At 54.8% G+C, this 57,261-nt stretch carries 53 protein-coding genes and 2 pseudogenes (2 of these 55 cut by a window edge); 19 read left to right on the top strand and 36 right to left on the bottom strand.

Going from position 1 to position 57,261, the window contains the following annotated elements; genetic code table 11:
* Positions 1-499, bottom strand: partial view of a GTPase HflX gene (gene hflX, locus A7P95_RS01715; protein ID WP_067590371.1) — the 5' portion only. It extends 686 nt beyond the left edge of the window; 499 of the gene's 1,185 nt are visible here — the first part of the coding sequence; it begins with the start codon at positions 497-499; its stop codon lies beyond the left edge, outside the window.
* A gap of 248 nt (positions 500-747) precedes the next feature.
* Positions 748-2,094, bottom strand: a complete 1,347-nt coding sequence (gene argG, locus A7P95_RS01710; RefSeq protein WP_067590165.1) for an argininosuccinate synthase — start codon at positions 2,092-2,094, stop codon at positions 748-750.
* A gap of 395 nt (positions 2,095-2,489) precedes the next feature.
* Here argG and A7P95_RS11440 point away from each other — a divergent pair, with 395 nt between their 5' ends.
* The 3 genes from A7P95_RS11440 to A7P95_RS01690 all read left to right on the top strand — a co-directional run bounded on the left by A7P95_RS11440 (position 2,490) and on the right by A7P95_RS01690 (position 5,019).
* Entirely contained in the window at positions 2,490-2,984 is a 495-nt protein-coding gene (locus A7P95_RS11440) for a hypothetical protein (protein ID WP_156503461.1), read from the top strand.
* Positions 2,985-3,208: 224 nt separating this feature from the next.
* Positions 3,209-3,934 (top strand): phosphatidylserine decarboxylase, encoded by a 726-nt coding sequence (locus A7P95_RS01695; protein WP_067590156.1) that lies wholly within the window; start codon positions 3,209-3,211, stop codon positions 3,932-3,934.
* Positions 3,935-4,128: 194 nt separating this feature from the next.
* Positions 4,129-5,019, top strand: coding sequence for a prephenate dehydrogenase (locus A7P95_RS01690; protein WP_245636540.1), 891 nt, complete (start codon positions 4,129-4,131; stop codon positions 5,017-5,019).
* 128 nt (positions 5,020-5,147) lie between these two features.
* On the opposite strand, the gene rfbD is transcribed toward A7P95_RS01690, so the two are convergent.
* From rfbD to mutS, 20 genes and pseudogenes are all read right to left on the bottom strand, one after another.
* The gene (gene rfbD, locus A7P95_RS01685) at positions 5,148-6,020 is read right to left on the bottom strand and encodes a dTDP-4-dehydrorhamnose reductase (RefSeq protein WP_067590153.1); all 873 of its coding nucleotides are present in this window, start codon (positions 6,018-6,020) and stop codon (positions 5,148-5,150) included.
* Between the two features lie 26 nt (positions 6,021-6,046).
* Entirely contained in the window at positions 6,047-6,589 is a 543-nt protein-coding gene (gene rfbC, locus A7P95_RS01680; RefSeq protein WP_067590150.1) for a dTDP-4-dehydrorhamnose 3,5-epimerase, read from the bottom strand.
* Positions 6,590-6,664: 75 nt separating this feature from the next.
* Positions 6,665-7,105: a hypothetical protein gene (locus tag A7P95_RS01675; RefSeq protein ID WP_067590147.1), complete on the bottom strand. Its 441-nt coding sequence runs from the start codon at positions 7,103-7,105 to the stop codon at positions 6,665-6,667.
* Positions 7,106-7,122: 17 nt separating this feature from the next.
* Positions 7,123-7,989, bottom strand: a complete 867-nt coding sequence (gene rfbA / locus A7P95_RS01670) for a glucose-1-phosphate thymidylyltransferase RfbA (protein ID WP_067590144.1) — start codon at positions 7,987-7,989, stop codon at positions 7,123-7,125.
* 124 nt (positions 7,990-8,113) lie between these two features.
* Complete coding sequence (locus tag A7P95_RS01665; protein ID WP_067590141.1) at positions 8,114-8,491, bottom strand: hypothetical protein; 378 nt, start codon at positions 8,489-8,491, stop codon at positions 8,114-8,116.
* Positions 8,492-8,505: 14 nt separating this feature from the next.
* On the bottom strand, positions 8,506-9,570 hold the full coding sequence (rfbB, locus tag A7P95_RS01660; protein ID WP_067590138.1) for a dTDP-glucose 4,6-dehydratase: 1,065 nt from the start codon (positions 9,568-9,570) through the stop codon (positions 8,506-8,508).
* Positions 9,571-9,603: 33 nt separating this feature from the next.
* A complete protein-coding gene (locus A7P95_RS11000) occupies positions 9,604-10,431 on the bottom strand; it encodes a glycosyltransferase family 32 protein (protein WP_245636539.1) in 828 nt (275 codons plus the stop codon).
* Positions 10,432-10,468: 37 nt separating this feature from the next.
* Positions 10,469-11,344, bottom strand: a complete 876-nt coding sequence (locus A7P95_RS10995) for a glycosyltransferase family 2 protein (protein ID WP_082890674.1) — start codon at positions 11,342-11,344, stop codon at positions 10,469-10,471.
* Positions 11,345-11,381: 37 nt separating this feature from the next.
* Positions 11,382-12,024 (bottom strand): annotated as a pseudogene (locus A7P95_RS10990) (IS1595 family transposase).
* Between the two features lie 67 nt (positions 12,025-12,091).
* Positions 12,092-13,183 (bottom strand): WaaS/CpsH family glycosyltransferase, encoded by a 1,092-nt coding sequence (locus tag A7P95_RS11435; RefSeq protein ID WP_156503459.1) that lies wholly within the window; start codon positions 13,181-13,183, stop codon positions 12,092-12,094.
* Positions 13,184-13,195: 12 nt separating this feature from the next.
* Positions 13,196-14,254, bottom strand: coding sequence for a WaaS/CpsH family glycosyltransferase (locus A7P95_RS01650; RefSeq protein ID WP_067590136.1), 1,059 nt, complete (start codon positions 14,252-14,254; stop codon positions 13,196-13,198).
* Entirely contained in the window at positions 14,251-15,282 is a 1,032-nt protein-coding gene (locus A7P95_RS10985) for a WaaS/CpsH family glycosyltransferase (protein WP_082890673.1), read from the bottom strand. Before A7P95_RS10985 ends, A7P95_RS01650 begins: the two co-directional genes overlap by 4 nt.
* 15 nt (positions 15,283-15,297) lie before the next feature.
* Entirely contained in the window at positions 15,298-16,377 is a 1,080-nt protein-coding gene (locus A7P95_RS10980) for a glycosyltransferase family 9 protein (protein WP_082890672.1), read from the bottom strand.
* Between the two features lie 24 nt (positions 16,378-16,401).
* Positions 16,402-18,465, bottom strand: a complete 2,064-nt coding sequence (gene glyS, locus A7P95_RS01635; RefSeq protein WP_067590127.1) for a glycine--tRNA ligase subunit beta — start codon at positions 18,463-18,465, stop codon at positions 16,402-16,404.
* A 421-nt stretch (positions 18,466-18,886) separates the two neighbouring features.
* The gene (gene pta, locus A7P95_RS01630; protein ID WP_067590125.1) at positions 18,887-20,965 is read right to left on the bottom strand and encodes a phosphate acetyltransferase; all 2,079 of its coding nucleotides are present in this window, start codon (positions 20,963-20,965) and stop codon (positions 18,887-18,889) included.
* A gap of 380 nt (positions 20,966-21,345) precedes the next feature.
* Positions 21,346-21,906: a hypoxanthine-guanine phosphoribosyltransferase gene (locus A7P95_RS01625; RefSeq protein ID WP_067590122.1), complete on the bottom strand. Its 561-nt coding sequence runs from the start codon at positions 21,904-21,906 to the stop codon at positions 21,346-21,348.
* Between the two features lie 149 nt (positions 21,907-22,055).
* Entirely contained in the window at positions 22,056-22,487 is a 432-nt protein-coding gene (locus A7P95_RS01620) for a hypothetical protein (protein WP_067590119.1), read from the bottom strand.
* Positions 22,488-22,582: 95 nt separating this feature from the next.
* Complete coding sequence (locus A7P95_RS01615) at positions 22,583-23,740, bottom strand: alpha-hydroxy acid oxidase (protein WP_067590116.1); 1,158 nt, start codon at positions 23,738-23,740, stop codon at positions 22,583-22,585.
* 175 nt (positions 23,741-23,915) lie between these two features.
* Positions 23,916-24,389 (bottom strand): hypothetical protein, encoded by a 474-nt coding sequence (locus A7P95_RS01610; RefSeq protein ID WP_067590112.1) that lies wholly within the window; start codon positions 24,387-24,389, stop codon positions 23,916-23,918.
* 238 nt (positions 24,390-24,627) lie between these two features.
* Complete coding sequence (mutS, locus tag A7P95_RS01605) at positions 24,628-27,225, bottom strand: DNA mismatch repair protein MutS (RefSeq protein ID WP_067590365.1); 2,598 nt, start codon at positions 27,223-27,225, stop codon at positions 24,628-24,630.
* Between the two features lie 262 nt (positions 27,226-27,487).
* On the opposite strand from mutS, the gene mltA reads away from it, so the two are divergent.
* The 15 genes and pseudogenes from mltA (at position 27,488) to pheT (ending at position 43,641) form a co-directional block, all read left to right on the top strand.
* On the top strand, positions 27,488-28,780 hold the full coding sequence (gene mltA, locus A7P95_RS01600) for a murein transglycosylase A (protein WP_067590109.1): 1,293 nt from the start codon (positions 27,488-27,490) through the stop codon (positions 28,778-28,780).
* A gap of 235 nt (positions 28,781-29,015) precedes the next feature.
* On the top strand, positions 29,016-30,521 hold the full coding sequence (locus A7P95_RS01595; protein ID WP_067590106.1) for a hypothetical protein: 1,506 nt from the start codon (positions 29,016-29,018) through the stop codon (positions 30,519-30,521).
* Positions 30,522-30,524: 3 nt separating this feature from the next.
* Positions 30,525-31,646, top strand: a complete 1,122-nt coding sequence (locus tag A7P95_RS01590) for a hypothetical protein (RefSeq protein ID WP_067590103.1) — start codon at positions 30,525-30,527, stop codon at positions 31,644-31,646.
* A gap of 11 nt (positions 31,647-31,657) precedes the next feature.
* The gene (locus A7P95_RS01585) at positions 31,658-32,194 is read left to right on the top strand and encodes a GTP-binding protein (protein ID WP_067590100.1); all 537 of its coding nucleotides are present in this window, start codon (positions 31,658-31,660) and stop codon (positions 32,192-32,194) included.
* Positions 32,195-32,196: 2 nt separating this feature from the next.
* Positions 32,197-32,856 (top strand): roadblock/LC7 domain-containing protein, encoded by a 660-nt coding sequence (locus tag A7P95_RS01580; protein ID WP_067590097.1) that lies wholly within the window; start codon positions 32,197-32,199, stop codon positions 32,854-32,856.
* A 23-nt stretch (positions 32,857-32,879) separates the two neighbouring features.
* A complete protein-coding gene (locus A7P95_RS01575; RefSeq protein WP_067590094.1) occupies positions 32,880-33,248 on the top strand; it encodes a roadblock/LC7 domain-containing protein in 369 nt (122 codons plus the stop codon).
* A 70-nt stretch (positions 33,249-33,318) separates the two neighbouring features.
* Complete coding sequence (gene ftsY, locus A7P95_RS01570; protein WP_425387461.1) at positions 33,319-34,524, top strand: signal recognition particle-docking protein FtsY; 1,206 nt, start codon at positions 33,319-33,321, stop codon at positions 34,522-34,524.
* 214 nt (positions 34,525-34,738) lie between these two features.
* Positions 34,739-36,406, top strand: a complete 1,668-nt coding sequence (gene recN, locus A7P95_RS01565) for a DNA repair protein RecN (protein ID WP_067590088.1) — start codon at positions 34,739-34,741, stop codon at positions 36,404-36,406.
* A gap of 158 nt (positions 36,407-36,564) precedes the next feature.
* Entirely contained in the window at positions 36,565-37,515 is a 951-nt protein-coding gene (trxB, locus tag A7P95_RS01560) for a thioredoxin-disulfide reductase (protein WP_067590085.1), read from the top strand.
* A 129-nt stretch (positions 37,516-37,644) separates the two neighbouring features.
* Positions 37,645-38,085: a DNA polymerase III subunit chi gene (locus A7P95_RS01555; RefSeq protein ID WP_067590082.1), complete on the top strand. Its 441-nt coding sequence runs from the start codon at positions 37,645-37,647 to the stop codon at positions 38,083-38,085.
* A 199-nt stretch (positions 38,086-38,284) separates the two neighbouring features.
* The gene (gene pheS, locus A7P95_RS01550; RefSeq protein ID WP_067590079.1) at positions 38,285-39,277 is read left to right on the top strand and encodes a phenylalanine--tRNA ligase subunit alpha; all 993 of its coding nucleotides are present in this window, start codon (positions 38,285-38,287) and stop codon (positions 39,275-39,277) included.
* 85 nt (positions 39,278-39,362) lie between these two features.
* Positions 39,363-39,962, top strand: a pseudogene (locus tag A7P95_RS01545) (DNA adenine methylase); the annotation flags it as partial.
* Positions 39,963-39,970: 8 nt separating this feature from the next.
* A complete protein-coding gene (locus A7P95_RS01540) occupies positions 39,971-40,744 on the top strand; it encodes a DpnI domain-containing protein (RefSeq protein WP_067590362.1) in 774 nt (257 codons plus the stop codon).
* Between the two features lie 17 nt (positions 40,745-40,761).
* On the top strand, positions 40,762-41,097 hold the full coding sequence (locus A7P95_RS01535; protein WP_067590076.1) for a DpnD/PcfM family protein: 336 nt from the start codon (positions 40,762-40,764) through the stop codon (positions 41,095-41,097).
* Positions 41,098-41,280: 183 nt separating this feature from the next.
* Positions 41,281-43,641, top strand: coding sequence for a phenylalanine--tRNA ligase subunit beta (gene pheT, locus A7P95_RS01530; RefSeq protein ID WP_067590073.1), 2,361 nt, complete (start codon positions 41,281-41,283; stop codon positions 43,639-43,641).
* Between the two features lie 75 nt (positions 43,642-43,716).
* On the opposite strand, the gene A7P95_RS10975 is transcribed toward pheT, so the two are convergent.
* From A7P95_RS10975 to kdsA, 11 genes are all read right to left on the bottom strand, one after another.
* Positions 43,717-44,145, bottom strand: a complete 429-nt coding sequence (locus tag A7P95_RS10975; RefSeq protein ID WP_082890681.1) for a type IV pilin protein — start codon at positions 44,143-44,145, stop codon at positions 43,717-43,719.
* Positions 44,146-44,160: 15 nt separating this feature from the next.
* Entirely contained in the window at positions 44,161-44,679 is a 519-nt protein-coding gene (locus A7P95_RS01525; protein ID WP_067590072.1) for a pilus assembly PilX family protein, read from the bottom strand.
* Complete coding sequence (locus tag A7P95_RS10970; RefSeq protein WP_082890669.1) at positions 44,661-45,749, bottom strand: PilW family protein; 1,089 nt, start codon at positions 45,747-45,749, stop codon at positions 44,661-44,663. The genes A7P95_RS01525 and A7P95_RS10970 overlap by 19 nt, the downstream gene beginning before the upstream one ends.
* A gap of 5 nt (positions 45,750-45,754) precedes the next feature.
* Positions 45,755-46,315: a type IV pilus modification protein PilV gene (gene pilV / locus A7P95_RS01520; RefSeq protein WP_082890668.1), complete on the bottom strand. Its 561-nt coding sequence runs from the start codon at positions 46,313-46,315 to the stop codon at positions 45,755-45,757.
* A 20-nt stretch (positions 46,316-46,335) separates the two neighbouring features.
* The gene (locus A7P95_RS10965) at positions 46,336-47,007 is read right to left on the bottom strand and encodes a GspH/FimT family pseudopilin (RefSeq protein WP_281179398.1); all 672 of its coding nucleotides are present in this window, start codon (positions 47,005-47,007) and stop codon (positions 46,336-46,338) included.
* A 60-nt stretch (positions 47,008-47,067) separates the two neighbouring features.
* Positions 47,068-48,459, bottom strand: coding sequence for a replicative DNA helicase (gene dnaB, locus A7P95_RS01515; protein ID WP_067590070.1), 1,392 nt, complete (start codon positions 48,457-48,459; stop codon positions 47,068-47,070).
* 299 nt (positions 48,460-48,758) lie between these two features.
* Positions 48,759-50,159, bottom strand: coding sequence for a DEAD/DEAH box helicase (locus A7P95_RS01510; protein ID WP_067590067.1), 1,401 nt, complete (start codon positions 50,157-50,159; stop codon positions 48,759-48,761).
* A gap of 278 nt (positions 50,160-50,437) precedes the next feature.
* Entirely contained in the window at positions 50,438-51,127 is a 690-nt protein-coding gene (locus tag A7P95_RS01505) for an energy-coupling factor ABC transporter permease (protein WP_067590064.1), read from the bottom strand.
* Between the two features lie 11 nt (positions 51,128-51,138).
* Positions 51,139-51,798, bottom strand: coding sequence for a uracil-DNA glycosylase (gene ung, locus A7P95_RS01500; RefSeq protein WP_067590061.1), 660 nt, complete (start codon positions 51,796-51,798; stop codon positions 51,139-51,141).
* Between the two features lie 87 nt (positions 51,799-51,885).
* Positions 51,886-52,284, bottom strand: coding sequence for a DUF4870 family protein (locus tag A7P95_RS01495; protein WP_082890666.1), 399 nt, complete (start codon positions 52,282-52,284; stop codon positions 51,886-51,888).
* A 21-nt stretch (positions 52,285-52,305) separates the two neighbouring features.
* A complete protein-coding gene (gene kdsA / locus A7P95_RS01490; RefSeq protein ID WP_067590058.1) occupies positions 52,306-53,157 on the bottom strand; it encodes a 3-deoxy-8-phosphooctulonate synthase in 852 nt (283 codons plus the stop codon).
* Between the two features lie 388 nt (positions 53,158-53,545).
* Here kdsA and A7P95_RS01485 point away from each other — a divergent pair, with 388 nt between their 5' ends.
* The gene (locus tag A7P95_RS01485) at positions 53,546-54,709 is read left to right on the top strand and encodes a 5-(carboxyamino)imidazole ribonucleotide synthase (RefSeq protein WP_067590055.1); all 1,164 of its coding nucleotides are present in this window, start codon (positions 53,546-53,548) and stop codon (positions 54,707-54,709) included.
* A gap of 248 nt (positions 54,710-54,957) precedes the next feature.
* Here A7P95_RS01485 and A7P95_RS01480 read toward each other — a convergent pair whose 3' ends face one another.
* The 3 genes from A7P95_RS01480 to lgt all read right to left on the bottom strand — a co-directional run.
* Positions 54,958-55,344 carry a hypothetical protein gene (locus A7P95_RS01480; RefSeq protein ID WP_067590052.1) on the bottom strand — a complete coding sequence of 129 codons (387 nt, stop codon included), beginning with the start codon at positions 55,342-55,344 and terminating at the stop codon, positions 54,958-54,960.
* 115 nt (positions 55,345-55,459) lie between these two features.
* The gene (locus A7P95_RS01475) at positions 55,460-56,398 is read right to left on the bottom strand and encodes a D-2-hydroxyacid dehydrogenase (protein ID WP_067590049.1); all 939 of its coding nucleotides are present in this window, start codon (positions 56,396-56,398) and stop codon (positions 55,460-55,462) included.
* Between the two features lie 161 nt (positions 56,399-56,559).
* Positions 56,560-57,261, bottom strand: the 3' portion of a protein-coding gene (lgt, locus tag A7P95_RS01470; protein ID WP_067590046.1) for a prolipoprotein diacylglyceryl transferase. It continues 165 nt past the right edge of the window; 702 of the gene's 867 nt are visible here — the last part of the coding sequence; the start codon falls outside the window, past its right edge; its stop codon occupies positions 56,560-56,562.

Here is a 57,261-nt window from a genome sequence, read left to right as displayed (position 1 = left end):
CGCCTTTTTGGCTTTGCAGGTGGCCGTAGCCGCGCACGAGGCGGCCGGAGAGGTGGGTGAGCTGGGCGAGCTCCACTTGCAGGAGGCCTTCCTGGCTTTGCGCGCGCTGGGCGAAGATGGCGAGGATGAGCCCCACGCGGTCGAGCACGCGGCATTGCAGCTTGGCTTCGAGGTTGCGCTCCTGCGTGGGCGTGAGCTCGTGGTTGAACACGGCCAATTCGATATTGTGCGCCTGCACTTCGGCGGCGAGCTCTTCGGCCTTGCCGCTGCCCACAAACAGCGCGCCGGTGGGGCGCTCGCGGCGGGCGGTGGAGATGTGCACCAATTCGCCGCCGCCGGCACGCACCAGCTCGGCGGCTTCGTCGAGCACGTTTTGGAAGGCGCGGGCGCGCTGCTCGTTGCTGCCGGAAAAGCTGTCGGCCAGCATTACGCCCACCAGCAACACGCGCTCGGGGCGGCTGAGGGATTTGTCGGGCTGGAAGGGCGGGCGGCGGGGCATGTCGGCGGGCAGATTAATAAGTTGGGATGCGGCATTATAGCGCATGGGCGGGCTGAGGCTACCTGAAAAATGGTAGCTAGGATGAAGCTGAAACGTGGCTCCGCTTATTGCTGCAAAGGAAAGCACTCTGCGCGGTGTGGCTCAAGCTGTGCGGAATAAAGGCTACCTGAAAAGCGCTCCGCGAGTTTCTGCGAAGCTAAAACCGCAAATGGTTTTTCAGGTAGCCTTTTATTGACTCTGGCTCAGGCTTACTTGCCGCTGCCGAGTTTCGGCAACACGGCGCCTTCGCCCAGGGAGAGCAGGCCGCTGTCGGCGTAGATGCCGAGTTTGGCGCGGGTGTCGGTGATGTCGAGGTTGCGCATGGTGAGCTGGCCGATGCGGTCGAGCGGGGTGAAGGCGGCGTTTTCCACTTTTTCCATGCTTAGGCGTTCGGGCTGGTAGGTGAGGTTGGGCGATTCGGTGTTCAGAATCGAATAGTCGTTGCCGCGCCGCAGCTCCAGCGTAACTTCGCCGGTGATGGCTTTGGCCACCCAGCGCTGGGCGGTTTCGCGTAGCATCAGGGCTTGGCTGTCGAACCAGCGGCCTTGGTAGAGCAGGCGGCCGAGACGCAGGCCGTTGATGCGGTATTGTTCGATGGTGTCTTCGTTGTGGATGCCGGTAACCAGGCGTTCGTAGGCGATGTGCAGCAGCGCCATGCCGGGGGCTTCGTAGATGCCGCGCGATTTGGCTTCGATGATGCGGTTTTCGATTTGGTCGCTCATGCCCAAGCCGTGGCGGCCGCCGATGCGGTTGGCTTCGAGGAAGAGCTCCACCGCGTTGGCGAAGGTTTGGCCGTTGAGCGCTACGGGCACGCCTTCTTCAAAGCGCACAGACACGGTTTCGGGCTTCACTTCCACATTTTCGTCCCAAAACGCCACGCCCATGATGGGCTGCACGATTTTCACGCTGCTGTTGAGGAATTCCAAATCTTTGGCTTCGTGGGTGGCGCCGAGCATATTGGAATCGGTGGAATAGGCTTTTTCTACCGACATTTTGTAGTTGAAGCCGTTAGCGATGAGGAATTGGCTCATTTCGTGGCGGCCGCCGAGTTCGTCGATAAATTGCTGGTCGAGCCAGGGCTTGTAGATTTTGAGCGCGGGGTTGGTGAGCAGGCCGTAGCGGTAGAAGCGTTCGATGTCGTTGCCTTTGTAGGTGCTGCCGTCGCCCCAGATGTGCACGTCGTCTTGCTTCATGGCGGAAACGAGCATGGTGCCGGTTACGGCGCGGCCGAGTGGGGTGGTGTTGAAATAGGGCATGCCGCCGGTGGATACGTGGAACGCACCGCATTGGATGGCGGCGATGCCTTCGTGGGCGAGCTGGGCGCGGCAGTCCACCAGGCGGGCTTCGATGGCGCCGTATTCTTTGGCTTTGCGCGGGATGGTTTCGTAGTCGGTTTCGTCGGGCTGGCCGAGGTTGGCGGTGTAGGCGTAGGGCAGCGCGCCTTTGAGTTTCATCCACAGGAGGGCGGCGGAGGTGTCGAGCCCGCCGGAGAAGGCGATGCCGACTTTTTGGCCGACGGGGAGGGTTTGCAGGATGGTGGCGTTATTCTGGCTCATGATGCTCCTTTGTTTGGCAAGATGGTTGAAGGCTGGGATTGTGTGCCAGAAGGCGGGGGCTTGTCTACAGTGGATTAACTTTAAACCAGGACTGCGTTGTCTCGCCTTGCCGTACTGCCTGTACTGTCTGCGGCTTCGTCGCCTTGTCCTGATTGAAATTTAATCCACTCTAGTTTTGGCGCGGGGCTACCTGAAAATGTTTCGGCGCCATGAAAGGCAAAGGGGTGGCGCATTGTGGCTTTGCGGGAATTCGTTTTGCTTATTTTTCAGGTAGCCTGCTTTGTGCGTGGGGCTACCTGAAAACGGGCTGGGCGGGTTTGCCGGGTTGAGCCCTTCGGCTATGCCGCCGAACCTTTTTCAGGTAGCCTTCGGCTTTTTGCAAACGGAGGCCGGCGATGGCTGGGGAGAAACTGCCGCTGTGGCGTATGGCGGGGTGGTATGTGCTGTATTCGGGGGCGGGCTGCGGGCTGATGTATGGGGCGCTGGCCATTTTGTGGCGTTCGGGCTGGCAGGCGCCGCAGGAAATGCTGCTGGATTTGCTGGGTGTGGGCGGCTTGGGGGTGATGCTGGCTTCGCTGGTGCACGGTTTGTGGCTGCTGGCGCTGCCGGCGGCGCTCACGGGCGTGGCGGCGGCTGCGCTGCGGCTGTCCAATAATCTGCGCGGGCGGCTGCTGTCGGCGCTAGTGTGGACGGGGCTGGCGGCGGGGCTGTGTGCCTTGCTGCGGCAGGTGGGGCTGGATGTGCCGTTGTTGTTTAACCGCTTGGTGGCCGAAACGTTGGCGGCGGTGCTGCCGTGGCCGGGCGAGAAGTTGGCGCAGCTGATGGCGGTGCCGTATGCGCGGGAGGAAACGTGGGGCGATTATACGGGCGAGCGGGGGGAGGATTGGTGAGGCGGCTTGGGGCTACCTGAAAACCGGAAAGGGTTTTTCAGGTAGCCTTTTGGTTATGCTTGCGGCGGGCTTTTGGGTTTCAGGTAGCCTGTGTGGCGGCGGAAGGGTATGGCGGGCTGAAACGGCAGCGATTGTTTTTTAGGTAGCCTCGATGGCCGTTGCGGGCGTTGGCTGCCTTTTCTTGTATAATCTGCCGTGTTTCTATTTTCTTTAAGGATGATGCCGTGAACCGTTTTTACCCCCATCCGCTGATTGCGCGGGAAGGCTGGCCGTTTATTTTGGGCGGGCTGCTGCTGAGTGTGCTGGTGAGCTGCTGCTGCGGCTGGTGGTCGCTGCCGTTTTGGCTGTTTACTGTGTTTGCGGTGCAGTTTTTCCGCGATCCGGCGCGGGATATTCCGGCGGATGCGGATGCGGTGCTCTGCCCGGCAGATGGTCGGATTGTGGTGGTGGAGCGCGCGGAAGACCCGTTCCGCCAAGTGCCGGCTTTGAAAATCAGCGTGTTTATGAATGTGTTCAACGTGCATTCGCAGCGCGCGCCGATTGACGGCATGATTACGCAGGTGGATTATTTTCCCGGCCAGTTTGTGAACGCGGCGCTGGATAAGGCAAGCACGGAAAACGAACGCAATGCGGTGTTGGCCACCACGAAGAGCGGCCGCGAGGTTACGTTTGTGCAGGTGGCGGGCTTGGTGGCGCGGCGCATTTTGTGTTATGTGCGGCCGGGCGAGCAGGTAACGCGCGGCCAGCGCTACGGCTTTATCCGCTTCGGCTCGCGGGTGGATGTGTATCTGCCCACGGATGCGGTGCCGCTGGTGGCCATCGGCGAGCAGGTGCGCGCCAGTGAAACGATTTTGGCGCGGCTGCCGCTGGAAGCAGATGGCGAACAGCAGGTAATTGAAGAGGCAGCAGCTTTGGTGCAGGCGGCGGCGGAAGAGGTGTTGCCGGGCTGAGCCTGTGCCGTAAAAGATGATAGAGGCTACCTGAAAACCGGAAAGGGGTTTCAGGTAGCCTTTTTTATGTTTGCGGCGGGCTTTTTTTGGTTTTAGCTTCGCAGAAACTTGCTTCGCTCGTTTTAACTTCGTTGAAGCTCACGCTTTCAGGTAGCCTGTTGTGCGGCTAGAATGTGTGCACGGATAGATTTTGTATGAAGGAGCAAACGATGGCGATGATGCGGCGGATGGTGGTGGCGGGGGTGGGCCTGATTGGTGGCTCGCTGGCTTTGGATGTGAAACGGCTCGGGTTGGCGGACTGCGTGGCGGGGGTGGACGCGGATGCGGCCAACCTGCGCGAGGCGCTGCGGCTGGGCGTGGTGGACGAGGGCTTTGCCTCGCTGCGCCAGGCGGTGGGCGCGGATACGGATTGCGTGCTGCTGGCGGTGCCGGTGGGCGCGGTGGGTCGGGTGTCGGCGGAGCTGGCGCCGCTGTTGCCGGAGGGCTGCGTGGTGAGCGATGTGGGCAGCACCAAGCAGTCGGTGCTGGCGGCTTGGCGGGAGAATTTGCCAGAGGCGTGGCCGCGCTGTGTGGCGGCGCACCCGGTTGCCGGCTCGGCGCGTTCGGGCGCGGCGGCGGCACAGGCGGGGCTGTTTGCGGGCAAACGGCTGATTCTCTGCCCGCACGAGGCGCAGGATGCGGTGGCGCTGGCGCGGGTGGAGGCGCTGTGGCGGGCGGTGGGCGCGCAGGTGGGGCGCATGGATGCGGTGGCGCACGATGCGGCGTTTGCGGCAGTGTCGCACCTGCCGCAGCTCTTGGCTTATGCCTATATGCGGCAGATTGCGCTCGCGGCGGAGGCGGAGGAATGGCTGCGGCTGGCGGGTAGCGGTTTCCGCGATTTTTCGCGCTTGGCGGGCAGCGAGCCGACGATGTGGGCGGATATTGCGCTGGCCAATCGGGAAAACCTGTTGGCTCTGCTGGCAGGGCAGGAGCGGCAGCTGGCGCAGTTGCGCGAATGTTTGGCGCGGGAAGACGGGGCGGGCTTGCGGGAAATGTTTGCCGAGGCGAGCGCGGCGCGGCGGGAATGGGAAAGCGGGAAGGATTAGGGCGTTTCAGGTAGCCTTTTGGGGGCTACCTGAAATTTTTTCGGATGGTTGGGATGGTGTTTTTGCTGCGCTGGAGTTTGCGCTTTTTCAGGTAGCCTGCCGTGGGGCTACCTGAAAAATTTTGTGGCTTAGAGATAGTCGGCCAAATTGCCCAAGGCGCTTTGCCAGTCGCTGGGGGGGATGCCGAAGGCGCTGTGGATTTTGCTGCAATCGAGGCGGGAATCGGCGGGGCGGCAGGCGGGGGTGGGATAGTCGGCGGTGGTGATGGCGTTCAGTTGCGGGGCGCGGGGCAGGATGCCTTGCTCGGCGGCGCGGCGGAAGATTTCGGCGGCGAATCCGTGCCAGGTGGTGTGGGGGCTACCTGAAAAGTGGTAGAGGCCGTAGGGGCAGTGGGCGCTTTGGGTGCGCTCGGCGAGGTGCAGCAGGGCGGCGGCGATGTGGCCGGCGTAGGTGGGGGCGCCGGCTTGGTCGGCCACGATGCTGAGGCTGTCGCGTTCGCGGCCGAGGCGGAGCATGGTTTTGACGAAGTTGCCGCCGTGTTCGCCAAACACCCAGGCGGTGCGCAAAATGATGTGGCGGGGGCAGGCGGCTTGGACGGATTGTTCGCCGGCGAGCTTGCTTTGGCCGTATATGGTTTGGGGGTTGGGGGCGTCGGTTTCGCGGTAGGGGCGACTGGTGTGGCCGTCGAAGACGTAGTCGGTGGAGATGTGCAGCAGGGCGGCTCCGCTGTGTTGGGCGGCGTGAGCGAGGTTGGCGGGGCCGGCGGCATTGGCGGCGTGGGCGGCGGCGGGCTCGCTTTCGGCTTTGTCTACGGCGGTGTAGGCGGCGGCGTTGATGATGACGGCGGGCTGCTCGCGCTCAACGGCCTGCCATACGGCGGAGGGGTCGGCGATGTCGAGCTGGCTGCGGTCGTAGGCGGCTACCTGAAAATGCCGGGCGGCGGCTTGCTGCACGAGGGCTTGGCCGACTTGGCCTTGGTGGCCGGTGATGAGGAGTTTCATGGGGCTACCTGAAAAGTGGGTTTGGTTTAATCGAACAATACGGCTTGGCTCAGGGGTTGGCCGGCAAGGTCTTTGGGCGAGAGCTTGGGCTCGCCTTGCAATGGCCATTGGATGCCGACGGTGGGGTCGTTCCAGAGCAGGGAGTGTTCGGCCTGGGGGTTGTAGTAGTCGGTGCATTTATACACGAATTCGGCTTCGGGGCTGAGCACGTAGAAGCCGTGGGCAAAGCCTTCTGGCACCCAGAGCTGGTGTTTGTTGGCGGCGGAGAGGATGGCGCCGGCCCATTGGCCGAAGGTGGGGGAGCGGCGGCGCAGATCGACGGCCACGTCGAACACTTCGCCGGCAATCACGCGCACGAGTTTGCCTTGGGTGTTTGCGGTTTGGTAGTGCAGGCCGCGCAAGACGCCGTGGCCGGATTTGGAGTGGTTTTCTTGCACGAAGGTGCGCGGGGCGATGTGTTGGCGGAACCAGTTGTCGCGGAAGGTTTCCATGAAGAAGCCGCGTTCGTCGCCGTGGATTTGGGGTTCGAGGAGTTTGACGTCGGGGAGGGCGGTGGGGAGGATGTTCATGATTTGGATGGGTTTAATTGTGGATAGGTTGGCGTTTGTATTTTCAGGTAGCCTGCGTGGGAGGCTACCTGAAAATCAGTTGGGCGTGCTGCTTTGCCGGCGGGCGTTTTCGAGCTCTTGCAGCAGCTGCATGTAGCGGGGATACAGCGGCGCGATGCGGGCGCGGCGGGTGGGGGTGCAGAAGCTTTGCAGGCGTTCTGGACTGCGCATGATGGCTTCGTAGTGTTTGCTTAGGTTGGAGAGATCTTGGCGCTGTTCGGGGCTGAGGGTGCAGCGTTGGAATGCCTCGTTGCCGGATTTGCTGTTGAGCTCGCCCACGGCATACCAGCCGATTAGGGCGCGCTGGCGGGTTTGCTCGGTGTCGGCTTTTTCGCAGTGGCGGGCATCGACATACATTTCCAGGCTGTCGGTGAGGGCTTGTTTGCACTCGGCCGGCGTCATGGGGTGGACGAAGGATATGTCGGCGCGGCCAAGCGGTACGATGAGCAGGAGGGCGAGGAGGAGGGTGGATTTCATAATGGGAACGCCAAGGATTATTTTGCCAGCAGGCGCAGCAGGTATTGGCCGTATTGGTTTTTGGCCATGGGCCGGGCCAAAGCGGCCAGTTGCTCGTTGGAGAGCCAGCCGTTGCGCCAGGCGATTTCTTCGAGGCAGGCTACCTGAAGGGCTTGCACGTTTTGGATGGTGCGCACGAAGGCGGCGGCTTCGTGCAGACTTTCGTGCGTGCCGGTGTCGAGCCAGGCGAAGCCGCGGCCGAGCAGCTGCACGGAGAGGCTGCCGTCTTCGAGATAGAGCTGGTTGAGGTCGGAAATTTCGAGCTCGCCGCGTGGGGAGGGTTTGATTTGTTTGGCGAATTCGGCCACGCGCTGGTCGTAGAAATAGAGGCCGGTTACCGCCCAATTGGATTTGGGTTTGGCGGGCTTTTCTTCGATGGAGAGGGCGTTGAATTGGCTGTCGAACTCGACAACGCCGAAGCGCTCCGGGTCTTTCACTTGGTAGCCGAACACGGTGGCGCCGTGGGTTTTGGCGGCGGCTTGCTGCAGGGTTTGGGTGAAGGATTGGCCGTAGAAGATGTTGTCGCCGAGCACGAGGCAGACGTTGCTATTGCCGATGAATTCTTCGCCGATGATGAAGGCTTGGGCGAGGCCGTCGGGGCTGGGCTGCTCGGCGTATTGCAGGCGAATGCCGAAGTCGGCGCCGTTGCCGAGCAGGCGGCGGAAGGCGGCGTTGTCTTCGGGGGTGGTGATGATGAGGATGTCGCGGATGCCGGCGAGCATGAGCACGGACAGGGGGTAGTAGATCATCGGTTTGTCGTACACGGGCATGAGTTGTTTGGATACGCCGCGTGTGATGGGGTAGAGCCGTGTGCCGGAACCGCCGGCGAGGATAATGCCTTTCATGCTTTTGTTTCCCTTTGGTAGCAGGCTACCTGAAAAATTTTCGCTTCGCAGAAACTCGCAAAGTTTGTTTTCACTGCGTTGAAGCTTACGCTTTCAGGTAGCCTGTGTTGGTTGGCTGGCGTGCTTATTCGGTGCCCAGCAGTTTGCCGTTGTAGCGGCCGAAGAATTCGCTGATTTCAAAGAACATTTCTTTGCGTTCGCCGTTTGGGCCGGCCACGCTGATGCGGTCGTAAATGCCGTGTTGCCCTTGGATCAGGGCTTGGCCGACTTTGCGGTAGCCGGGCATGTTTTGCGCAATCCAGCGGTTTTCGGCGGCAATGCCGCGCGGGGTATCGTTTTCGTGGATCACGATGGCGCGCTCTTGGCTGCTGCCGTCGGCGCGCTGTTGCTGGTGGTGTGCGGCGGCAGTGGCGCGATGGGGCTGCGGCTTGGCTTGGGCCATGCCGGTGGCGGCGAGGCCGAGGGCGATAAAGCCGAGCAGGGCGGTGTGGCGGATGTTCATTCGCTTCTCCGAAATCAGGGTTTGAGGCCGAGGCGCTCGAGGCGATAGCTGCCGTCAAGGATGTGTTGCCACCAGGCGCGGTTGTCGAGATACCATTGTACGGTTTTGCGCATGCCGGATTCAAAGGTTTCCTGCGGCTGCCAGCCGAGCTCGCGGCCGATTTTGGCGGCGTCGATGGCGTAGCGCAAATCGTGGCCGGGGCGGTCGGGCACGAAGGTGATGAGGTCGGCATAATGTGCCACGCCGGCGGGCTTCTGCGGCACGAGTTCTTCAAGCAGGGCGCAGATGGTTTGCACTACTTCGAGGTTGGTTTTTTCGTTGTGGCCGCCGATGTTGTAGCTTTCGCCGATTTGGCCTTGGGTGATGACTTGGTATAGCGCGCGGGCGTGGTCTTCCACGAAGAGCCAATCGCGGATTTGCTGGCCGTTGCCATACACGGGCAGGGGTTTGCCGGATAGCGCGTTTAAAATCATCAGGGGGATGAGTTTTTCGGGGAAGTGGTAGGGGCCGTAGTTGTTGGAGCAGTTGGTGATGAGGGCGGGTAGGCCGTAGGTGCGCTGCCAGGCGCGCACGAGATGGTCGCTGGAGGCTTTGCTGGCGGAATAGGGGCTGGAGGGGGCGTAGGGCGTGGTTTCGGTGAATAGATCATCCGTGCCGTGCAAATCGCCATACACTTCGTCGGTGGAGATATGGTGGAAGCGGAAGGCGGTGCGGCGGTTTTCAGGTAGCCCTTGCCAATAGGCGCGGGCGGCTTCGAGCAGATGAAAAGTGCCGACGATATTGGTTTGGATAAATTCGCCGGCGGAATCGATGGAGCGATCGACATGGCTTTCTGCCGCCAAATGCATCACGGCATCGGGCTGGTGTTGGGCAAACACGCGGTCGAGCTTGGCGCGATTGCAAATGTCCACTTGCTCAAAGTCATAGCGGGGGCTACCTGAAACTTCTGCCAAGGATTCGAGGTTGCCCGCATAAGTGAGCTTGTCGAGATTGACAACGGAGTCTTGGGTATTGCCGATGATGTGGCGGACAACTGCCGAGCCGATAAAGCCGGCGCCGCCGGTGAGGAGGAGTTTCATAACCGAATTTTTAAGCAAGAATAAAATTAATCATCAACGATAATTATGGGTACAAGGCCTAATTTTAGAATCGAGCAGTATTCTTTCATGATATTTTAAGCAAAGGGGGTGGAAAATATCACCTAAAATATTAAACCAAGGAATAGGATAACCATAATTATCACCTAAAATATTTCCTGGGTGTTTTATTAGTTGTTCTGTGTAGTTATCCATTCTGCGGTGTAGCTCAGTATACCATTCTTGCGTAAAAGGAGTTTGTTTTTTAAAAATGTAAGCACCATTTCCTGCTATTCGGCTGAAGCACGATTTCATATCGTTACCTAAAATCCCACCAATTAGGGTAAGGTCTTCTTTTTTTACTTCAGGGTAACCCAAAAAATAGGCATTAGAGTTTTCTAGCCGATGGAAACAGTTTTCCCAGCTATGTTTGGTAGCTTTTACATCGCTGTATCCGCCCCCATAATGGTGCATAAAGTAGCAACGTAAATAGTCTGATTTATGTACTAGTGATAAATAAGGGAAGGCAGGATGTAGCGGGTATGCAGGCAAAATAAAATCACTCAAATTTTGTGGTGTAATTAAGGCAACTTCTATATCTGCATTTTTTTTCAATAATTGAAAGTGCTGGCTTCGGGCAGGAGACATTGGGTTATCCCCTGTCCAAAAAGAATAGATGACCCTTGGTATGGATTCAAATCTAATAGTTATCAATTCTCGTTTTGGAAAATTTGACAGGAAGGAGTCAGTATATTTTCCTTGTTCATAGGTATAAGGATTTATAGTAGTTGAGATTTTGTTTCTTTGGTATTTTATCCATACTTTAAGATCAAGAATCATCTTATTTAATTCTGTTGGCTTCATGATTAATCTGGTTTCAACTTTGGTTGATAATCTATAATTATGCTATATCTTTTAGCTTATTTTGAATGATAACATATCTCTTTGGTCTAAAAAATTTATAAAAATATTTAACAAAAATATTACTATGCTTCCTTTTTAATCTTTCATTATAAGCTTGTTCGTTCAATAAATCTGAATAGGCTCTCATAAAAAAAGAGTGCATAAATATTTTATTCTCTTTATAAAAATCATAGTGTTTATTGTATATTTTTAATATATTATCTGAATATTTATGCTGTGTTGCCATATTTGTTACTGATGATTCATCTTCACGCTGTCGGTAATAGAATAAAGGTTTAGATATTTTTTTTACTTTCCCACCATTTTTAATGAGTGAAATAAATAGCTCCCAATCTTCAAAAAGGGTCATTTTTTCATCAAACCCACCAATATCATCATAATGTGACTTCCGGATCAACGCCGTTATATAAATATAATTAGTCAATAGAAATGAAGATAACGAGAAATCTGGTAATTTCCAAGGTTTATTTTTGCTACCAAATAGCACAGCATCTGTATAAACGATAGACAAACTTAAATCTTTCTCTGCCTCTTGAACACACTCAGATAAATAAGTAGGTGAAATTATATCATCTGAATCTAGGCAAACCAAATATTTTCCTCTGGCATGTTTTATTGCATTAATTCTTGCCTTAACACAGTAAGTATTTTCTTGAGTCAGAACAGTTAATTTATCATTTTTTAAAGCATAGGTTTTTAAAATTTCCAGTGTATTATCGGTAGAACCATCATCGATTGCAATAATTTCAAAATTTTGAAATTCCTGTGCTTCTAGACTATTGAGAGTTTCAGGTAGATAGTCCGCAGTATTATAGCAAGGAATAATAATCGAGATTAAGGGATAGTGAGCCATTATTAACTCTATAATAAATTATTGGGGCTGTCCTAGATTAGCCATAAATTCCACACCATCTTCGCAGGGATTCAAGTGCTGGGACGGTGTGCCGAAGTTAAACCAAAATTCGCATTCCTTCAAGAATATCGGGAAAGATTTGCGGTCAATTTTGTTGTATTTGCGTAAGACTCGCTTTGCCTGATTCCAAAAATTCTCAATGGCGTTGATGTGATTCAGGCAGTTTGTAAATTCTCTGGCATGGTTGATATGGTAATAGATAAAACCACTCACCTCCAACTTGTCATAATGCTCTGGCTGCCTGTGCAAATAATGCTGTCAGACATGATTTTTTTGATGACAGGCAGTAATGTTTCAGACCTAGCATTATCTGCTACAGCGGTATAGATTTGTCCTTGTTGTTTCAGAATGCCGAATACCACGCCTTATCCGCCGCACCGCGCTCGCGCCTGCCTTTGCGGTGTCCACCGAAATAGCTTTCGTCCGATTAAGCAGCACCATCAAAAACCTCATCGGCAGCTAGTGCCAAAATGATGGGTAATGACCATGCGGACTTTACGGTAGAAGTTGGGTTGTATACTTAAAATATTGGCAGTAGAACAGGTTGTAACTTCGAGCACAAAAAATTCAAGTAGTTTCTTTTGTATTCTCTTATTTAGTTTACAATTGCTTATCTGCATTTTCATGGCCTAGTATAGATTGCTAATCTACGTCAGCTCCTAAAATATTGAATATTTACATAGTATCTCATAAGTCAGGCAGGTTGATTTCTTGATATGGATGAATATTGAGTAAATACCTGATCCAGTTTGTAAAACTATATTTCTTCCTAATGAGATCTCCAATATCATAGTAGGGAGAATTCAAAAATGAATCTAATTCTTCGCTATTAATATTTTCCCCATCCCAAATAAAAATGTTATTAGGATGATAAAAGTCATAAGTTTTCACCCAATGATTAGTAGTAATTAATTTCTTTTGGTACCCTATTGCTTCAATAGTTCGGAAAGAAACTCCGGTATGAATGGGAGTGCAAAAATCGAGAAGGCACCAACTGTTTTTTTCATTTTCAATATTTTCAGAAAAAGGGATTGCTTGTAGTGATGCTTTTACATTAGAAGGATACAACTTGTTATGCTTCTTAAAGGATCTATTATTAAGATGATATATAGTAATATCTGTATTTAAATTATTCTGTAATGCATATTTGGCAAATACGGAGATTGATTTAGCACGACTTAATTCATCTAAGTGTACTCCTCGGAAATAGAATGAATAGGGAATGTTAGATTTTCCTGTATTAAAGGTAATTCTATCAAAGTAGAAATTCGTAGCTGGATAGAGATTAGTTATGCTGTTCTTATAGGATTTATAGTCTTTAGGATCAAAAATGTATACTTTATGGAAAATGTCTAAACAGTCAAAAATTTTGGGAAATCTAGTTAAACCATCACTTTGGTAAGCAACCATTAAATTTTTAGTTTTTCTTTTTATTTCAAGTAGATGATTTTTGTGATATATCTGTCCCCCAAGGATTATTGAAAAATCAAAAGATTTATATTGGTCAAGCTTCTTACTGACTTGTTTATTTACGCTTTCAATATATAGATCTTTTTCTTTTTGAATTAGCTTCTGCTTAGCATTCTTTTGCCGAAAAATTATTCGTTTAAATAATACTAATAACCGAGTAGTTAGAGAGCGATATTTAAAAGGAGGTGGTTCATGATTATAGCTTATATCAACAACCTTGTAACCCATATCTATTAAATGGGTAATGATTAGTCTGTAGATATCATTTACCTGGTAGGAACCTAATAAAATTACAGGATTATTCTTCATAATAGTGTCTACTTATAATAAATCAAGATTTGGAAGAGTAATTGGTATGTTAGGGTAAATATCAAAAACAAAATATATCCAATTTTTAAAACTATATTTGTTTTTTAATTCATCAGAAAGTTTATGGTATGGAGTCTGCATAAACTGTTTAAGCTCATCAATATTCTTGCCATTCCATAGAAACATATTATTTGGATGATAAAAATCATAATTAAATATGGTTGGATTGGTGGTTATTATTTTTTTCTCATATCCGATTGCTTCAAAGATACGTAGCGATAAGCCATAATGCTTTTCATTAAGAAAATCTATTAATATACTAGATTTCTTTACCATTTTAAGATATTCTGGATAAGAAATAGATTCGGAGGCTGGGTAATACTTGGCTTCCTCAATTTTCAGCTCTTCCTGAGCTCGCTCGATATTACCATCTTGGGCACAGATATAAAACTCTATAGGAATATTATTCTTTTTTGCAACTTGATAAAATATTTGTATACTTTTAGTTCGTTGCTTTGCATGAGATCCGACAAATAGTAAACTGTTAGTAGACTCATTATTTTCTGGATAACAATCAATCCAGAAGCTGGTTATTGGAATAAGCTTTTCATGATAGCTTTGTTTTTTTCCAATGTCATATGGATCAAAAAATAAAAACTTATCAAAATAGCGAATTTTATAAAATTCATGCTCAAGAAAATCAAGCCTTTCCCAGTTATAATGCACCATTAAGCGACTTTTTCTCCGGAGGGTTTGAATAAACGAACTAGGAAAGCCTCCAGGCCAAAACATTAGACAATAATCAACTTGCCCATCGATGGCATTTAATTGTTTTATAAAATGGCTAGCGTATGATTTAAAAAGTTGTTCTTTTTTATACTCACGTTGCCGTAGAATATTTCTGAAGAAGATTTTTTTCGCATGCTGCCAGATATTCGAGTAAATAAATTTCCTATCTTCTCCATATATGATTTCAATAACCTCAAAACCATGAAAGCGTAAGTTATCGGCAATAGCTTGGTGTATACCAAAGATAGGGGGCATAGCGAGAATAACAGTTTTTTTATTCATAATGTGGGTAAGTTGGGTAAACTAATTGGTAGGTAGGGATTAATCTGCAATAGATATTGTATCCAATTCCCAAAGCTATATTTTTTAATAATTTCTGAAGAAATATTATAGTATGGGATGATTAAGAAATTTTTTATTCCATCAAGATTATTTTCATTTAGAATGTAGATATTATTAGGGTGATAGAAATCATATTTCTTTACTTCAGAATTGGTTGTAATTAATTTTTTACGATAGCCAATGGCTTCAAAAGTTCTCAAGGAAAGCCCTTTGTGAGAACTGATTACGAAGTCGGCCAGTACTCCGCAATTTTGTGCATTGATAATATTTTGCCTGTAAGAAATACCTTTATGAAATTGGATATTATCAACAGGGTATTCGTGTGGTGCTTCCGGGTGGTTGGGGCAGGAAATCTGGAAATTTAATTTCCATCCAGCCTGTTTGGCATACTGGCAGAATCGGATAATTTGTTCTTTTCTGTCTTCTCGATGTGCTCCAAGAAAATAAATATCATCGGATATGTTATCAGTTGAAGGGCTTGGAATATGGTCGAAATAGAAACTAGTGGCAGGATATAGCTTATTTGGGAAAAGAGATAAATCATCAGGATCGAAGACATAAAAGCGATCAAATAAATCAATTTGTTTGAGTGCAGCTGGAAAGCGGCTAACTGCATCCCATTGATAATTTATAAACAAACTGCTTTTTTGTTTGATTTCTTTTAGAAAGTTGTCTGGATAAACATCTGACCGGATAAACAAAGCATAATCAAAATAAGGATGTTTACTTAGCTGTTCTTGGATTTCTTGCTGTTTGAGCTGAACCATCAGTTCTTTTTTTGCTTGTTTATTGCCTTGCAATTTTTTCCATTGTGTGGATAAGCGAGATATTAGGTTTGGATATTCAAACGTTAGCGAGTCAAGTGAGTAATCGATTACCTCAAAGCCATGATAAGCCAGTGCTTCCGCTACTATTTTGGCAATTCCGGCATCGTTAATCATGCCAAGCAGAATAACAGGTTTATCCATAATCAATTTATTTTTTTATCTAGTAGTTTTATCAAATACTTGCTGCAATGCTGTACATATTTGGTTGGGAGTAATTTCGTTGATATTGTTTTTAAAAAAGATCAGATGCGCCTGTTTGCTTCTTGGGTGCCAGTTAGTCAGGTTTTGCTGGTGGTCGTGATATAGGCCAATAATGTTTTTATTTAAGCCAGAAGCAATATGGATTATCGCAGTATCGGGAGTGATAACTGTTTCTGAATGGCGGATAATTTCTATGCTATCAAAAATAGTGCTTGTGTTTTTATAAATAAATACCGTTGGGTATTCGGTACAAATATTTTCTAATGAAGGGGTAACTTCTGGATAGGTTAGTAAAATAAAGTGATGATTAGGAAAAGTGTTGGTAAGCTTGTTTAAGATATGGCGAATATTGTTGTCATTAAACTGCCGTGCTTTAGATGCACCAAAGAAATTAACCACAGTATAATTTAATGGATGATGGTGTGCGAGAAAATTCTGTATAGCAGCATCAGATTCCACATGAACGGGCAGATTATAGTCTGTATCGATATTAGAGAAGCCACATAGCGCTAAAGCTTGTTGATAAATATCACTATAATGCTGCTGTGTGTTGGTAATATTTAAATTGAATATTTTATAATTATCCTTTGCTAGGCCGATATTATATGAACATTTCAGTTCGTGCAGTAGAATCAAATCACGCGGGCGAAATACCAAGCTTGGTTCAATAGCAATATCATATTGTTTGGCTAGCGATCGGGCGGTTAGATAATAGCTGATGGTTGATTTGGCTCTAACAACATGCAAGGCATCAATATATGGATTATTGGTGAATATGGCTTGATTTTTATGGTTGCAGATAACGCCAATGCGGATATTCGGATTAATTCTTTTGATTTCGCGAAACGCAAAAGAACTGACGATATAATCGCCAATTTTCCCATCTTGCCGCAGAAAAACTATGCCTGTTATGGTGTGAGGGTTCAGTTCGGCAATATGGATATCAGGTGACCGGTCCAGCAGGGTTTTGGCTATACGTAGCCGCAATGCTGCCCATTTTTGTTTTAGTTGCTTATATGTGCTTTTAAATGACATGGATAGGCTACCTGAAAACTAGGGCTACTCCCCCAATACCGCAATATCCGCCACTGCGTTCATCTGTTCCGCCAAGCGGTTGAGCAGGTTCAGGCGGTTTTGTTTGACGGCGGGGTCTTCTGCCATCACCATCACGCCGTCGAAGAAGGCATCGACTTGAGGTTTGACGGAAGCCAACTCGGACAAGGCGGCCTGGAAATTGCCTGCAGCTACGGCGGCGGCGATTTTCGGCTGCAAGCCTTGTGCGGCGGCGAAGAGGGCTTTTTCTTCGTCTTGTTGCAGCAGGCTTTCATCGACTTCGTCCAGCGCGGCATCGGCTTTTTTCAGCAGGTTTTGCACGCGTTTGTTGGCAGCGGCAAGCGCGGCGGCTTCGGGCAGTTGTTTGAATGCGGCAACGGCTTGCAGTTTGGCGGTCAAATCGTCCAAACGGCGCGGCTGTTTGGCGAGTACGGCGGCGACGATGTCTTGCGGATAGTCGTTTTGCAACAACACGGCAAGGCGCGCCTGCATGAAGTCGGCGGTTTCAGACGGCGTTTTTTCGTTGAGCAAACCTTTGGGGAAGCTGTCGAAGGTCGTCTGAATCAGGTCGTTTACATCCAAGCCGTAGTGCATCAGCATCCGCAAAATACCCAAGGCGGCGCGGCGCAGGGCGTAGGGGTCTTTGTCGCCGGTGGGAATCAGACCGATGCCCCAGATGCCGACCAAGGTTTCCAGCTTGTCGGCAAGCGCGACGGTGGTGGCGATTTTATTTTCAGGTAGCCTGTCTCCTGCAAAACGCGGCTGATAGTGCTGCTCGAGGGCTTCGGCGATTTCTTCGGTTTCGCCATCCAAGCGGGCGTAGTATTTGCCCATCGTGCCTTGCAGCTCGGGGAACTCGCCGACCATTTCGGTAACCAAGTCGGCTTTGGCAAGGCGCGCGGCGCGTTCGGCTGCTGCGGCATTCGCACCCAATGCTTTGGCGATGTGTGCAGCGATGCTTTGCAGGCGTTCGATGCGTTCGGCTTGCGAACCGATTTTGTTGTGATAAACCACGTTTGCCAGCTTGGGCAGGCGGCTTTCCAAAGTCGCTTTTTGGTCTTGCTTGTAGAAGAACTCGGCATCAGACAGGCGCGCGCGCAAAACGCGTTCGTTGCCTTGGATGATGTGCGTCGGGTCTTCGGTTTGCAGGTTGGACACCAGCAAAAAGCGGTTCATCAGCTTGCCGTTTTGGTCGAGCAGCGGGAAGTATTTTTGGTTTTGCTGCATGGTCAGAATCAGGCATTCCTGCGGCACAGCGAGGAAATGTTCTTCAAAACCGGCTTCCAAAACAACGGGATACTCAACCAATGCGGTTACTTCGTCCAGCAGGGCTTCATCGGCGGCTACGGTGGCTTTCAGACGACCTGCCTGTTCGTTCAAGGCAGTCTGAATGGCAGCTTTGCGCTCGGCAAACGAAGCAACGACTTTGCCTTGACCGCGCATTTGTTCGGCGTAGCTGTCGGCGTTTTCAATGGTGATTTCGCCGCTGGACAGGAAGCGGTGTCCCAAGGTTTGATTGCCGCTTTGCAGACCCAAAACGCTGACGTCCACGATGTCGCCGCCGTGCAGCACAATCAGCCCGTGAACGGGGCGCACGAAGGTAAACGTGCTGCTGCCCCAGCGCATCACTTTCGGAATCGGCAGCTTTTTAACTGCCTGATTGATAATGTCTTCCAGAAGTTCGCCCAAGGGTTTGCCGGTTTGGACGTATTCGTAGGCATAGACATCCTGCTTGCCGTCGTGGACGATGGTCAGGTCTTCGATTTTCGCGCCCGCCCCGCGTGCAAAACCTTCCAGAGCCTTGGTCGGCACACCGTCTTTCATGGCATTTGCCACGGCAGGGCCTTTTTTCACGATTTTCTGATCGGCTTGCACGGCTTTGACGTTTTTGACTTGAACCGCCAAACGGCGCGGCGAGGCATAAGCCGTAAATTCGGCGGCACCGTCAGTCAGTTGCGCTTTTTCCAAGCCTTCGGCAACGGAAGCGGCGAAGTGCTTGCCCAAATTGTTCAGGGCTTTTGGGGGGAGTTCTTCGGTGAGGAGTTCGATTAAAAGGGTTTGGGTGCTCATCGGGGCGTCGTTTAGTATTTTCAGGTAGCCTGCTGCACGTTGATTGGTTTGGTGTTTTGTTTGGAATCGGGTGCGGCAGGCTGGGTTGGTTTGGGGTGGGATTCTATCATTTTCAGGTAGCCTTTGGGGCTACCTGAAAATTATTTTGTTTCAATCCATTGTTGTTAGTGGTGGTGGTTTGCTTCTGATTTCCGTGCGTGCGGGGTGCGGGGATTATGCCACAGAAGGGCTGCTGATGCAGGGGGAATTATCGGGGCTGCCTGAAAATGGCGGCTGAATACGGCGAATCGGTCGGGCAATGCTGTGCAGCTAAAAAGGCTACCTGAAAAACGAGCAACGCGAGTTTCTGCGAAGCTAAAACCGAGAGCGGTTTTTCAGGTAGCCTTTTATCTGGTGCGTTACGGCCTTGCGACCGCCGGGCTTATTTGCTCATCTGCACCGATTGGATGGCGGTGAGCGCGATGGTGTACACGATGTCGTCCACCAATGCGCCGCGCGACAGGTCGTTTACCGGTTTGCGCAGGCCTTGCAGCATGGGGCCGACGCTCAATACGTTGGCGCTGCGCTGCACGGCTTTGTAGGTGGTGTTGCCGGTGTTCAGGTCGGGGAAGACGAACACATTGGCCTGGCCGGCGACTTTACTGTCGGGCGCTTTCTGGCGGCCGACGCTGGGCACGCTGGCGGCGTCGTATTGCAGCGGGCCGTCGATGAGCAGATCCGGGCGTTTTTCTTGCGCCAGCTTGGTGGCTTCTTTCACTTTTTCCACATCGGCGCCGCTGCCGGAGGTGCCGGTGGAGTAGGAAATCATGGCCACTCTCGGCTCGATGCCGAAGGCTTTGGCGGATTCGGCCGATTGGATGGCGATATCGGCCAGCTCGGCGGCGGTGGGCTCGGGGTTTACCGCGCAGTCGCCGTACACCAACACTTGCTCGGGCATCAGCATGAAGAACACACTGGATACCAGGCTGGCGCCGGGGGCGGTTTTAATCAGCTGCAGGGCGGGGCGGATGGTGTTGGCGGTGGTGTGTACCGCGCCGGACACCAGGCCGTCCACGTCGCCTTGTTGCAGCATCATGGTGCCGAGCACCACGCTGTCTTCCAGGGCCTGGCTGGCGAGGCCGGGGGTGAGGCCTTTGTGTTTGCGCAGCTCCACCATCGGGGCGACGTATTGCTCGCGGATGCTGTCGGGGTCGATGATTTCCAGGCTTTCAGGTAGCGTGATGCCGCGGTTGGCGGCCACTTCGCGCACGGCTTCCGGCTTGGCCAGGAGCACGCAGCGGGCGATGCCTTTGCTCTGGCAGATGGCGGCGGCTTCCACGGTGCGCGGCTCGTCGCCTTCCGGCAGCACGATGCGTTTGTTGGCGGCACGTGCCTGCTCCATCATGCGGAAGCGGAAGGCGGGCGGTGACATCAGCAGCTGGCGCGGCTTGCCGATGTTGCGGCACAGGGTTTCCACGTCCACATGCTCGGCCACGAAATCCACCATGGTTTCCATGCGCTCGCTGTCGTCGGCGGGGATGGTTTGGTCTTGGAGGGCCAGCGCGTAGGCGGTGGCGAAGGTGTCGAGCTCGGTGAGCAGCACCGGCACGTTGTGGCTCAGGGCGGGGCTGATGATGCCCTGCACGGCCTGGGAGGGCGGCGTGCCGCAGGTAATCAGCAGGCCGGCCAGCGGCACGCCGCTGAGGATTTTCAGCGAGGCGGCCATCAGGATGTCTTCGCGGTCGCCGGGGGTGATTACCAATGCGCCGGAAGTGATGCGGTGGTGCATTTGGGCGGCGTTTTGCGCGGCCACTACGATTTCTTTGGTGCGGTTGCCCAAGTGTGCTTCGCCGGCAATCACTTGCGCGTTCAGGTAGCCTGCAATATCGGCCACGCGTCGCAGGGAGTGCTCGGGCGAGAAGGGCACCACGCCCAAGCAGGGCAGCTTGCCGCGCACTTTGGCGGAAACTTCGGCGGCGAAGGCTTTGGCGTCGCTGCCGTGGTAGCGGTTGAGGATGAAGCCGGCCACTTCGGTGTGGCTGTTGTCGTATTCGTGGGCGGCGAGGTTGATTTGGTCGGCCACCTGCTCGGCGCTGTGTTTGCCCACGGCGGCCACCAGGATGATGCTGGCGTTCAGCGAGGCGGCGATTTGGGCGTTTTTGCTGGTGAGGAAGCTGCGCTCGTCGTCGGGCACCACGCCTTCGATCACGGCCACATCGTGTTCGGCGGCGGTAACCCGGTCGAAATCGGACACCATCAGCTCAATCAAATCGTCGTCGCGGCCGGCGCTGATCAGCTCTTCCACTTTGGAGAGCGGCTGCGGGCCGGGCGGGTTGAGGTGGAACAGCTTGTTGGCAAACACTACGGCGCTGTCGGTGCTGCCGTCGGGCGTGGGTGTGTCGGAGACGGGTTTGTAGTAGGCGGGGCGGCGGCCGCTGCGCTGGATGGCGCGCAGGAGGCCGAGGGAAATGCTGGTGAGACCGGTTTTGGCGCCCAGGGGCACCAGTAGGAATTTCGGCATAATCGATGTCTTTCTTGGTAATAGGTTGATGAAACTGGAGAAACCTGTTTCGGGCTGGATGGCCGCCCTCGGGCAGATTGCGCCGTTTGATTGCAGGCCGCATTGTTGCATTATTAACAAGGGAGGACAAGGCTTTAGGCGGGGGATTTTCGGCGGGGAAACGGGGACGGATGTGAGCTAGGTCAAATAATGGGGGCGGTGTGGCGAGAGGTTGGGGTTCGTTATGTTGTTATTGAGGCTACCTGAAAAACCAGAGGCTACCTGAAAATCGGGATGATGGTTTTCAGGTAGCCTCTGGTTTTTAACTTCGCAGAAACTCGCGTTGCTCGTTTTAACTGAGTTGAAGCTGCGCTTTCAGGTAGCCTTTGCAGGCGGGCGCTTTATTTGTCGGCCAGGGCGTAGATGGCGCCGAGGTTGCGCCACATGCCGGCGGCGTCCATGCCGTAGCCGAACACGTAGCGGTCGGGCACGTGGATGCCCACGTAGTCGGCGGTAATTGGTTTGGGGCGGTTGATGGCTTTGTTGGCAAACACGGCAGTGCGGCAGGAGGCGGCGCCCATATCCATCACTTGGCGGTGGATGGCGGCCATGGTGTGGCCTTCGTCCAAGATGTCGTCGAGCACGAGCACGTGGCGGCCTTCCACGCTGTTTTGCGGGGCGCGCAGCCAGTTGAATTCGGCGCTGCCGCTGAGCTCGCTGCCGTAGCGGGAAACGTGCACGTAGTCGAAATCGAGCGGGAAGCGCAACAGGGGCAGCAGCTGGCCGGTGAACACGACAGCGCCGCCCATCACGGGCAGCAGCAGGGGGTATTGCTCGCCGAGGTCGGCGGTGATTTCTTCGGCCATGCGTTCGAGGGCGGCGCGGCAGGCGGCTTCGTCGAACAGCAGGTCGGCTTCTTCCAGCATGGTGCTGGCTTGCCAGAATCTTTCTTTGATGGTCATGGGGAGTCCTTGGGCGGATAAAGGCTACCTGAAAGCGCAGCTTCAACTCAGTTAAAACGAGCAACGTGAGTTTCTGCGAAGCTAAAACCATAATGAGGCCGGGCAGGATGGCTGCCCCGCCGCCCGAAGGCGGTAGCGGGCTTCGGGAGTTAGGGCGCAATTTCGGTGATGGTGATCTCTACGTTGCGGCCTTGGCGCCGGAACAGGGTGCCGCGGCTGTAGGGGGTGACTTCGGCTTGGTCGGAATATTTGACCAGCACGCGGTTTTGCCCTTGGCGGCGCAGGCTGATTTCGGCCGGATAATTGTCGCTGCCGTTGTGGTCGCGGAGCTGTACGCGGCGGGTAAAGCTGCGGGCGGGCAGGGTATGCGGCAGGCTGGGGTGGTCGAGCATCAGGGCACGGGTTTCGTTTTGGTTGGTGCGTAGGGCGGCATAGGCTTGGGCGAGGCTGCCGTTGTGATACACGCAGCGGTATACGGTGGGCACGCCTTGCTTGACCGGCTCGGGATTGCACTCGAGGTTGCCGGCGGCGGCGAAAGGGGCGGCGATGAGGAGGCTGAGCAGCAGGGTTCGGGGTTTCATGGTGGGTTTCCAGATGAGTGAGCAGGCTACCTGAAAACGGGCGGCGTGGCCGTACTGTTTCAGGTAGCCTGCATTATAGTGTATGGCAGGCTGAATCAGTATGTGCCTTGCACCAAAATATCACAGGTAACGTCGTGGATGTTGCGGTGGCCGGTGAAGGCCATGGTGATGTCCATTTCGTTGTAGAGGATTTCCAGCGCGCGGGTTACGCCGGCTTCGCCGTAGGCGCCGAGGCCGTAGATGTAGGGGCGGCCGATGAGCACGCCGCGCGCGCCCAGCGCCCAGGCGCGCAGGATGTCTTGCCCGCTGCGGATGCCGCCGTCCATCCACACTTCGATGTTTGAACCGACGGCGGATACCACGTCGGGCAGGGCGCGGATGGAGGAGGGGGCGCCGTCGAGCTGGCGGCCGCCGTGGTTGGATACGACAATGGCGTCGGCGCCGCTTTGCACGGCGGCTTCGGCGTCTTCGGGCAGCATGATGCCTTTGATGATGAGCTTGCCGCCCCATTCGTCTTTGATGCGGGCCACGTCGCTCCAGCTCAGGCTCGGATCGAATTGCTCGGCCGTCCAGGCGGAGAGGGAGCTCATGTCGCTCACGCCTTTCACGTGGCCTTCAATGTTGCCGAAGCCGCGGCGGTTGGTGTTGAGCATGCCTAGGCCCCATTCGGGTTTGGTGGCGAGGTTGAGCAGGTTGAGCAGGGTGGGCTTGGGCGGGGTGGAGAGGCCGTTTTTGATGTCTTTGTGGCGCTGGCCGAGCACTTGCAAATCGGCGGTGAGCACGAGGGCGGAGCATTGGGCGGCTTTGGCGCGGCGGATGAGGTCGCTCATGAATTCGCGGTCGCGCATCACATAAAGCTGAAACCAGAAGGGAGCAGGGCTGTTGGCGGCCACGTCTTCGATGGAGCAGATGCTCATGGTTGAGAGGGTGTAGGGCACGCCGAATTTGGCGGCGGCGCGGGCGGCGAGGATTTCGCCGTCGGCGTGCTGCATGCCGGTGAGGCCGACGGGGGCGAGGGCGAGCGGCATTTTCACGTCTTGCCCGATCATTTGGGTGGCGAGGCTGCGGTTTTCCATGTCTACCAGCACTTTTTGGCGGAAGAGGATGGATTGGAAATCGGCTTCGTTGGCGCGGTAGGTGGATTCGGTCCAGGAGCCGGTGTCGGCGTAGTCGTAGAACATTTTGGGCACTTTGCGGCGGGCTACCCGTTGCAGGTCGGCGATGCAGGTGATTTTGCTGAGGTTGGGGGTCATGGGGATGCCTTTATCTTGTTGGTTTGGTGTGGGGTAAAGCCGCCGCTGATGTGTGGCGGGAATGGTGCATTATAACGCTAATGCGGGATGGGGTTGGCGGATGGTGTGAATGAAAAGGCTACCTGAAAACCGAGTATGGGGTTTTCAGGTAGCCTTTATTCAGGATGCTGCCGGATTATTTATCGAGGCGGCGGGTTTCGAGGATGCTGCCGTCAGCCACCAGTTTGGCCAAGTCGGCACGTTTGATCGGGATCTGCTCGGATTCGTCCCAAGAGATGTCGGCCAGGTCGCCGTTCAGGTCGTTTCTGGCACCGCGCGGGTTTTCCCAAGCAGCATCTTCGGTGATGACGATGATACGGTCGGGTTGTACTTGCACCACTTTCATCAAGCCGTAGGACACTGTTTTGTTGTCGCCGAAGTCGGCTGCGGAGAAGTCGCTGAGTTTGGCGGCGTAGAGGTCGCCCACTTGGGGTTCGGCCAGGATCGGATCCAGGTCGGCAGCAGCAGCCGGAGCGGCAGGCTGTGAAACGGCGGCGCTGGCTTCGGCCGGCTGGGCAGGTGCGGAGGCGGCGGGTGCGGAGCCGTTGTTCTGGCCGCCGCAGGCTGCCAATACGGAAATGAGGGCAAGAGCAAGTAAGCGTTGTTTCATGAGGAAGTCCTTTATGGTTAAACAAAACTGGGTTGAGGCTTTCGTGCTTTACACACGGCTATATTATCGCTGGTTTACGGGAAATAGACAAATTTTTACGGTTTGAATAGCGGTGTTTTTAGGTAGCCTGTTGGGGCGGTGGTCTGTTTTGATTTTCAGGTAGCCTTTTTTGGTGGGCTACCTGAAAAAATGGTGCGGCTGTTTGCAGCTTGTTGTTTGCCATGTTGGGCCTGGGTTTTCAGCTAGCCTCTTGCGCGGCGGTGGCTTGTTGTTGCAGTTGGTAGAGCAGGTCAAGGGCTTGGCGGGGGGTGAGCTCGTCGGGGTGTAGAGCGGCGATTTTTTGCAACAGGGGGTGGGTTGTGGGGCTGGGTTCGGGCTCGGCGGGCTGGTGTTGGGGCTCGGTATCTTCGGGCAGGCTGAACATGTCCATCTGCGGGCGGCGGGCAGCGGCTTGGGCTTCGAGCTCTTCGAGGTGTTTCTGCGCGGCTTTGAGGGCGGGGGCGGGCAGGCCGGCGAGTTTGGCCACGGCGATGCCGTAGCTTTTGGCGGCGGGGCCGGGCTCGATGTGGTGCAGGAAGACGATGTCGCGGCCTTCTTCGAGGGCGGAGAGGTGCATATTAACGGCGGCACCGTGCTGCTCGGGCAGGCGGGTGAGCTCGAAATAGTGGGTGGCGAAGAGGCTGAAGGAGCGGTTTTTCTGGATAAGATGTTCGGCCACGGCTTGGGCCAGCGCGAGGCCGTCGAAGGTGGAGGTGCCGCGGCCGATTTCGTCCATGAGCACGAGGGATTGCTCGGTGGCGTGGCGCAGGATGTAGGCGGTTTCACTCATTTCTACCATGAAGGTGGAGCGGTTGGCGGCGAGGTCGTCGGAGGCACCGATGCGGGTGAAGATTTGGTCGATGGGGCCGATGCGGGCGGCTTCGGCGGGCACGAAACTGCCGGTGTGGGCGAGCAATACGATGTGGGCAACCTGGCGCATGTAGGTGGATTTGCCGCCCATATTGGGGCCGGTGAGCAGCATGAGGCGGTGTTTGTGGTCGAGGCGGGTGTGGTTGGGGGTGAAATGCGACACTTGGCGTTCGACCACGGGGTGGCGGCCGTTGTCGATTTCGATGCCGGGGTAGTCGGTGAACTGAGGGGCGCGGTAGCCGTGTTCGGCGGCAAAGAGGGCAAAGCAGCAGAGTACGTCGAGCGCGGCGGCGGCTTTGGCGCTGCGCTGGAGGAGGGGCAGCTGCTGTTGCAACTCTTGCAACAGGGTGTCGTAGAGGCGTTTTTCGAGGGAGAGGGCACGCTCTTGGGCGTTGAGCACTTTGTCTTCGAAGGTTTTGAGCTCGGGGGTGATGAAGCGTTCAGCGTTTTTCAGGGTTTGGCGGCGTTGGTAGTCGGCGGGGGCGTCGGCGGCTTGGATTTTGGAGAGCTCGATGTAGAAGCCGTGCACGCGGTTGTATTCGACTTTGAGGGTGGAGAGGCCGGTGCGCTCGCGTTCGCGGGTTTCGAGTTCGAGCAGGAAGTCGCTGCCGTGGTGTTGGATGCGGCGCAGTTCGTCGAGTTCGGGGGAGAAGCCGTGGTTGATCACGCCGCCGTCGCGCAGCCATACGGCGGGCTCGGGCAGGATGGCTGCTTGCAGGCGCTCGGCGATGGCGGCGCCTTGGGGGAAGATGTCGGTTAGGGTGTTGAGCAGACTGCTTTCAGGTAGCCTGAGCTGGGCGAGGGTGAACAGACTGTCGCGCAGGCCGGCGAGGTCGCGGGGGCGGGCGGAGCCGACGGCGATGCGGGCGGCGATGCGTTCGATGTCGGCGATGTTTTTCAGGTAGCCTTGCAGGGCGGGGTAGTCGGTTTGCAGAGCGGCTACTGCTTCTTGGCGGGCGCGGATGTGTTCGCGGTTGCGCAGGGGGTTGTGCAGCCATTGGGCAAGCAGGCGGCTGCCCATGTTACTGGCGCAGCAATCGAGGGTGGAGAAGAGGGTGGGTTCTTTTTTGCCGCCCAGGGTGGCGGTGATTTCGAGGTTGCGGCGGGTGGCGGCGTCCATGCCGATGTGCTGCTGCTCGGTTTCGAGGCTGAGGTTGTCGAGGTGGCGGGGCAGGCGGGATTGGGTGTGGCGGATGTAGTTGAGCAGGGCGCCGGCGGCGCCGATGGCAGGGTCGTGTTCGCCGGCTTGGAGGCCGAAGCCGAGCAGGTCTTGGCTGCCGAAGTAATCGGTGAGCAGGGTGTAGGCGCTGTCGGGGGCGAATTGCCAGTCGTGCAGGCGGGTGGGCTGGCAGTTTTCAGGTAGCCTCAGTTGGGCGGCGGCTTGGTCGGGCAGCAAGACTTCGGCGGCTTGCAGGCGGGCGAGCTCGTCGGCCAGCTGGGCGGGGGGGATGATTTTGGCTTTGAATTCGCCGCTTTGCAGTGAAGCCCAGGCAAGGCCGACGGGCTGTTTGGCTTTGCCGCTCCAAGCTACGGCGGCGATGCGGTTGGTTTCTTTGTCTTCGAGAAGGGCGGCGTCGGTGAGGGTGCCGGGGGTGACGATGCGCACCACTTCGCGCGCCACGGGGCCTTTGCCGGCGCCCACTTCGCCCACTTGCTCGCAAATGGCCACGCTGCGGCCGAGTTTCACCAGTTTGGCCAGGTATTGCTCGGCGGCGTGGTGCGGCACGCCGGCCATTTTCACGGGCTCGCCGTTGAGTTGGCCGCGGGTGGTGAGCGTGATGTCGAGCAGGCGGGCGGCTTCTTCGGCGTCGGTGAAGAAGAGTTCGTAGAAGTCGCCCATGCGGTAGAACAGCAGTTTGTCGGCGTGCTGCGCTTTGATGTCGAGATATTGCTGCATCATGGGTGAAACGGCGCTTTTGCGGCTCATGAAGGCTACCTGAAAAATGGAAATGCGAAAGACGGTATTGTAGCCGATGCGGCAGCGGGCGAAATGTTTGTGCTTGTAAAATGATTTGCCCGGCGGCTGGGGCGGGTGGTTAAATCCTGCCCGTTTGCGCCTGCAGCCGCCGTAAAGGGGCAGTTTGGGCAGGGATGTGCCGGAAACGGCAGCCGGCACGGCGGCAGCGGGCAATATTATTTGTCAATTTCTTTCAGCGGTATAAATTCACGATTATGGGAAGATAAACGAGATGGCAGGAAAATTTCTTTCTCTTCGCAAGGGCTGGCTGGTTTTGCCGGCATTGCTGCTGGGCGGCTGTTTTTTCCACCCGCACAAACCGTCCGGCGGCGGCGCGGTTTCGGCTTTGCCGCCGGGGCAGCGTTATGCGGAAGGGTATCAGCATCGGGTTTCAGGTAGCCCCGCGGGGTATAAGGCGGTGTCGTTTGCCGCTTTGCCGCAGTGGGCGCAGCAGGATTTCGGCGCTGGCTTGGAGGCGTTCCGCAAAAGTTGTTTGTCGCTGAAAAACCGGCCGCAGTGGCAGAATGTGTGCACGCAGGCCAATGCCACCGGCCGCCACGCAGCCCGGCAGTTTTTCGAAACTTATTTCACGCCCTGGGAAGTGAGCCACAACGGCCAGCTGGGTGGCACGATTACCGGCTACTACGAGCCGGTGCTGCAAGGCAGTGCGCAGCAGACGGCGCAGGCACGTTTCCCGATTTACGGCGTGCCGGCGGATTTGGTAAGCGTGCCGCTGGTGGGCGCGCCGCAATCGGGCACGGTGCGCATCCGACTCACCGGCCCCAATAGCGGACAGATTGCCGCCAACGGCGAATACACGGCCAATTTGGCCGATTTCCCCGGCCGCGAGAAAAGCTGCACCTTGAAAGGTAGAATTTCAGGTAGCCGCCTCGTGCCGTACCATACCCGTGCCGAAATCAATGCCGGCGCTTTAAATAGCAAGGCTCCGGTGTTGGCTTATGCCAACGATCCGGTTGAACTGTTCTTCCTGCATATCCAAGGCTCCGGCCGGCTACGTACACCGGACGGGCGCTTTATTCGCTTGGGTTTTGCCGATAAAAACGACCATCCGTATGTGTCGATTGGTCGCTATATGGCCGATAAAGGCTATCTGCCGCTGGCGCAAACCAGCATGCCGAAAATCCGTGATTGGCTGCGTGCCTATCCCGATAAATTGGCCGAAGTGTTGGGGAAAAACCCCAGTTATGTGTTTTTCCGCCAACTGCCCGACAGCAACGACGGGCCGATCGGCTCGCTCGGCGTGCCGCTCACCGGCGGCTATTCCGGCGCGGTGGACAAGCGCTTCATCACTTTGGGCGCACCGATGTTCTTGGCGACCGCCCATCCGGAAACCGGCCGTGCGCTCAACCGCTTAATGATGGCGCAAGACACCGGCAGCGCCATCAACGGCGCAGTGCGGGTAGATTTTTTCTGGGGTTACGGCGACGAAGCCGGCAGGGTGGCCGGGCGCATGAAGCAGACCGGTTATGTGTGGCAGCTGCTGCCGAATGGAGTGCTGCCATAATGGTGATTAAAGTTGAAACGGACTGAAATATCCGGCTGCCTGATGGCGAAAAAGGTGCAATCTGGCCGGGTATCCTGCCTAAAAGCGTATAGCTTGATGAATCCGTTTGAAGTAAACGTGTAAATTAATATATACTTTAGGCTAAATTTCAACATTTGTGTTTAGAAATTGGAAAGACGCAAAGAGAAGAAGGATGAATATTTTCATTCAATTATGTTTAGGGAGGGTGGGATAAATGGATCTGATGATTCTGATTCCGCTATTGGTGGTGTTGGCCGGCTTGATTTTTGTCCAGCGCCGCCAGAAGCAACAGGCGCAGGCTAGTGCCGAGGCTGAGAAAAAAGGCCGTGGTAAAGGCAAGCGGTCACCGGCTAAAGCTGCTGCTGCCAAACGTGCGGCCCCTGTCGCCGAGCGCCAAGCCGCAGCGGTGGAGTCTGAGCCGGATGTGACTGTGGGCGAAGACTGGGGCTGGGAAGCTGTGCCGGATGTGGAAGTGGAAGAAGCCGCTACTGTATCTCGGGAAGTGGACGCGCTGACCGAATATAAAGTGTATAAGCAGTTCGGTTATCACGAAAAAGCAGCCGAATCTTTGTCGCAATACCTGACTTCCAGCTCGACATCAATCAGCGAAGGCATGCGCAGCACCTTGGTTAATGAGCTGGTGCAGCTTTGGCTGGATGCGAAAAAGCCTGATGAATTGGCGGAAACGCTGCGCCAATTCGGCAGCGTACTAACCAAAGCCCAAGTTGAAGACTATATCAAGCAAGGCTTGGCGATTGATAAAAACAACCTCAATCTGCGTGTGTTGGCAGAAGAGGTGTTGGGCTGGGGTGTGCAACAGACTTCGGCAGAGATCGGCGAGCGCACCGGTTTGGATGCGCCGGCTCAAGCTAAACAGAAAAGCCGTCGTACTGTTGCGCCGGCTGATGCTGGTGCAGAGCAGGAAGTTGCAGAGCTGTCTGTTGCCAAAACCCGCAAAGAATTGGTTACCAATTCCAAATATGCCGGCGCTATTTTAGTGCATGATGAGGAAAAAGCTGCTTTGATGGGCTTTATGCAGCCTGAATCCGGTTACCGTCTAATGAAGGACCGTTTGGCTTATGATGCTGCGGTTAGCTATGCAAATAAAGCTATCCGTCAGGCTAATAAGCCAGCTGCCTTGATTATCGATGCGCTGAGTTTGGATTATAAGAATCGGAATATCGATCGTTTTGCTCAGCATCTGTGGCAGTTGTATTACACGCTTGGTCAATATGGCCGCCAAGTTAAGGAAAGAATGCTGGGTTGGGGCTTAAATTTGGGTGAACATCCTATCTTTACCCAGTTGGAAGCCAATCCGAATGAAGCGCAGTTGAGAGATATGGGGATTGCCTACGGCTTCCTCGAGCGGGGTAGCAGCACCCAAAAAGCACACCGCAAGCCGTTAATCAGAACGCGTACTGATGATGTGAGCATTAAACAAACGCCTGCGGAAAAAGTATTACGCGATGTCGAATCTTTGCTGATGTATGGCCAGCTTGATGAAGCGATGAATTTGCTGGAAGAATCCATTTTGGAATATCCCAGCGAGTCGCAGCTGTATATCACGCTATTCGATATTTGCGAACGAGCGGAAGAATGGGAGCGCTTGGAGCAGGTGTTGCATAAAATACGTGCCAATATTCAGCATCCGCCAGAGGAAGTGGTGTTGGCTATGAGCCAGCTGCTGCAAAAAATCAACTACGGTTCTGTTCGGACATAATAAATGACTAATAACGCAATCCCCCAAGTGAAAACAGTCCATATTATGCTGCTGGGCATGGATGAGCGCCAATATGCGATGTTCCGCATGGCCTTTAAAATGCACGGTATCACTAATTATGAATTGGTTACGGTAGAGCAGGGTATTCAGCCGGATATGGTGCTGGCTGATGCAGACACCGATGTGCAGATTTGGAAAGATGCAAAAAGCCAATTTCCTGATGCAAAGGTGGTGTATTTTTCCAGCTCCCCACCGTCGGTTACCGCTCCTTATTTGGCCAAGCCGATTAAATTCGATACCTTGTTTTTAAGCCTGAAAAACCTTCAGCAAGGCAATGGTATTTGGGTTGTTAGTGGCAGCAGGCCTGGACCTGCCTCTAAGCAGGTTAAGCATGAGGTGGAAAAAGTACATGCGCCGCAACAATCTCAGACTGCGGTCGTTTCCCTAGAGCATTTCGATGAAGATGAAGGGCTGCTCGGCGAAGTCCGGAGGGCGGCGAAACAGGAAGCGGATGTCGCAGTCATGCATAACGGGAAACCGGTATTATTGGTATTCCCGTCTATTCAAAAAGTTCTGCTGGCAACTGACTCGGAAACGCTCAAATCTCTGTGTGAACAGAAGTTTGTAGATTTGCAGACCCGGGTGGTTACAGAAGAGCATCTCAAGGCCAAAGCCAAACTTTCCATCAGTGCCTGTTTGTGGCAGCTGGCAATTTGGACTGGTAACGGCCGTTTCCCCAAAGTTATCAATAAAAATACAGTTTTCAGAGTAAAAAGCTGGCCCAATCTGACTCGGTTGGCGCCGTTGGCCGAGTCTATGCGTTTGTCGGCTTTCCTGACCAAGGCTTCAGGTAGCCTGCCGATTTTGCACAAGCTGATGCTGATTGATAACAGGGATTTGGCTGATTATCTGACTGCCGTTTATGTTACCGACCATTTGGTGGTGGAAACTGCCGATCAGGCAGAACAATCGGTAGCAGGTGCAGGCCGGGCAAGGCAGACTGCGCAGCAAGCCGTACAGCGTCTGGAGAGTGCGCAGGTTAGACAGCACGACGATTCGGATGAGCATGAGCCAAGGCAGCGTGGATTGCTGCAACGTTTGATGAATAAAATTATTGGCCGATAAAGGAATATAACATGGCAGAAAATAAGATTATTTTTACAGGCCCTGTCGGAGTGGGGAAAACCACTGCTATTGCCGCACTATCAGACGACCCGCCCATTAAAACTGATGCCCGTGCATCCGATATGACCACCTCCATGAAAAGCCACACCACGGTTGCGATGGATTATGGCGTGATTCATTTGGATGAACATACCAAAGTGCATCTGTATGGCACGCCGGGTCAAGAACGTTTTGACTTTATGTGGGATATTTTGAGCCAAGGCAGTATGGGTTTGGTGTTGCTGTTGGATAATACGCGCTCCAATCCTTTGAAGGATTTGAAATTCTTCTTGGATTCGTTCAGTGATTTGCTCAAGACCGCACCGGTAGTGGTGGGCGTAACCAAGATGGATTTGAAAGCCACGCCCGGTATCGAGGTGTATCAGAAATACCTGTTGCAATACGGCATGAACGTGCCGGTGTTTGAGGTGGATGCCCGCAACGAAAATGATGTCAAACAGCTGGTTACTGCGATGCTGTATTCAATTGATCCCGGTTTAGAGGTATAAAAATGGATTCAACACTACTTTTGCAGCCTAATCTGTATCCGCGAGTAACGCCGGCCGGCGCTTACTATGCGGTGTCTAATAAGGGACAAAGTGCCAGCCGCACCTTGCTGGGCGGTATTTTGCAGGCCGGCGAGAAAGAAACGGTTAGCCGGGAGAACGTGTTGCGTTGGGCGCAAACCAACGACATTGATGCCGCATTGAACCTGCTGTATCGGATGCAGCGCTTGGAATTTCTGTATGGCGAAGACGAGCCGGATAAGAAAACCGATTTGCTGAGCGGTACCGGTTTGCCTAATATCCTGATGCACCTTTCCGATGTACAGAAAGCCCTGCTGGTGGATCAGGACGGTTTCTATTTTTCCAGCTCAGGCTTCAACCATGAGGCAGCGGAAGAAATCGCCGTATTGGCCAGCGAAGCGGTACGCCTGTATGAGCAGCACAGCCTGTTGATTAAAAACAATTTGAATATTTACCACAACGCAGTGGGCATTTGCGATCCGTCCGGCCAAAGCGAGCTGACCTTCTTCCCGCTGTATATTGGTGATTTGAAATTTATTCTGGTTACCGGCGGGGTGCCGCAATTGCACAAAGACGAGTTTGTGTCCTTAGTGCGTGCCTTGTATCAAATTGTTGATTCTGCCAACCAAATTGAAACATTCTGATTAAATTATTGGGAAAACACGATATGCAACAACAATTAGTCTCTTCCGTACTGAGCGATTTAAACAGTTCTTCTGTTGATATTACCGCTTCCGCCGTTATTTCCAGCGACGGCCTGCCGATTGCCTCCATGCTCCAGTCCAATATTGACCCGGACCGCGTGGGTGCCATGTCTGCCGCCTTGCTGGCCTTGGGCAACCGCACCACCAAAGAGCTGCTGTGCGGCGAATTGGAGCAGGTAATCGTCAAAGGCACCGATGGCTACATCCTGTTGATTCAGGCCGGCGAAGACACCGTTTTGGTGGTAACCGCCCGCGAAAGCGCCAAACTGGGCTTGATCCTGCTGGATGCGCGCCGCGCCGCCCGCAACATCGTGGATTTGGAAAGCAGCTAAGTCTATCCAGCACGATGCAGTAAAGTCATCAGGCTACCTGAAAATACAGCCAATCTGTTTCAGGTAGCCTTTGTTCCATTGCCGGGCTGCCAATCGGCCGGCTAACGGAGTTTCCGACAAGATGGTATTTGGATTTTTTAGAAAACAGAAAACGCAACCTGCCGAACAACAGCCGGAGCTTGACACGCCTCAAGCTGCCGATGTGTCTGAAGATGCAGTAGTGACCGATGAACCTGCTCCCGAAGTGCCGGAAAACGCTCCAGCCGAAACAGGGGAAATCCCGGCAGCAGAAGCGGCCGAGCCAGCCGCAAAACAGCCTGAAGCTGAGAACACCGCCCATGCGGAGCAGCAAGATGATCAGCCGCCCGCGCTGGGCTGGGCTGCCCGTTTGAAACAGGGCTTGAGCAAATCGCGCCAGCAGATGGCCAAATCGCTGGCCGGCGTGTTTGGCGGCGGCAAGATAGACGAAGACCTGTATGAAGAGCTCGAAACCGTGTTGCTCACCAGCGATATGGGCATCGAGGCCACCGAGCATTTGATGGAGGAAGTACGCAAGCGCGTCAGCCTGCGCGGCTTGAAAGACGGCGAGGAATTGCGCGGCGCGCTGAAGGAGGCGGTGTACGAGCTGATCAAGCCGCTGGAGCAGCCGTTGAATATTCCGGAGGGTAAACAACCGTTTGTGATGATGCTGGCCGGCATCAACGGCGCGGGCAAAACCACCTCTATCGGCAAGCTGGCCAAATATTTCCAAGCGCAGGGCAAATCCGTGCTGCTGGCGGCAGGCGACACCTTCCGCGCTGCCGCGCGCGAGCAGCTGGCCGAGTGGGGCGAGCGCAACGGCGTTACCGTGATTGCCCAGGCTTCGGGCGATTCTGCCGCCGTCTGCTTCGATGCGGTGGAAGCTGCCAAAGCGCGCGGCATCGACATCGTGCTGGCCGACACCGCCGGCCGCCTGCCCACGCAGACGCATTTGATGGAAGAAATCAAGAAAGTGAAACGTGTGTTGCAGAAGGCCATGCCCGATGCGCCGCACGAAATCGTGGTGGTGCTCGATGCCAACATCGGCCAAAACGCCATCAACCAGGTGATCGCGTTCGACGACGCGCTGGGGCTCACCGGCCTGATTGTGACCAAGCTCGACGGTACGGCCAAAGGCGGCGTGCTGGCGGCTTTGGCCAGCCGTCGGCCGGTGCCCGTGCGCTTCATCGGCGTGGGCGAGGGTATCGACGATTTGCGCCCGTTCAACGCCCGCGAATTTGTGGATGCCTTGCTGTAAGCCTTCCGCCGTTTCGCAAAGAAAGGCTACCTGAAAAATATTTTGGCTTGGCGGAAACCCACGCTTCCGTGCCACCATTTTCAGGTAGCCTGCCAATCACGCGGCAGCGCCTGAACCATTTGCACTTAATTCAAACAAGCCCAAAGGCTACCTGAAAACTTTTCAGGTAGCCTGTTATATAATCCGCCATCGTCTAACGTTTTTGAGAACAGCCATGCTGCTTGCCCTATCCCTGCGCGATTTTGTGATTGTGGAGCAACTCCATCTCGATTTCCAAACCGGCTTCACCGTGCTCACCGGCGAAACCGGCGCCGGCAAATCCATCACCCTCGACGCGCTCAACCTGCTGCTCGGCGGCAAAGCCGACTACAGCCGAATCCGCCACGGCAAAAACGAAGCGCAGCTCTCCGCCCTGTTTGATGTGTTCGGCCTGCCCGAATTGCGCACCGAATTGCAGCAGCAAGGCCTGCTGGGCGAAGACGACAGCGAATTGGCCATCCGCCGCATCATCGACACCAAAGGCCGCAGCCGCAGCTTCATCAACAACCAAGCCGCCACGCTCGCCCAGCTGCGCCAAATCGGCAGCCGGCTGGTGGATATCCACGGCCAAAGCGCGCACCATTCGCTCAACAGCGAAGCTGTGCAGCGCGATTTGCTCGATGCCTTTGCCGGCAGCCAACCCTTGGCCGCGCAAGTGAAAGCCGCCTACCAGCAATGGCGGCAGGCCATCGAGGCGCTGGAAACCGCGCAGCAGGAAAGCGAACGACTGCAGGAAGAACGCGAACGGCTGGCTTGGCAGGTGGGCGAGATGGAAAAACTGGCGCCGCTGGAAGGCGAATGGGAGCAGCTGTCGCAAAGCTACGATAGTTTGGCGCATGCCGCCGAGCTTTTACAGGCCGCCGAAGAAGTGGCCGCCTGCATCGACGGCGACGACGGCTTGCACAGCCTGGCCGGCCGCTGCCGCCGCCAATTGGAAGGCCTTTCCGGCATCGAACCACGTTTTGCCGAAAGCCTAGAAATGCTCGACAGCATCGAGGCCGAGCTGGGCGAGATTAGCAGCCAGATGCACAGCGTGGCCTCCCGCGCCGAAATCGACCCGGCCGAACTCGCCGCGCAGGAAGAGCGCATGGCCGATTTGATGTCGGCCGCCCGCCGCCACCGCATCGAGCCGGCCGAGCTGCCGGAAAAGTGGGCGCAAATGCAGCAGGCGCTGGCCGACTCCGAAGCCGCCGCCGACATCGAAGCCTTGCAAGAACAGGTGCGGCAGGCCGAAGCAAACTATATGCAGCCCGCGCAGGCGCTTTCCGCGCAACGCCGGCAGGCCGCCGTCAAGCTGGCCGAGGAAACCACCGCCCACATGCAGCAGCTTTCCATGCAGGGCGCGCGTTTCCACATCGAACTGCTGCCGCACGAAGCACAGTCCTACGGGCTGGAGCAGGTGCAGTTTCAGGTAGCCGCCAACCAAGGCAGCCCGCTGCGCCCGCTAAACAAAGTGGCGTCCGGCGGCGAGTTGGCGCGCATCAGCCTGGCTTTGCAGGTCACCGCCAGCCAATACACGCAAATCCCCACGCTGATTTTCGACGAAGTGGACAGCGGCATCGGCGGCGGCGTGGCCGAAACCGTGGGCCGTGCACTGCGCACGCTGGGGCAGCGCCATCAGGTGCTGGCGGTTACCCACCTGCCGCAAGTGGCCGCCTGCGGCGAGCAGCATTGGCAGGTGAGCAAACGCAGCGCCAACGGGCAAACCGTGAGCAGCATCCGTGAGCTGGACAACACAGCGCGGGTGGAAGAAATCGCCCGCATGCTCGGCGGCGAAACCATCACCGATACCACCCGCCGCCACGCCGCCGAAATGTTGCAGCTGGCCGCAGAGGCTACCTGAAAATACTGCAGGCCATCCTGCCGTAAATAAAGGCGGATGCCATCCAACCCAAGCCCGATTGAAAATAGCAAATGCCGCCAAAGCCTAGCCAGCCCGGTGGTGTTTTCGGCAGAAAAATACAGGTACAATACCCGCCATTCCCTTTGAAAGAAAATACCATGTCCCAACACCGCAAACTCATCATCCTCGGCTCCGGCCCCGCCGGCTACACCGCCGCCGTTTACGCCGCCCGCGCCAACCTCAAGCCCGTGATCATTACCGGCCTGGAGCAGGGCGGCCAGCTCATGACCACCACCGAAGTGGACAACTGGCCGGCCGATGCCGACGGCGTGCAAGGCCCCGAGCTGATGGCACGCTTCCTAGCGCACGCCGAACGCTTCGGCACCGAAATCATCTTCGACCACATCCACACCGCCCAGCTGCAACAACGCCCGTTCAAGCTCATTGGCGACGCCGGCGAATACACCTGCGACGCGATGATTGTGGCCACCGGCGCTTCCGCCAAATACCTCGGCCTGCCCAGCGAAACCGCGTTTGCCGGAAAAGGTGTGTCTGCCTGCGCCACTTGTGACGGCTTTTTCTATAAAAAACAAGATGTCGCCGTGGTGGGCGGCGGCAACACTGCCGTGGAAGAAGCGCTGTATCTGGCCAACATCGCCAACACCGTTACCCTCATCCACCGCCGCGACAGCTTCCGTGCCGAAAAAATCATGGTAGACAAGCTCATGCAGCGCGTGGCCGAGGGCAAAATCATCCTCAAGCTCAACAGCACGCTGGATGAAATTTTGGGCGACGACAACGGCGTGAGCGGTGCCCGCCTGAAACACGCAGACGGCAGCAGCGAAGACATCGCCGTGCACGGCGTGTTCATCGCCATCGGCCACAAGCCGAACACCGATATTTTCCAAGGCCAGCTCGACATGGACGCCGCAGGCTACCTGAAAACCAAAGGCGGCAGCGGCGACAACGTGGGTGCCACCAACATCGAAGGCATCTGGGCCGCCGGCGACGTGAAAGACCACACCTACCGCCAAGCCATCACCAGCGCCGCCTCCGGCTGCCAAGCCGCGCTCGACGCCGAACGCTGGCTCGACCGCCAAGGCCTGTAAACCGCCAAGCCGCCAAGCAGGCTACCTGAAAAAGCATTTTGGTTTTCAGGTAGCCTGTTATCCGACAGCAGGGCAACTCAACCCGTTTCACGCATTTCCATTATTCCGCGCCAATTTTCAGGTAGCCTCATGCCCACCGTTACTTTCTACACCCACGTTGCCGATTTGGAGCAATTCGCCTGCCGCCTGAGCAAACGCGCCGTCGAAGCCGGCTGCCGGGTGCTGGTGTGGTCGGGCAGCGCGGCGCAGACTGAGGCGCTGGACAAGCTGCTGTGGTCGTTTGAGCCGGAAAGTTTCCTGCCTCACGAAATCTGGCTGCCCGATACGCCCGTGCCGCCCGAGCCGGCCGTGCTGCTGTCCGACGGCGACGAGCTGCCAGCTATCGCTGCCGATTGGGTGGTGCTCAATTTGTCGGCAGCGTTTTGGAGCCAAGCGCCGCAAGTGCCCGCGCGCATTTTGGAAATTGTGGGCGCCAGCGAGCCGCAGCTGGCCGCCGCGCGCCAACGTTTCAGCGCCTACCGCCAAAGCGGCTTTCAGCTTGAATACCACAAAATGCAGGGCAAAGCCTAGGCTGTTGGCCGTGTCTGGTTTCCACACTTAAGCCTGCCGCTTAGGAAACAAAAATCCGCTTGGTACAATAACAGCCGGCAGCCTTGCCCGCCACCGTTTAAAAACAGCGCGTTTTCGGCTAAAATGCCGCTTTTCTTTCAACCGCTGCCGCGGGTTTTCAGGTAGCTAATCCGCAGCGGCCTCATTCTCTATTCTCAATATGCAAAACGCAGAACAAATCGCCGCCGCCGGCATTGCCGCCGTGAAGGCCGCCGCCGACCAGCAGGCGCTCGAGCTGGTGAAAGCCCAATACCTTGGCAAAACCGGCGAACTCAACGCCCTGCTCAAACAGCTTGGCAAAATGCCGCCCGAAGAGCGCAAAACCGTGGGCGCCCACATCAACGAATGCAAACAGCGTTTTCAGGTAGCCTACGATGCCAAACGCACCGAGCTGGCCGAAGCCAAACTTCAAGCCCAGCTTGCCGCCGAAGCGCTGGATGTTACCTTGCCCGGCCGTGGCGAAGAAACTGGCGGTCTGCATCCCGTAACCCTGACCTTGCAACGCGTGGTCGAACTCTTTCACGGCATGGGTTTTGAAGTGGCAGACGGCCCGGAAATCGAAGACGATTTCCACAACTTCCAAGCCCTGAATATTCCCGCAAACCACCCTGCCCGCGCCATGCAGGATACGTTCTACGTTGAAAACGGCGATGTTTTGCGTACGCACACTTCCCCGATTCAAATCCGCTATATGCTCGACAAAAAAGAGCCGCCCATCCGCATCATTGCTCCCGGTCGCGTTTACCGCGTGGACAGCGATGCCACACACTCGCCCATGTTTCACCAGGCCGAAGGTCTGTGGGTGGAAGAGGGCGTAACTTTCGCTGATTTGAAAGCCGTGTTCACCGATTTTATCCGCTGTTTTTTTGAACGAGATGATTTGCAGGTACGTTTCCGTCCGTCTTTCTTCCCGTTTACCGAGCCGTCCGCCGAAATCGACATCATGGGCGAAAACGGCAAATGGCTGGAAGTCGGCGGCTGCGGCATGATACATCCCAACGTGTTGAAAAACGTGAATATCGACCCCGAAAAATACACCGGTTTCGCCTTCGGTATCGGCCTCGACCGTTTCGCCATGCTGCGTTACGGCGTGAACGATTTGCGGCTGTTTTTCGATAACGATTTGGGGTTTTTGAAGCAGTTTGCGAAATGATTGTGCAGGCTGCCTGAAACGAAAAAGTAGCCTGCACCATAGATTTGGTAGGCCGTCTGAAAAACCAAACCGGTAAACTAATTTCATGACCAACAAACCTTTTTTAAAATGGGCAGGCGGTAAAGCAAAGCTGGTGCCGTTCATTCAAGAAAATTTTCCCACGCGTACGCGCAAACGCTTGATTGAGCCGTTTGCGGGTTCGGCGGCCTTGTCCTTAGCATTGGAATTTGATGCTTATTTGTTAAACGATACCAATTCCGACCTTATCGGTCTGTTTCAAACGCTGAAACAGGAAAGGCAGTCGTTTATTGATTATGTACGAACGTTTTTTGCCGCTAAAAACAATTGTGAAAGCCGTTTTTACGAATTGCGTGAACAGTTTAATAGCAGTCGAAATGTGATCGAGCGTTCGGCACTGTTTGTTTATTTGAACCGCCACGCTTTTAACGGGTTGTGTAGGTATAACAATAAAGGTGCATTCAATGTGCCGTTCGGGCGTTATACCGCGCTGTATTTCCCTGAAACAGAAATGCAGGGATTTATTGACAAATCCGACCGTATCGAATTGATGTGCGGTGATTTTCAGACGGCCTTGAACCGGGCAGATGCGGACGATATGGTGTATTGCGATCCGCCCTATGTGCCTTTGAGTGAAACGGCTTCGTTTACTGCGTACGCCAAGGACCAAATGCAATGAACCTTCGTTTTAACACAAGTCTGGCAGAAGGTTATAAAAGTGCTTCGCAAATTGTGCGGGTACTGACTGAAGGCTGGATGGGAGAGAATATTTATTGTCCAAGTTGCGGTTGCAAGCCGATAGGAAAAGCACAGAATAACCGTCCCGTACAGGATTTTTTATGTCCGCAATGCGGAGAACAGTTTGAGTTAAAAAGTAAAAATGGAAAATCGGCAGGGAAAGTGGTTAATGACGGTGCTTATCAAACCATGATTGAGCGCATTCAGGCTGACGATAATCCCAATTTCTTTTTTCTGTCCTATCGGAAAGCCGATTATTCTGTGCAGCAACTGATGCTTGTGCCCAAACATTTTATAACCGCTGATATGATTATCCGCCGTAATCCTTTACCGGAAACGGCGAAACGTGCAGGTTGGGTTGGCTGTACTATTAATATTGGTAGCTTGCCCGAAAGTGGCAAAATTCTGTTGGTCGATAAAGCGCAAATAATAGAACCCGAACAGGTGCGCGAACAATGGAGAGCCAATCTATTTTTGCGGCAACAGCAAACAGCAGCCAAAGGATGGTTGCTGGCTGTTATGAAGTGTATTGAAAGATTGCCTGAAAAATTTGATTTGAAACAGATGTACGAATTTGAACAGCAATTGGCGATTCAATTTCCTGAAAATAACCATATTAAGGATAAAATCCGCCAGCAGTTGCAGATTTTGCGCGACCAAAATGTGATTGAGTTTACCGCACGCGGACAGTATCGAAAAATTGCTATTTAATGAAAGGAAAGCTAAATATGGCATTTTTTGAGATTGAAGTTAGAGAAATTCTTAGCCGTAATGTCATTATTGAAGCAGAAACCTTAACCGATGCACTTAGTGTGGCAAAAGAGAGATATAACGGTGAAGAAATAGTTCTAGATGCTGATGATTTTAGTTTTCAAGATTTTTTTCCTGCAAATAGCCTAATATCAAAAGTTGTTTTACCTGATGAATATATGAAGCATTTAAAATTAGTTGTAGATTACCTTGAAGCAGATGAACAAAAAGACTATGAAAGTAATGGTTTTCCGAAAAATCATATTTTTCATTCTGTTCTAGTATTAAAAAATATAGTGGAAATGCACAAATAAAAAGTCATTACCTGTTTAATTCTTCCCTTAAATAGCGCGGGTTGCTGCAAGAATAGAATAAGTTTGACCAAAGGCTATCCGAAACCCCAAAAGCAGCCTGCACATTTTCAGGTAGCCTTAAACAAACCGTCTGAAAACAAAACCCGATAAAACAAAAGTTAATTAGTTGATTGAGAACATAACATGCAATTCTCCTACTCATGGCTGAAAACCCAAGCCGATACCGAACTTTCCGCCGATAAGCTGGAACATTTATTGACCATGTCCGGCTTGGAAGTGGAAGAAGCGGAAACTGCCGCGCCTGCGTTTACGGGCGTGGTGGTTGCCGAAGTGAAATCCGTTGAAAAGCATCCGGATGCCGACCGTTTGAACGTTACCCAAGTCGATGCGGGTACGGGCGAGTTGTTGCAGATTGTGTGCGGTGCGCCGAATGTGAAAGTGGGCATCAAAGTGCCGTGTTCGCTGCCGGGTGCGGTGTTGCCGGGCAATTTCAAAATCAAACCGACCAAGATGCGCGGTGTGGTGTCGAACGGGATGTTGTGTTCCACCAATGAATTGGGTTTGCCTGATGACGGCGTGGACGGGTTGCACATTCTGCCTGAAGACGCTCCTGTCGGCGCAAACATCCGCGAATATCTGGATTTGGACGACACGGTCTTCACGCTGAAAATCACGCCGAACCGTGCCGACTGCCTGAGCATCAAAGGCATTGCGCGCGAAGTGTCTGCGCTGACGCAGTGCGCATTCTCGCCCGTTGCGATTCAGACGACCCCTGTAAGCAGCACCAAAAAACAGGCCGTCCGCATTGACGCACCTGCCGACTGTGGCCGCTTTATCAGCCGCGTGATTGAAAACGTGAACGCGCGCGCGGCTACGCCGGATTGGATGAAGCAGCGTTTGGAGCGCAGCGGTATCCGCAGCATTTCCGTGTTGGTGGACATCGGCAATTATGTGATGCTGGAAATCGGTCAGCCCATGCACGTTTTCGATGCCGACAAGCTGTCGGGAAGCTTGATTGTCCGTCGCGCGCTGAATGGCGAGACCTTGGAATGCCTGAACGAGAAAACCGTAACGCTTGCGGATAACACGCTTGTGGTTGCTGATGAAAAAGGCGCGTTGAGCCTTGCAGGTCTGATGGGCGGAGAGGCGAGCGCGGTTTCAGATGACACGCAAAATATCGTGTTGGAAGCGGCTTGGTTTGCGCCTGAAATCATCGCCGGCAAATCGCGCCAATACGGATTCGGTTCGGATTCATCGTTCCGCTTCGAGCGCGGCGTGGATTACCGTTTGCAGGCGGATGCCATCGAACGCGCCACCGAATTGGTTTTGCAAATCTGTGGCGGTGAGGCAGGCGAAATGGTGGAAGCGCAGGGCGAATTGCCTGAAGCGAAGCAGGTCGAATTGCGTTTGGGTCGTCTGAAAACCGTGTTGGGCGTGGACATTCCTGCCGAACAGGTGGAAACCATTTTGCAGCATTTGGGTTTGCAGCCTGAAAAAACGGCGGACGGTTTCCGCGTTACTGCGCCGAGCTTCCGTTTCGACATTGAAATCGAAGCCGATTTGATTGAAGAAGTCGGCCGCGTGTACGGCTATGAAAACATCCCCAACGATTACACTTCAGGTCGTCTGAAAATGCTGGCACTGCCCGAAACCCGCCGTCCGCGTTTTGCCGTTTACAACGAAATGGCGGCGCGCGGCTACCGCGAAGTGGTCAGCTATGCCTTCGTTGACGAGCAGTGGGAACTCGATTTTGCCGCCAACGCCAACCCCATCCGCCTGCAAAATCCGCTGGCAGCGCAATATGCCGTGATGCGTTCAACGCTCATCGGCGGCTTGGTGGAAATTCTGCAAAACAATCTGAACCGCAAGCAAAACCGCGTGCGCGTGTTTGAAATCGCCCGCGTGTTCAGCAAAGATTCAGACGACCTGTTTGTCCAAAACGAGCGCATCGGCGGCCTGTGGTACGGCGCGGCGATGCCCGAACAGTGGGGCGAGAAAACGCGCAACGTGGATTTTTACGACATCAAGGCTGATGTGGAAAATCTATTGAAAAACAAAGCGGTTGAGTTCGTCACAGCCGAACATCCCGCCCTGCATCCCGGCCGTGCTGCCAATATCGTTTCAGACGGCCAAGTCATCGGTTTTGTCGGCGAACTGCATCCGAAATGGCTGCAAAAATACGACCTGCCGCAAGCACCGCTGGTTTTTGAAATCGACATGGCAGCCGTGTTGGAACGCGAAAAAACGCGCTATCAGGCGGTATCGAAATTCCAGCCGGCACGCCGCGATTTGGCGTTCGTGGTGCCTGAAGCGGTAACGCATGAAGCACTGCTGGCAGCCTTGCATGAAGTAAGAAGCCCGCTGATTCGGGAGATTGCATTGTTTGACGTGTATCGCGGCGCAGGGCTACCTGAAAATAGCAAGAGTATGGCGGTGAAGGTAATCTTGCAGGATGCCGAGCAGACGCTGACGGATGATGCAGTGGAGCCTGTGGTGGAGAAACTCATTACCGCAGCCCATGCTGTAGGCGGGCAGCTGCGGTAGTGTTTAACTGGTTGATGAAACGGGCTACTCAGTAGAGAGTAGCCCGTTTAGTTTGTTTACGATATTGTTCAAAGCCTAGCGACTGGATAATGTGCAATCAGAAGAAGATCGGCTTCGAGCAGCAGCTACGCTTTTACATTCATACACAGTGCCAGCGGCAGTTATATAAAGCGATTTAGTGAAGTTACTTTGGCGTGGCTGAACATAGACAAAGTAGTCGTTGATATTAGAGTTGCCAGCAATAAAGGTATATCTACTTTTTGTATCACTATTTTGGGCGTTAATTAAGCTAGTTAAGCCAGTAATACTGTATTTACCATTATTGAGCAGCTTATTGCGCCGCATTTGCGAAACTATATTCACTAAATTATTTTTAGCAGCAGCTAAATGGGTTTTTTCAACATGCGATTGATAGGATGGCATGGCAATGGCAGCTAATATGCCGACAATTGCCACGACAACCAAAACTTCTAATAAAGAGAATCCACTGGTTTGGGTTTTCATGGTTTATCCAGTTTGTTATTTACCTGAATATTCTGCATACGATTGCAGAGTTACTACGGTATTTTCATTAGCACCCCAAGCACGAGCAGTTACACGGAACACATGTGCATATCGAGAGTCAGCTGTTTCGCCTAAGCGTTCCACCATATAACAGGCGTTATTAATGTTTTTCGTGCCAGTATTTAGGCAATGACGTCCTTTGCCATTTTCATTTAGGTTTACTGTATCGGTGCGTTTCCAAACAGGTGTATTCTCAGAAGCCTTCTCTCCACAGATACCATCCTTACATTCTGTGCTATTGGTAACTTTATCAAAAGCCTGGTTCTTCACTTCAACGATGCGTTGCTCGCCCGCCCTAAGCGCTTGCTCGGCAAGGGAGAATGCATATTTTCTATCAGCTTCGTTTGAGCTGATCCGCATTTCCGTATTGGTAGATTGCATGCTGGCCACCACAATCACTGCAATTACCAGCATCATAATCAATACAATAAATAAAGTATAACCTTGATTCTTTTTTAGGATTGATTGGCGCATACGTTTCCTCCCCGGACATTGGCACGGATTAAATACTGAGTAACTGAACCATAAGTTTTTTGGTTTTCGGTAAGCTGCAGTCGAACTTCAACAATCGCTGGCAGCATAGAGATACGAGTAACATTAGGCAGGTTGGCTAAAGTAGAGCGGTCGTTGGAAAATGTAACATCTGTACTGGAGTTATTACAACCAGCGTAAAGTTGCTTTACCTGCATACTCTGGATATTAGCTGCCATCAGTTGTGGGTTTCCCCATGTCCCATTGGGGGTCAGTGTGAAACGATAAAGTGCATCGGCCGTATTGGCATTAGGGATGCGGCCAACAGCATACGCAACACTTTGAACCTGTGATAAGGTGGTCTGCGGGAGATAGAAGGAGCCAGCAGAGCTAAAGTTAGAAACTAAAGAGCCACCGAATGAATTATTAATAGTGATAGTCTGCCGCCCTGCATCTACATTGAGGGCGCTGCCATTACCAATATACATACGTGCACATGAAGATAGTGCAACTGGGCCATTGCTTGAGGCTGTGTTCAGTAATTCCTGTGTTACTCCAGTAGCAGTATGAGGTCCTGACCCAGTAACGGGGGTTAGATTTTGCCCATAAGAGAACACTAATACAGGAGAGTTGGCTGTTGGCTGAAACCCTGCTACGTTTAAAACATGTTTCGCATCATTATTATCCATGATGCTGATACCACTATAATCCGGGTCGTTAAGTATCAGTCGAACGCCAGTTGCAGCAGAGTGAAAGCCTGTGCTTGAATTAGGTGATACAGGCATTTGTTTATTTAGCAAATTACCCATATTAAAGCAGCCGAATGATCCAGCCATTTGTGCATCGCGTAGCAATAATTCGGAAGCATTACGCAAGTCCTGTTGTGCGGCCAAGCGATTTTCCGATGCATTGCGCATATTACTGGTAATACCGTAGGTCACACCGATAGCCAGTAATACAACAAGAGCTAAAGCACTAGCCACCATGAATTCAATTAGAGTAAAACCGGATGGCTTTCTTACAGACAGGAAATTTCTTTGTTTGAATATTGGAGATTGAGTACGGATTTGCATAGTATTTAGTCTCCTACAACGGCGCTGTAGCTATATTGGAAACTGTCGTTGTCTCCGTTGCTTTCTGTCCAGTTAACCTTAATGGTTGTTGTAGCATTTTTGCTTTCAATGCTATAAGAGATAGCTGTAGCGTTAGGTAGGGCGTTTTGTAGTTCTGTTGCAAAAGATTTGGTATGACATGCAGCTAACTCTGTATTGCTTACACCGCCATTTTTATCCGGTATTCCACATACGTCAATATCTACCGGAGCGGTGGTCACGTTTACATTACGCGCAGCTGTGTTGTAGCGGGTATAGCTTAATTTGGTCGTGGCTGCATTAAGGGAACCTATATTACTGATAGTATCTGGGTTGCTTAGCATGCCGGCAGAGAGGTTCTGGACAGCTTGTGCAACACGAGTTTGCATTTCTGCTTCGCGTACATTGCTGACGGATTTCAGTTGAGCCAACATCAATGCCATGATACCGAAGGCCATGATAAACACAGAAATTAATACCTCAAGAAGGGTACTTCCTCGTATTGAGCGTGCTGGTAACAGAGTTGGTTTGTTTTTATGGAGCATCATGAAGATCCCTTAAGTGAATTTTAGAGGGCACAGAGGTTTTTATAGCTGCTTGCTTGAAGGTTGCTAAACTCTGTAGATGGTATGGAGGCGTTGCAGGTAATCACACGACCACTTGGTGCAATGAGTGCCATGCGAACTCGTGTACCATCATTGGCAGAGATTCTAACGTAAGAATCCGTATAACCATAGGCAGCTGCTCCCCCGTTGTTGTTCGTTCCAAAAGATCCATTAGGTTGGAAGATAAAGCGGAATTTGCTGGTTGGCGGCACAGGTTTTAAATTTAACGCAGTATCCAATATGTGAATTTGGATATTATCCCTATCTATTAAAACAGAACGCAAGTCAATATCACCATTGCTGCCTTGGGTAATACTGCTTTGATAGTTATTGTCGCTATTTTTATCTACAAAGGCCAACAAAGAGTTGCCGTTTTGATCACAACCATTATTTGGTTTGCCATCGGATTTTAAGGTAATCCCCCCGCAAATCAGAACCGGTTCATTTCTCCGCACGGCTTCTGCTCGAGCGAAACGGAAAGCCGTGGTAACTTGAGTGATCCTATTGCCCAGCCGTTGGTTGGCAATGAAATTACTCATGCTTGGCATAGCAATGGTAGCCATAATCCCGATCAGGGTTATGGTGATCATCAGTTCTATCAGGGTAAAACCTTGGGTGTTTTGTCGTGTCTTCATGGCCATCACTTTTAATGGGATAAGGGCACTGAAAAGGTGGGCAAGCCGAAAGGATTGTTCTTATTCTTCAGTGAAATAAGTATGCCCGCTGTGTACGGCGTTGTCAAATTTGCTGAATTCGCCGGTAAAGATCAGCGGAATCTTGCCGGTGGGCCCGTTACGGTGTTTGCCGATGATGCATTCGGCCATGCCTTTTTTGTCAGTATCGGGATGGTAGTATTCGTCGCGATACATAAACATAATCAGGTCGGCATCCTGTTCGATGGCGCCGGATTCCCGCAAGTCGGACATCATGGGGCGCTTGTCGGTGCGTGATTCGACGGTACGCGACAGCTGGGAGAGGGCGATAATCGGAATATTTAATTCTCTGGCCAGCGATTTCAGCGAGCGGGAGATTTCTCCCAATTCCGCCGCGCGGTTGCTGCTGTTGTGGCCGCCGTTGCCGCTCATGAGCTGCAGGTAGTCGATCACCACCAAACCCAAATTGCCTTTCCTTCGAGCCAGCCGGCGCACGCGCGCGCGAACTTCCAGCGAAGTCAAGGCAGGGGTTTCATCGATAAAAATGGGGGCATCCGACAGTTTGTGTAAGGCTTCATTGAGCCTAGCCCAATGTTCGTCTTGCAATTGACCGGTTTTGAGTATGCTCTGGTCCAGCCTCCCAACCGAACCGAGCATACGCATTACCAGTTGCACGCCACCCATTTCCATCGAGAAGATGGCAACGGGCAGGTGCGTACTGATAGCGACGTTTTCCGCGATATTCAGTGAAAATGCGGTTTTCCCCATTGCCGGACGCCCTGCCACGATGATGAGATCGCCGCCGTGCAACCCGGCTATTTTTTTATCCAGATCGATGAATCCGGTTGGAATGCCGGTTACATCGTCTTTATTTTCCCTTGAGTAAGCCTTGTCGATTTTGGCGATGGCTTCTTTCAGCATGGCAGGCATCTCTAAAAATTCGTGTTGCACTCTGCTGGTGCTTTCGGCGATTTTAAAGATTTTGGCTTCCGCCTCGTCCAACATTTGTTTGACGTCTCTGCCTTGCGGATTATAAGCATTCCTAGCAATCTCTGTGCCAGCTTGGGCGAGCTGGCGCATGATGGAACGGCTGCGCACGATTTCGGCGTAGCGGGCGATGTTGATGGCGGAGGCGGTATTTTGTGCCAAATCCACCAGATAGCCGAAACCGCCGGCTTCTTCCAGCACTTCTTCGCGTTGCAGCACTTCTTCCACGGTGATGGTGTCGGCGGGGCGGTTGCGCTCGGCCAGATGGGCGATGGCGCGGAAAATCAGGCGGTGTTCGTAACGGTAGAAATCTTCTTCGGATACGGTGCCGGCGATGCGGTCCCAGGCGGAGGAATCCACCATCAGCCCGCCCAACACCGACTGCTCGGCTTCCATAGAGTGCGGGGGCAGGGCGAGGTTTTCGTTGGTTTGGTCTAAGTTGTCCATGGCGTGTGAGGCTACCTGAAAACAGGTATTTGCGTGGTGGTGGGCGCGGTGGAGAAACGGCATGGCCCCAGGCATTTTGCTTCCTGCGGCGTGCTGTTGGTTCCGTTTTCGACCGGCTGCCCGGTATGAAAGAATTGCACCGGCCGCATTGGCCGGCAGGCCTTCGGTTAATCGGAACAGGCTACCTGAAAAGATGTGTTGCCCGATGCGGAAAACATTTTTCAGGTAGCCTGAAGCGTGCGTGCGGCGGCAGACTGACAAAGCCCGTCACTTTTGTCGGAATCGCGTGCGTGTGCGGATTAGCGTACGCCGTAGTTCGGCTGCACCAGCGCGCACACCGGGCGGTGGCGGCGGCTGCGGTGGCGGCGGCCGGGAATGCGGCCGCATTCTTGCGCGGGGCTGTCGGTTTGGCTGCCGCGTTCGGCATTGCGGCTGCGGCGCTCGGCGGCTTCGGGTTTGGCGCCGCTGCGGCGGCCGGCACGCGGTTCGCGCGCTTCGCGGGCGGGTTCGCGCTCGGCGGCGGGGCGGCTGTCTTCCTGCTGGCGCTGCCACCAACGCGGCTCGAAGCCTTCAATCCGCTCCACCGGCAGGTCTTTGCCGATCAGCTCTTTGATGGCTTCAAACATTTTCTGTTCGTCTTCGTCCATCAAGGAGATGGCCACACCTTCGGCGCCGGCGCGGCCGGTGCGGCCGATGCGGTGCACGTAATCTTCAGCCTGGGTGGGCATTTCGTAGTTGATGACGAAGGGCAGTTCGGCGATGTCGAGCCCGCGTGCGGCCACGTCGGTGGCCACCAGTACGCGCAGTTCGCCGGCTTTGAAGGCGTTGAGCGTTTCCAAGCGGGTTTGCTGCGATTTGTCGCCGTGAATGGGGGCAACGCTGAGGCCGCGCCGCTTCAAATCGCGCGCCACCTGGTCGACGCTCTGCTTGGTTTTGCAGAACACGATTACCTGGTTGATGTGCAAATCCACAATCAGCCGTTCCAGCAGGTTGCGCTTCTGTATGGTGTCGATGGCGATGATGTGCTGCTCGACGCTGGCGCTGGTGGTGTTTTGCGGGGTGGTTTGCACCTGCTCGGGCTGGTGCATGAAATCTTGCGCCAGCTTGCGGATGGGCGGGGAGAAGGTGGCAGAAAACAGCAGGGTTTGGCGCTGTTTGGGCAGCATTTGCATGATGCGGCGGATGTCGTCGATAAAGCCCATGTCGAGCATGCGGTCGGCTTCGTCGAGCACCACGATTTCCACTTTATCCAGCCGGATGTTTTTCTGCTGCACATGATCCAGCAGGCGGCCGACGGTGGCCACGACGATTTCGCAGCCGCGCCGCAGGTCGGCGGTTTGTTTGTCCATATTCATGCCGCCGAACAATACGGTGTGGCGCAGCGGCAGGTGTTTGATGTAGGCGGCGGTGTTTTGGTCGATTTGGTCGGCCAGCTCGCGCGTGGGGGTAAGCACGAGCATGCGCACGGGGTGCATGGCGGGGGAGGTGCTAGTGGTGGCGTAGCGGCGCAGGCGTTCGAGGCTGGGCAGCATGAAGGCGGCGGTTTTGCCGGTGCCGGTTTGGGCGGCGGCCAATAAATCGTGGCCGGCCAGCACTTTGGGAATGGCGGCGGTTTGGATGGCGGTGGGCTGTTCGTAGCCTTGTTCGGCCAGGGCGGCGGTGATTTCGGCCGACAGCCCGAGGTTGGTGAAGGGGTTCATAGGTGCTCCGTGTGGCGGCTGCGGCGGCGGGCGGCAGCGGCGGGAATGGGGAAGCGGCACGGCGTGCCCGGCGATTGGGCGGGCGGTGTGCTGCTTGCGTTTGGGGCGGAGCCGGTTTGCGGGGAAACAGGCTACCTGAAAAAAAACGGGGTGCGTCTGGAAGGGCTATATTTTGCCTGAAAATTGGGTTTTCAGGTAGCCTGAGCCGCCGCCGGGTTGAGCCTTGGGCTATCGTTTTGAGCGGTACTTAAGCCCGGGCTTCGATGCGGATGCTCGCGCTACTTCCAAATCTGCCGGGGCTTTGCCTGGAGATAGTCTGCATCGGAGAAGGTGGTGATGAGCTGCGGGGCGAGGGCGACGAAGATGGCGGTGAGCAGGCCGGTGAGGAAGGCTTCGCCCCAGGCGATGAGGAAAAATACCGGGAGCACCGAGCTCAGCAGTATCGGCGCGGCGAAGGCATGTGCCGCATACAGTAGCAGGCCGGTGGCCGCCCCGCTCAGCAATATGCCGGCGGCGGCAGCGAAAAAGCCGTTCACAAAAATAAAGATGAACAGATTGCGCGGCAACTTCTGCACCAAACGCCGCGCCAGCGCGGCGGCAAGCAGCGGCGGCAGCACGCCCGCCAACATCTGCAAGCCGACTGCGGGCAGATGTTCCGCGCCCTGCCACAGCCACACATATGGCGGCAGCAGCAGCGCGAGCAGGCAAAACGCCGTCGGTATGCCCACCATCAGCGAAAGCAGGCAAACGCCCAAAAGGTAGTAGCCGATGCCTTCCAGCAGCCCGCCGGTAGGCGCGGCACGCAGGCTCCAGCACAAGGCCGCCAGCGTGAGCCCGAGCAGCGCCGTGCGGCCGTGTTGTCTCAAAGCGGGCAGGGCGGGGCGCAGCGTGGCGGCAAACAGCAGCAGGCACAATACGTTGGCAGCCAGCAGGGCGGGCGCAGGAAACCAGTGGGCGGGGAAATTCATGGCATTGCGCTTTAAGGCTGCCAATCAATCGGCGGCAGGCCGTGTTGTTGCAGATAGGCGTTGGCTTGCGAGAAGTGGCGGCAGCCGAAGAAGCCGCGGTGGGCGGAGAGCGGCGAGGGGTGCGGCGCGGTGAGCACCAGATGGCGGGCGCGGTTGATGATGGCGCCTTTTTTCTGCGCGTGGCTGCCCCACAGCATAAACACCAAATGCTCGCGCCCTTCGTTCAGCACGCTGATCACGTGGTCGGTGAAGGTTTCCCAGCCCAATGCGGCGTGGGAATGGGCCTGGCCGGCGCGCACGGTGAGCACGGTGTTGAGCAGCAGCACGCCCTGCTCGGCCCAGCGTTGCAGGCAGCCGTGCGGCGGGATAACGAAGCCGGGGATGTCTTGCGCCAGTTCTTTGTAGATGTTCACCAAAGACGGCGGCACGGCCACGCCCTCGCGCACGGAAAAGGCCAGCCCGTGCGCCTGATTGGCGCCGTGATACGGGTCTTGCCCGAGGATGACCACGCGCACTTGGTCAAACTCGGTGGCGCGGAAGGCGTTGAACACGTCGGCGGCGGGCGGATAGACAATCTGCCCGGCCTCGCGCTCTTGGCGCACGCTGCGGATGATGTGCTGGAAATAGGGCTGCTGCTTTTCGGCGCCGATGGCTTGGTGCCAGGTTTGCATGATGCGTCCTTGTGGTTTGTGAGGCTACCTGAAAATCGTGAGGCTACCTGAAAAATGGGAATGGGTATTTTCAGGTAGCCTTTTACTTTATATCAGCCAGCTTTCGGCGCTAACGGGCTTGTTGTCGATCAGGCGCACGATGCCCGCCACCACGCGGAAGAGATACCACAGGCATACCAAGAAAAACAGCGGCACGCCGAGAATCATGCCGATAAACGTGATGATCAGCAGGGCGCTCACGGCCAAACCGATCAGGCTGCCCCAGAAGGTGCGCAGCAGGAATTGGACGTGGTCGAAATAAATCGTGCCGCGCATATCGTCGCGCTTCACGTAGGCCACGATGGCGCCGACGATTGTGGGCAGGGCGAAGCTGAGCAGCCCCAGCGCGTATAGGCCGTAGATCACATACATATAGTTGCGCTGCTCGGGCGTGGGCGAAATCACGCTGGGCGGCGGGTAGGCGGAATCAGGTTGTTGGGCATCCATGGGGGCACTCCTTTTCTTGGGTTAATGCGTATCCAGCTCGGCAAAGCCTTTCACCAGGCTGTCGATTTGCTTGAGCTGGCGCAGGAAGGGCTCGAGCTGGCCCAGGCGCAGGGCGCAGGGGCCGTCGCACTTGGCCTGCTCGGGATCGGGGTGGGCTTCGAGGAACAGCCCGGCCAAGCCCACCGCCATGCCGGCGCGCGCCAAGGTAACAATCTGCTCGCGGCGGCCGCCGGCCGAATCGCTGCGCGCGCCCGGCTGCTGGAGGCTGTGGGTAACGTCGAAAAACACGGGCACGTTCATCTGCTTCATGCTGTCGAAGCCGAGCATATCCACCACCAGGTTGTTGTAGCCGAAAGCGGAGCCGCGCTCGCACAGGATGATTTTGTCGTTGCCGGCTTCCAGGCATTTGTTGATGATGTGGCGCATTTCGTGCGGGGCGAGGAATTGCGCCTTTTTCACGTTGATGATGGCGCCGGTGCGGGCGATGGCGTACACCAAATCGGTTTGGCGGCTCAAAAAGGCGGGCAGCTGCAAAATATCGGCCACTTCAGCCACCGGCGCGGCCTGATAGGGCTCGTGCACGTCGGTGATAACCGGCACATTATAGGTTTCTTTGATTTCCGCCAGCCATTGCAGGCCGCGCTCCAAGCCGGGGCCGCGGAAGGAATGCAGGCTGGAGCGGTTGGCTTTGTCGAAGCTGGCTTTGAACACATAGGGGATGTCGAGCCGGCGGCAGATGTCCACATAAGCGGCGGCGATTTCCAGCGCCAGCTCGCGGCTTTCCAGCACGTTCATGCCGCCGAACAGCACGAAGGGTCGGTTGTTAGCGATGGTGAAGCCGTGGAGGGGGATTTGGGGCAGGGCGGTTTGCATAGCGTGATCCTGAAAGATGATGGCGGGATTATAGCGGAAAAGGCGGGCGGGGAATGTTTGGCGGCGGTAAAGGAGGCTACCTGAAAATCATCGGGCCGCGGCAAGGCTGCGCCTGAAAGCGCAGTGGGAATGCTCCGCAGGATTTTTCAGGTAGCCTCTATCGGGCGCAGAGTTTGTTTGAAAACAGCCGATTCGCTCCGCCCGCCCGCAGCCGCCCTAGGCTTGGCCGCGATATTTGAGTACAATACGCCGTCCGCCAGCCCTTGCCGGAACGAGGCCGGAAAACGCTGCAGGCTCTTGCCCTTTGCCGCGATTTTCGTCAGAAAGAACGAAACAGGCTGGCGTTTGTTACCGGCTCAGACCGCGCCCGCAGCGCAGAAAGCAGATCATGACCAAAGCGAAAAAATTGCCGATATTGCCGCCCGCCATGCTGGGTATTTTGGGCGGCGGCCAGCTGGGGCGAATGTTTACCGTGGCCGCCAAACAGATGGGCTACGGCGTGACCGTGCTCGATCCCGATCCCCACGCCCCCGCCGCCGCGCTGGCCGACAAACACATCTGCGCCCCTTTCGACGACCTGGGCGCGCTGGCCGACCTTTCCACCTGCGCCGCCATCACCACTGAATTTGAAAACGTCAACGCCCAAGCCATGCGCGCGCTGGCTTCGGAAACCCGCGTCTGCCCCAGCGGTGACTGCGTGGAAATCACCCAAAACCGCATCCAGGAAAAAGCTTGGATTGCCAAAGCCGGCCTCAAAACCGCGCCCTACCTGCCCGTTACCCGCGCCGAAGAGCTCACCGACGAAGCCGTGGAGCCGCTGCTGCCTGGTGTGCTGAAAACCGCCATGCTCGGCTACGACGGCAAAGGCCAGATACGCGTGTCCACCCCCGAAGAAGCCCGCACCGCCTTCGAGAAGCTGGGCAAAGTCCCCTGCGTGCTGGAAAAAATGCTCAACCTGCATTCCGAAATTTCCGTGATCGTGTGCCGCCTGAACAACCAGCAGGTGAAATGCTTCCCGCCCGCCGAAAACCGCCACGAAGACGGCATCCTCGCCTATTCCATCGTGCCCGCCCGCCTGCCCGACGAAGTGCAGCAGCGTGCCCAGGCCATGGCCTGCCAGCTGGCCGACGCCCTCAACTACATCGGCGTGCTGGCGGTGGAGATTTTCGTGATTGGCGCCGACCACGAGCTGATTGTGAACGAAATGGCGCCGCGGCCGCACAACTCCGGCCACTACACGCTTGATGCCTGCGCCAGCAGCCAGTTTGAGCAGCAGGTGCGCATCATGTGCGGCCTGCCGCCGGCCGACACGCGCCTGCTCTCCTGCTGCAGCATGGCCAACCTCCTGGGCGACGTGTGGCTGCCCGACGGCAAGGTAAACTGGCAGCCGCTCTTGCAGCGCCCGGATGTGCACCTGCACCTCTACGGCAAAAAAGACGCGCGCCCTGGCCGCAAAATGGGGCATTTCACCGTGCTCTCCGGCCAGTCTGCCGACATCGCTTTTATGCTGGCGCACAAATTGCAGCGGCAGTTGCAGCGCAAGGGAAAATAGCGTTGCGCCAATGAATTTTGGAAGAATGAACAGGGCAGCCGGAAACGGTTGCCCTGTTTTTTCAGGTAGCCTGGATGCGGTGCAAATAGGCTACCTGAAATTTTTATGTCTACAAGCTGTGTATTGCCGGCTTTTGTTTGGGTGGATTAAAGGCTACCTGAAAACCGATTATTCTGTTTTAGCTTCGCAGAAACTCAGCCTTGGCTGCGCCAAGACATCGTTTTCAGGTAGCCTTTTGCCGCCCGGAGCTAGAAACACAAAGCCTTGTTGTTGATTACCTGATCCACGTCGTTGTAGTGCGGTTGCCAAACGGTTTGGCCGTTCTGCTGCTGCGGGATGAGCAGCACGCTTTGGCCGAAGCGCGGGGTGGCGAGCAGTATCCAGCCGTCGCGGCTTACGGCACGCACAGCGGGGTGTTGCCGTTGGATGCTTGGCAGGTTGCTGCGGATGCCGCCGGTGGCAAGCTCTTGGGCGAGCTGGGTTTGCAGGGGTTGCAGCAGTTGGATTTCGCGTTGGATTTCGGCACGGCGGCGGTAGTCGGAATAGTGGGCGGAGAGGATGAAGAGGGTGGCTGTGGCTGCGGTGGCGCCGAGCAGGAAGCTGAGGGCGTATTGGAGCTTGCGGGAGGCGGGCATGGTTTGGATGTGTGGACAAGGTGGTGCCAGTTTGGCAGCGGCTATATTGAAGTTTGATTTTCAGGTAGCCTGTGTTTTAACGCAAACAGGCTACCTGAAAATTTTATCCCTGCGGTTACAAAGCGTTTTGCGGCTGACCGGCGGCGAAGGCGTTGATGTTGGCTTCGAGGATTTCGGTCATGTTGAGCAGGGCTTCCTGGCTGGTCCAGGCGATGTGGGGGGTGACGATGAGGTTGGGCAGCGGGGCGAGCAGGGGGTTGCCTTGGCGCGGGGGCTCTTGGCTGAGCACGTCGAAGCCGGCGCCGCCGAGCCGGCCTTGCTGCAAGGCTTGGAACACGGCTTGTTCGTCGGCAAGGCCGCCGCGGCCGGTGTTGAGGAGGATGGCGCCGGGCTTCATCAGGCGCAGCTCGGCTTCGCCGATCATGTGACGGGTGTCGGGGGTCATGGGGCAGTGCAGGGATACGACGTCGGCCTGTTGGAGGGCGGTTTGGAAGGGGGTGTAGCCTTCGCGCACGGCGGCGGCGTTTTTGTGTTCTCCCCAGAGGATGTGCATGCCGAAGGCTTGGGCGTAGCCGGCGAGGGTGCGGCCGATGTTGCCGCGGCCGAAGATGGCGAGGGTTTTGCCGCCGAGGTCGTGCATGGGGGTGTTGAAGTGGACGAATTGGGGGGACTGCTGCCAGGCGCCGGCGGCGATGTCGCGCATGCAGGCGGGCAGGTGGCGGATGAGGGCGAGCAGCATCATGAAGGCGTGTTGGGCCACGCTTTCGCTGCTGTAGTTGCGCACGTTGCACACGGTAACGCCGGCAGCTTTGGCGGCGGCCACGTCGATGTGGTCGAAGCCGGTGGCGGCCACGGCGATGAGCTTGAGCTGGGGGTTGGCGGCGAGGTGTTCGGCGCGAATGGATACTTTGTTGGTGATGGCGATTTGGGCGCCGGCAAGGCGTTGGTTGAGCTCTTCGGGGGTGGTGGCGGGGTATTCGCGCAGGGTGTGCGGGAAGTTGAAAACGAGCGGACGGGCGGGGAGGGTGTCGCGGTCGAGGAAGACGATGTTCATGGCGGGCTCCTTGGGTGGGTGGGGCGGCTGGGGTTGGGGTGCCGCTGCGGGTTGAGTATAGCGCGAAACGGGGGCGGGCGGCGGGTGCTGCGTTTGATTTGGGTAAACGAAAGGCTACCTGAAAAACAGTTTTCAGGTAGCCTCAGGTTTTCAGGTAGCCTTTAACTCGGCTGCAAGGGTGTGCGCCGCCCGAAATACACCATCCCCAGCAGTCCGCACACCATCATCGGCAGGCTCAGCCACTGCCCCATGGAAAGGTTGAGATACAGCAGGCCGAGAAACTCGTCCGGCTCGCGGGCGAATTCGGCAATAAAGCGTGCCGTGCCGTAGCCCAGCAGAAACAGGCTCATCACCTGCCCGCTCGGGCGCGGCTTTTTGGAAAACCACCACAGCACCACAAACAGCAAAATCCCTTCCAGCGCAAACTGATAGAGCTGAGAAGGATGGCGCGGCAGCATGCCGTATTGCTCAAACACCGCCCCCCATACCTGCGGCTGCTCCGCCACCAGCTTCAAATCTTCGCTGCGTGCGTGCGGGAAACCCATCGCCCAGAAAGCATCCGGCCGCGTTACCCGCCCCCAGAGCTCGCCGTTCATAAAATTGCCGCCCAGGCGCACCGCCGCAAAGCCCAGCGGCGCCAACGGCGCAATCGAATCCGCCAGCTTCAGCGGGTTGATTTGATATTTTCGCGCAAACAAAAGCCCGGCAATCACCACGCCGAGGAAGCCGCCGTGAAACGACATCCCGCCGTTCCACACCTTCAAAATCTCCAGCGGGTGGGCAAAATAATAGGTATGCTGGTAAAACAGCACATAGCCCAGCCGCCCGCCCGCAATCACGCCCACCACGCCCCAAGTGAGGAA

It is taken from the genome of Eikenella longinqua, from assembly GCF_001648355.1.
Lineage (GTDB): Bacteria > Pseudomonadota > Gammaproteobacteria > Burkholderiales > Neisseriaceae > Eikenella > Eikenella longinqua.
The sequence above is the reverse complement of the archived record's forward strand: the minus strand, read 5'-3'. Positions and strand labels throughout refer to the sequence as shown.

Excerpts from the sequence above, each read along its gene's own strand:
- rfbA (WP_067590144.1), bottom strand. The coding sequence starts at position 7,989 with ATGAAAGGCATTATCCTCGCCGGCGGTTCCGGCACACGGCTCTACCCC.
- rfbD (WP_067590153.1), bottom strand. The coding sequence starts at position 6,020 with ATGAAACTCCTCATCACCGGCCACCAAGGCCAAGTCGGCCAAGCCCTC.
- A7P95_RS01495 (WP_082890666.1), bottom strand. The coding sequence starts at position 52,284 with ATGGATGCCCAACAACCTGATTCCGCCTACCCGCCGCCCAGCGTGATT.
- pta (WP_067590125.1), bottom strand. The coding sequence starts at position 20,965 with ATGCCGAAATTCCTACTGGTGCCCCTGGGCGCCAAAACCGGTCTCACC.
- glyS (WP_067590127.1), bottom strand. The coding sequence starts at position 18,465 with ATGAGCACCCAAACCCTTTTAATCGAACTCCTCACCGAAGAACTCCCC.
- A7P95_RS01625 (WP_067590122.1), bottom strand. The coding sequence starts at position 21,906 with ATGACCATCAAAGAAAGATTCTGGCAAGCCAGCACCATGCTGGAAGAA.
- A7P95_RS11000 (WP_245636539.1), bottom strand. The coding sequence starts at position 10,431 with ATGAAGCCAACAGAATTAAATAAGATGATTCTTGATCTTAAAGTATGG.
- A7P95_RS01590 (WP_067590103.1), top strand. The coding sequence starts at position 30,525 with ATGACTAATAACGCAATCCCCCAAGTGAAAACAGTCCATATTATGCTG.
- A7P95_RS01690 (WP_245636540.1), top strand. The coding sequence starts at position 4,129 with ATGAAGGAGCAAACGATGGCGATGATGCGGCGGATGGTGGTGGCGGGG.
- ung (WP_067590061.1), bottom strand. The coding sequence starts at position 51,798 with ATGCAAACCTGGCACCAAGCCATCGGCGCCGAAAAGCAGCAGCCCTAT.
- pilV (WP_082890668.1), bottom strand. The coding sequence starts at position 46,315 with ATGATGCTCCATAAAAACAAACCAACTCTGTTACCAGCACGCTCAATA.
- A7P95_RS10975 (WP_082890681.1), bottom strand. The coding sequence starts at position 44,145 with ATGAAAACCCAAACCAGTGGATTCTCTTTATTAGAAGTTTTGGTTGTC.
- argG (WP_067590165.1), bottom strand. The coding sequence starts at position 2,094 with ATGAGCCAGAATAACGCCACCATCCTGCAAACCCTCCCCGTCGGCCAA.
- A7P95_RS01595 (WP_067590106.1), top strand. The coding sequence starts at position 29,016 with ATGGATCTGATGATTCTGATTCCGCTATTGGTGGTGTTGGCCGGCTTG.
- A7P95_RS01585 (WP_067590100.1), top strand. The coding sequence starts at position 31,658 with ATGGCAGAAAATAAGATTATTTTTACAGGCCCTGTCGGAGTGGGGAAA.
- dnaB (WP_067590070.1), bottom strand. The coding sequence starts at position 48,459 with ATGGACAACTTAGACCAAACCAACGAAAACCTCGCCCTGCCCCCGCAC.
- A7P95_RS01505 (WP_067590064.1), bottom strand. The coding sequence starts at position 51,127 with ATGAATTTCCCCGCCCACTGGTTTCCTGCGCCCGCCCTGCTGGCTGCC.
- A7P95_RS11440 (WP_156503461.1), top strand. The coding sequence starts at position 2,490 with ATGGCTGGGGAGAAACTGCCGCTGTGGCGTATGGCGGGGTGGTATGTG.
- mltA (WP_067590109.1), top strand. The coding sequence starts at position 27,488 with ATGGCAGGAAAATTTCTTTCTCTTCGCAAGGGCTGGCTGGTTTTGCCG.
- A7P95_RS10970 (WP_082890669.1), bottom strand. The coding sequence starts at position 45,749 with ATGCAAATCCGTACTCAATCTCCAATATTCAAACAAAGAAATTTCCTG.
- A7P95_RS11435 (WP_156503459.1), bottom strand. The coding sequence starts at position 13,183 with ATGAAGAATAATCCTGTAATTTTATTAGGTTCCTACCAGGTAAATGAT.
- A7P95_RS01610 (WP_067590112.1), bottom strand. The coding sequence starts at position 24,389 with ATGAAACAACGCTTACTTGCTCTTGCCCTCATTTCCGTATTGGCAGCC.
- A7P95_RS10980 (WP_082890672.1), bottom strand. The coding sequence starts at position 16,377 with ATGTCATTTAAAAGCACATATAAGCAACTAAAACAAAAATGGGCAGCA.
- A7P95_RS01535 (WP_067590076.1), top strand. The coding sequence starts at position 40,762 with ATGGCATTTTTTGAGATTGAAGTTAGAGAAATTCTTAGCCGTAATGTC.
- A7P95_RS01555 (WP_067590082.1), top strand. The coding sequence starts at position 37,645 with ATGCCCACCGTTACTTTCTACACCCACGTTGCCGATTTGGAGCAATTC.
- rfbB (WP_067590138.1), bottom strand. The coding sequence starts at position 9,570 with ATGAAACTCCTCCTCACCGGCGGCGCCGGCTTTATCGGCTCGGCAGTT.
- A7P95_RS01575 (WP_067590094.1), top strand. The coding sequence starts at position 32,880 with ATGCAACAACAATTAGTCTCTTCCGTACTGAGCGATTTAAACAGTTCT.
- A7P95_RS01480 (WP_067590052.1), bottom strand. The coding sequence starts at position 55,344 with ATGCCCGCCTCCCGCAAGCTCCAATACGCCCTCAGCTTCCTGCTCGGC.
- A7P95_RS01485 (WP_067590055.1), top strand. The coding sequence starts at position 53,546 with ATGACCAAAGCGAAAAAATTGCCGATATTGCCGCCCGCCATGCTGGGT.
- rfbC (WP_067590150.1), bottom strand. The coding sequence starts at position 6,589 with ATGAACATCCTCCCCACCGCCCTCCCCGACGTCAAACTCCTCGAACCC.
- A7P95_RS01665 (WP_067590141.1), bottom strand. The coding sequence starts at position 8,491 with ATGAACATCCGCCACACCGCCCTGCTCGGCTTTATCGCCCTCGGCCTC.
- A7P95_RS10985 (WP_082890673.1), bottom strand. The coding sequence starts at position 15,282 with ATGGATAAACCTGTTATTCTGCTTGGCATGATTAACGATGCCGGAATT.
- A7P95_RS01510 (WP_067590067.1), bottom strand. The coding sequence starts at position 50,159 with ATGAACCCCTTCACCAACCTCGGGCTGTCGGCCGAAATCACCGCCGCC.
- A7P95_RS01475 (WP_067590049.1), bottom strand. The coding sequence starts at position 56,398 with ATGAACATCGTCTTCCTCGACCGCGACACCCTCCCCGCCCGTCCGCTC.
- A7P95_RS01615 (WP_067590116.1), bottom strand. The coding sequence starts at position 23,740 with ATGACCCCCAACCTCAGCAAAATCACCTGCATCGCCGACCTGCAACGG.
- pheS (WP_067590079.1), top strand. The coding sequence starts at position 38,285 with ATGCAAAACGCAGAACAAATCGCCGCCGCCGGCATTGCCGCCGTGAAG.
- recN (WP_067590088.1), top strand. The coding sequence starts at position 34,739 with ATGCTGCTTGCCCTATCCCTGCGCGATTTTGTGATTGTGGAGCAACTC.
- A7P95_RS01525 (WP_067590072.1), bottom strand. The coding sequence starts at position 44,679 with ATGCGCCAATCAATCCTAAAAAAGAATCAAGGTTATACTTTATTTATT.
- kdsA (WP_067590058.1), bottom strand. The coding sequence starts at position 53,157 with ATGCAAACCGCCCTGCCCCAAATCCCCCTCCACGGCTTCACCATCGCT.
- A7P95_RS01540 (WP_067590362.1), top strand. The coding sequence starts at position 39,971 with ATGAACCTTCGTTTTAACACAAGTCTGGCAGAAGGTTATAAAAGTGCT.
- pheT (WP_067590073.1), top strand. The coding sequence starts at position 41,281 with ATGCAATTCTCCTACTCATGGCTGAAAACCCAAGCCGATACCGAACTT.
- A7P95_RS10995 (WP_082890674.1), bottom strand. The coding sequence starts at position 11,344 with ATGGCTCACTATCCCTTAATCTCGATTATTATTCCTTGCTATAATACT.
- trxB (WP_067590085.1), top strand. The coding sequence starts at position 36,565 with ATGTCCCAACACCGCAAACTCATCATCCTCGGCTCCGGCCCCGCCGGC.
- A7P95_RS01620 (WP_067590119.1), bottom strand. The coding sequence starts at position 22,487 with ATGAAACCCCGAACCCTGCTGCTCAGCCTCCTCATCGCCGCCCCTTTC.
- A7P95_RS01580 (WP_067590097.1), top strand. The coding sequence starts at position 32,197 with ATGGATTCAACACTACTTTTGCAGCCTAATCTGTATCCGCGAGTAACG.
- A7P95_RS10965 (WP_281179398.1), bottom strand. The coding sequence starts at position 47,007 with ATGAAGACACGACAAAACACCCAAGGTTTTACCCTGATAGAACTGATG.
- mutS (WP_067590365.1), bottom strand. The coding sequence starts at position 27,225 with ATGAGCCGCAAAAGCGCCGTTTCACCCATGATGCAGCAATATCTCGAC.
- A7P95_RS01650 (WP_067590136.1), bottom strand. The coding sequence starts at position 14,254 with ATGAATAAAAAAACTGTTATTCTCGCTATGCCCCCTATCTTTGGTATA.
- A7P95_RS01675 (WP_067590147.1), bottom strand. The coding sequence starts at position 7,105 with ATGAAATCCACCCTCCTCCTCGCCCTCCTGCTCATCGTACCGCTTGGC.